The organism is Streptomyces sp. NPDC000983 (assembly GCF_040299205.1).
In the GTDB taxonomy this organism is placed as follows: Bacteria; Actinomycetota; Actinomycetes; order Streptomycetales; family Streptomycetaceae; genus Streptomyces.
In genome coordinates this window covers 112,960-154,836 of sequence record NZ_JBEPBM010000019.1, presented here as the reverse complement: position 1 = coordinate 154,836, position 41,877 = coordinate 112,960, and the positions used below count along the sequence as shown (strand labels likewise).

Here is a 41,877-nt window from a genome sequence, read left to right as displayed (position 1 = left end):
CGGGGTGGGCCCCCGCCGCCCACACCGCCGCGGTGGGGCCGGCCCGGTCCGCCCCCCCCCCCCCCCACCCAACCCCCCCCCGGGCGGCGCCTTCCCCCAGCAACCCGGCCCGCAGCGCCCTTTTACTGACGGCACACCACCCCGCCCGGCCCTCCGAGGCCAAACCTCGCACCCCGCCGTTCCCACGGACTGTGACGTGTGGCACGATGCCTGGCACCCCCACCGGCACAGCCCTCACAGGAGACACTCCTAGTGCAGCACTCCGCCGTCCCGGAACTGGCACACACGCACACCCGACCGATCCACTGGGTCGCGACCGCCACCGCCGTGGCCGGCGTCGTCGCGCTCTCCTCGGTCCTGCAACCCGACCACGCCAACGCCGCACAGACGGCCGGCGCGGAAACCAGAACCGCCCACACCGCCGTCACCGCACCCGACCCCGACCACGCCGACTTCCCGCTCGAATGCGGACCCGTCAAAGCGATCGTCGTCAAAAAGGCCACCGGCGACCTCGACGGCGACGGCCGCCCCGAAACCGTCGCCGTCGTCCACTGCGACGCCCCCATGGGCACCCCGCCCGACGGCGTCTACGTCCTCACCCGCGCCACCGACACCGCACAGCCACGCGTCGTCGCCACCCTCGTCGACCCGCGGGACCGCCAGACCGTCAGCGAATTCGCCGTGCACGACGGCACCGTCGAAGCCGGCCTGCTCGGCTACTCCTCGCCCGACGTACCCAGTTGCTGCCCCGACATCACCGACCACGCCACCTGGCGCTGGGACGACGGCACCTTCATCCGCTCCACACCCGCCGGAGCACAGAGCGTCTGACGACACCCCGCACCCGGCGCGTCACTGCGCGTCGGGACCGTACACCTCGACCCGGTCCGCCACCCTGCGCACATGAATGCACTCGCCCGGACACTCCCTGGCCGAGTCCACCACATCGCTCAGCAGCGTCAACGGCACCGGCGTCGTCGCACCCGCCTCCGTCAGGAGCTCGTCCTCCCCGCCCTTCACGTACGCCAGCCCGTCGATGTCCAGCTCGAACACCTCCGGCGCGTACTGGGCGCAGATGCCGTCGCCGGTACAGAGATCCTGATCGATCCAGACCTCCAGCGCCTCGCCGACCCCGGCCTCCTGCTCCACGTCCATCGCTCCCGCCGTCTCCCGCGCCGCCCGGCCACCCGGACCCCTGCGAGACGGACCCGGACCGACGGCTGTCGAACGCCTCGACCCTACCTCCGGCCGGACCCGAGTCACATGTGGGTGGGTACCCCCACCACCGCACGAAACAGGACGGAACCCGGCCGGCGACCGGCTACCACCGGTGACCCGAACCGCCCGCACGGACACCCCGCGTCACGAGCGCCCGGCGTCCGCACCACCCCCGCACGCCCGGCACACCCGCCGCGCACCCCGCGGACCCGGCACGCTCCAGCCGCCCACCGGACCCCTCCCGGCCCGGACGTTTCGGACACCACGCACGCAACTGGGCCCGTACGCGACGGTGTTTGACCGGTCCGGCCCGGAACAGGCTGCTTCCGACAGACGTTGAGTGGGTATCCACACGGCGTGAGAACAGCTCAGGGTGTGGCCGACGACACACCTTGACAGTCTTTGTGATCTAGGGGTTTCAATCGACACCCACCCAGGTAGGGTCTGGAAACGTCCAGCTCCCCTTGGAGGAGGTGAGGACCGTGGCAGCCCACGACGACGACATGAACCGCGGCATCCGCCCGGCACGAGGGTCCGAAGACCCCGCCGGACAGCTTGCCTACCTTGAGCAGGAGATCGCCGTCCTGCGACGTAAGCTCGCCGACTCTCCGCGACACACGAGGATTCTCGAAGAGCGGATCGTCGAGCTGCAGACCAACCTGGCCGGCGTGTCCGCCCAGAACGAACGGCTCGCCAACACGCTCCGTGAGGCCCGCGACCAGATCGTGGCCCTCAAGGAAGAAGTCGACCGCCTCGCACAGCCACCGGCCGGCTTCGGTGTCTTCCTGCAGGCCAACGACGACGGCACCGCCGACATCTTCACCGGAGGCCGCAAACTCCGCGTGAACGTCAGCCCGAGCGTCGAACTCGACACCCTGCGCCGCGGCCAGGAAGTCATGCTCAACGAAGCGCTCAACGTCGTCGAAGCCATGGAATACGAGAGCGTCGGCGACATCGTCACCCTCAAGGAGATCCTCGAGGACGGCGAGCGCGCCCTCGTACAGGGCCACACCGACGAGGAACGAGTGGTCCGGCTCGCCGAACCCCTCCTGGACGTCACCATCCGCCCCGGCGACGCCCTCCTCCTCGAACCCCGCTCCGGGTACGTCTACGAGATCGTCCCCAAGAGCGAGGTCGAGGAACTCGTCCTCGAAGAGGTCCCCGACATCGGCTACGAGCAGATCGGCGGTCTGGGCGGCCAGATCGAGATGATCCGCGACGCCGTCGAACTCCCCTACCTCTACCCCGACCTCTTCAAGGAGCACGAACTCCGCCCGCCCAAGGGCGTCCTGCTCTACGGACCCCCCGGATGCGGAAAGACGCTCATCGCCAAGGCCGTCGCCAACTCGCTGGCCAAAAAGGTCGCCGAAGTCACCGGCCAGGCCCAGGGCAAGAGCTTCTTCCTCAACATCAAGGGCCCCGAACTCCTCAACAAGTACGTCGGCGAGACCGAGCGGCAGATCCGCCTCGTCTTCCAGCGTGCCCGCGAGAAGGCATCCGAGGGCACCCCCGTCATCGTCTTCTTCGACGAGATGGAATCCCTCTTCCGCACCCGGGGCTCCGGCGTCAGCTCCGACGTCGAGAACACCATCGTCCCCCAGCTCCTCGCCGAGATCGACGGCGTCGAAGGCCTCCAGAACGTGGTCGTCATCGGCGCCTCCAACCGCGAGGACATGATCGACCCCGCCATCCTGCGCCCCGGCCGACTCGACGTGAAGATCAAGATCGAGCGTCCCGACGCCGAGGCCGCCAAGGACATCTTCGGCAAGTACCTCACCGAACGCCTCCCCCTGCACCCCGAGGACGTCGGCGAGCACGGCGGCGACAAGGGCTCCACGGTCCAGGGCATGATCCAGACCGCCGTGGAACAGATGTACGCCGAATCCGAGGAGAACCGCTTCCTGGAAGTCACCTACGCCAACGGAGACAAGGAAGTCCTCTACTTCAAGGACTTCAACTCCGGCGCCATGATCGAGAACATCGTCGGGCGTGCCAAGAAAATGGCGATCAAGGACTTCCTGGAGCACAACCAGAAGGGCCTCCGGGTCTCCCACCTCCTCCAGGCCTGCGTGGACGAGTTCAAGGAGAACGAGGACCTCCCCAACACCACCAACCCCGACGACTGGGCCCGCATCTCCGGAAAGAAGGGCGAACGGATCGTCTACATCCGTACCCTGATCACCGGAAAGCAGGGCGCCGACACCGGACGCTCCATCGACACGGTGGCGAACACCGGTCAGTACCTGTAAAAGACAGGGCGGCTGCGGGTGCCCCCACCGGGTACCCGCAGCCAACTGTTTTTCCGGCCAACACCGGAGCAAGGCAAAGACGCAAATGATCTCCCCACCAGCGCAAAGGCGTTCTAGGCTCTTCCATACCGCCGAGTCGCGCAGTGCGGGGACGGGCACCGCACACGCACCGGAGCGCCAGCGGTACTTGAGCAGCGTCCCCGACCGAGGACGCCGCCGGGCAAGGAGGGCCGCATGACCGTACGGCGAGTAATGGGCATCGAGACGGAGTACGGAATCTCCGTCCCCGGTCACCCCAACGCCAATGCCATGCTCACCTCATCCCAGATCGTCAACGCCTACGCGGCGGCGATGCACCGGGCCCGCCGGGCCCGCTGGGACTTCGAGGAGGAGAACCCGCTGCGCGACGCACGAGGCTTCGACCTCGCCCGCGAAGCCGCCGACTCCACCCAGCTCACCGACGAGGACATCGGCCTCGCCAACGTCATCCTCACCAACGGCGCGCGACTCTACGTCGACCACGCCCACCCCGAATACAGCGCCCCCGAGGTCACCAACCCCCGCGACGCCGTCCTGTGGGACAAGGCCGGCGAACGCATCATGGCCGAAGCCGCCGAACGCGCCGCCCAGCTCCCCGGCGCCCAGCCCATCCACCTCTACAAGAACAACACCGACAACAAGGGCGCCTCCTACGGCACGCACGAGAACTACCTGATGAAGCGGGAGACCCCCTTCTCGGACATCGTGCGCCACCTCACCCCCTTCTTCGTCTCCCGCCAGGTCGTCACCGGAGCCGGCCGCGTCGGCATCGGCCAGGACGGCCACGAACACGGCTTCCAGCTCAGCCAGCGCGCCGACTACTTCGAAGTCGAGGTCGGCCTGGAGACCACCCTCAAACGCCCCATCATCAACACCCGCGACGAGCCCCACGCCGACGCCGAGAAATACCGCCGACTCCACGTGATCATCGGAGACGCCAACCTCTCCGAGATCTCCACCTACCTCAAGCTCGGCACCACGGCCCTGGTCCTGTCGATGATCGAGGACGGCTTCATCGCCGTCGACCTGGCCGTCGACCAGCCCGTCCGCACCCTCCACCAGGTCTCCCACGACCCCACCCTCAAGCGCCTGGTCACCCTCCGCAGCGGCCGCACACTCACCGCGGTCCAGCTCCAGATGGAGTACTTCGAGCTCTCCCGCAAATACGTCGAGGAGCGGTACGGCGCCGACGCCGACGACCAGACCAAGGACGTCCTCGCCCGGTGGGAGGACACCCTCAACCGCCTCGAGAACGACCCCATGAGCCTCGCCGGCGAACTGGACTGGGTCGCCAAACGCGAACTCATGGAGGGCTACCGACGCCGCGACGGCCTCGACTGGGACGCCGCACGACTCCACCTCGTCGACCTCCAGTACGCCGACGTACGGGCCGAGAAGGGCCTCTACAACCGTCTCGCGGCCCGCGGCCGCATCAAACGGCTCCTGGACGAGTCCGAGGTCGAAAGGGCCCGCACCAAGCCCCCGGAGGACACCCGCGCGTACTTCCGCGGCCGCTGCCTGGAGCAGTACGCCGACGACGTCGCGGCCGCCTCCTGGGACTCGGTGATCTTCGACCTCCCCGGCCGGGACTCCCTCCAGCGGGTCCCAACCCTGGAACCGCTTCGCGGAACGCGTAATCACGTCAAGGAGCTCCTGGACCGCTGCCGAACCGCAGAAGACCTGGTCAAGGTCCTGTCCGGCGGCTGAAACCCTCCCCGGCCACCCGGGGCCGGACGGGTGGAAGACCGCCCGTCCGGGAATCATCGAGATGGCCCCAGCACGTTGAGGAAAGTGCGGGGCCGATGTCAGACCGGGCTTGTAGGGTCTGATCATCACCGATCGGCAGAAATGTCGACCTGGCGACCATGTCGGGCGAACTGAGCGGGGTGAGGGTTATGGCAACCAAGGACACCGGCGGCGGACAGCAGAAGGCCACGCGCTCGACCGAGGAGGTCGAGGAGCAGACCGCGGAGGCGCAGGGCTCCGAGGACCTCAAGGAGCGCCACGAAAAGCTGAGCGACGACGTCGACTCGGTTCTGGACGAAATCGACGACGTACTTGAGGAAAATGCCGAGGATTTCGTTCGAAGCTTCGTGCAAAAAGGCGGAGAGTAGAGGTCTTTTGGGGCCTTTGCCTTCGAATTGAAAGTCGCGGGGGTTCGAGGTGGGTGACGGGCCGAGGGCGAAGCAGTGCAGGAAGTGCCGTCGGGACCTGCCGGTCGCCGCGTTCGCGCGGGACAGGAACCGTCGGGACGGCCTTCAGGTGCACTGCCGGGAGTGTGTGGCGGCATACGGCGCCGCGCACTACCGGCGGCGCCGGGAGGCCCAGGGCAAACAGGTCCGGGAGAAGGTGGACGTCCCGGCCGGGCACAAGCTCTGCCGGACATGCGGTGAGGTCAAGCCGCACAGCGAATGGCACCGCAACGCGACCGCATCCGACGGTCTCGCCACGCGGTGCAAGGCGTGCCGGGTGATCCAGGGCCGGCAGCGCCATCTGCAACGGCACTACGGCATCACCGAAGGCGAGCGTGACGAGCTGATCGCCTCTCAAGGAGGCGTCTGCTGCATCTGTTTGGAGGCGTTGCCCGCACATGTGGATCACTGCCATCAGACGGGTAGGGTCCGTGGCGTACTGTGCTTCAGCTGCAACGCCGCACTGGGGCAGTTCAAGGATCGGCCCGACGCGATGAGGCGGGCTGCTGCTTACGTGGAAGGAAACGCGTGGAAGCCAACACTCGTAGCACCGGGCGTCTACCAGCTGCCTTCCTGACGCCTGGGTCGTCCTCGTTCATGGACTTTCTCTCCGAGCACCAGCCCGAGCTGCTGCCCGGCAAGCGTCAACTGCCGCCCGTCCAGGGGGTGATCGAGGCGCCGCACGGCACCACGATCGTCGCCGTGACCTTCCCCGGGGGCGTCGTGCTCGCCGGTGACCGCCGGGCGACGATGGGCAACGTCATCGCGCAGCGGGACATCGAGAAGGTGTTCCCCGCGGACGAGTACTCGGCGGTCGGCATCGCCGGCACCGCCGGTCTGGCCGTGGAGATGGTGAAGCTGTTCCAGCTGGAGCTGGAGCACTTCGAGAAGGTCGAGGGCGCGCAGCTGTCGCTGGAGGGCAAGGCGAACCGGCTGTCGACGATGATCCGGTCCAATCTGGGCATGGCGATGCAGGGTCTGGCGGTCGTTCCGCTGTTCGCCGGGTTCGATGTGGATCGCGGCAAGGGCCGGATCTTCTCCTACGACGTGACCGGTGGTCGTTCCGAGGAGCAGGGTTACGCGGCCACGGGTTCCGGTTCGATCTTCGCGCGGGGTGCGATGAAGAAGCTGTTCCGTGCCGATCTGAGTGAGGCCGACGCCGCGACACTGGTGGTACAGGCCCTGTACGACGCGGCTGACGACGACTCGGCGACCGGTGGTCCCGATGTCGCCCGCCGGATCTACCCGATTGTCACCGTGATCACCGAGGACGGTTTCCGGCGGCTGACGGACGAGGAGTCGTCCGGTATCGCCCGTTCGATTCTGGAGCGGCGTCTGGAGCAGCCGGACGGTCCGCGGGCCGCGCTGCTGTAGTCGGTGTGCGTGGTTCTTGGTAGGTGATCCAGTGACTTCCACAGAAAGGGATGGATAACCGGTGTCGACGCCGTTCTATGTCTCCCCTCAGCAGGCGATGGCGGATCGGGCGGAGTATGCCCGTAAGGGCATCGCGCGGGGCCGCAGTCTGGTGGTGCTGCAGTATGCCGACGGGATTGTGTTCGTCGGTGAGAATCCGTCCCGTGCGCTGCACAAGTTCAGTGAGATCTATGACCGGATCGGTTTCGCGGCCGCCGGTAAGTACAACGAGTACGAGAATCTGCGGATCGGTGGTGTGCGGTATGCCGATCTGCGGGGTTACACCTATGACCGTGACGATGTGACCGCTCGTGGTCTGGCGAACGTGTATGCCCAGACGTTGGGCACGATCTTCTCCAGTGCGGCCGAGAAGCCGTACGAGGTGGAGTTGGTCGTGGCGGAGGTCGGGGAGACGCCGGAGGGTGACCAGATCTATCGGTTGCCGCACGACGGTTCCATCGTGGACGAGCACGGTTCGGTGGCGGTGGGTGGCAATGCCGAGCTGATCAGTACGTATCTGGATCAGCGGCATGAGGACGGGATGCCGCTGGCGGAGGCGTTGAAGCTGGCGGTGCAGGCGTTGTCGCGTGAGTCGAACGGTCAGCAGCGGGAGATTCCGGCGGAGCGGCTGGAGGTGGCGGTGCTGGATCGTACGCGTCCGCAGCAGCGCAAGTTCCGGCGGATCGTGGGTCCGCAGTTGGCGCGGTTGCTGGAGTCGGAGGGTGGGTCGGTGGAGGCCGAGGGGGCCGAGGACGCCGACGAGGAGTAGTTCCGTTCTGTTGTGACTCGCTGAGCCCCGGCCGATGCATCGGCCGGGGCTCAGGGCGTTGTGGGGGTGCTGGGGGGTGCTGTGGAGCCGCGGACGACGAGGTGGACGGGGATGTCGCCGGAGGGTGGTGTGCGGCCGTCCAGGACGGCGAGGAGGGCGTGCATGCCGTGTTCGCCGAAGAGTTCGGCGTCGAGGCGGACGGTGGTGAGTTCGGGGTCGATGGCGGTGGCGAGGGCGAGGTCGTCGAGGCCGGTGACGGAGAGGTCCTCGGGGATGCGCAGGCCGAGGCGGCGGGCGGCTTTGTAGGCGCCGGCGGCGAGTTTGTCGTCGTCGCAGACGAGGGCGGTGGGGCGGGGGCCGGGGGTGGCGAGGGCGGTTTCGGCGGCGTGCTGGGCGCCTTCGATGGAGATGGGGGCCCTTGCGGTGGTGAGGGTGGTGCCGGGGGCGGCGGTGAGGCGGGTGCGGAGTTCGCGGGCGCGGACTTCGAAGGTCCAGGAGGGGACGTCGGCGGCGAGGTGGAGGAAGTGTCGGTGGCCGAGGCCGAGGAGGTGGTCGGTGATCTGGTGGACGGCGTCGGGGATGTCGAGGTTGACGGTGGCGGCGCCGAGGCTGCCGGTGGGGTCGCTGTCGAGCATGACGAGGGGGAGTTGGTCGCCGCGGATGGCGGTGAGGGCGTCGGCGGCCATGGAGGAGGCGATGATGCCGTCGAGGGCGGCCTGGGCGGAGGCGAAGGGGTCGCGGGCGGGGCCGATGCCTTCGGGGGAGGGGTAGAGGACGACGCCGAAGCCGTGGGTGGCGGCGACGCGGGCGGCGCCGGTGTAGACGCCGGCGAAGAATTCGGTGGTGAGGGCGGGGACGACGAGGAGGACGGTGCGGGTGTGGCCGAGGCGTAGGTTGCGGGCGGCGAGGTTGGGGCGGTAGCCGAGGTCGCGGGCGGCGTCGCGTACGCGGGCGGCGGTGGTCTCGGAGACGCGTCCGCGCCATTTGTCGCCGAGGACGAGGGAGACGGCGGCCTGGGAGACGCCTGCGGCTTGGGCGACGTCGCGGCTGGTGGGGCGGGTGCTGCCTCGTGCCACGGTGTTGCCTGCGCTTTCGTGTGGACGGGTGAACAGCGCACATGGTACGTATGTCGCACGGGGTTATACGTACAACGTGTCGGGTCTCGGCGAGGAGTGGGTGGCACATGGCCGCGGGGTATCTGGAGATCCTCAGGGCGAGGCATGCCACCCGGCTGCTCGTGGGCACGCTGGTGGGGCGGCTGCCGAACGCCACGGCGGCGATCGCGATCGTGTTGTTCGTGCGGGCCGAGGGCGGCTCGTACAGCCTGGCGGGGGCGCTGGCGGCGGTCTACGGGGTGGCGAACGCGGTGGGCCAGCCGTTGCTGGGGCGGCTGGTGGACCTGCACGGGCAGCCGCGGGTGCAGTTGCCGGCCGCGGTGGTGTCGGCGCTGGGGATGGCGGTGTTCGCGTTCGTGGGGATCGGGCCGCTGGTGCTCGCGTACGCGGCGGTGGCGGTGGCGGGGTTGTTCACGCCGCCGCTGGAGGGCGGTCTGCGCGCGCTGTGGCCGTCGGTGCTGCGCGGGGAGGGGCAGCTGCACACGGCGTACGCGATGGATGCCGTGGCGCAGGAGGTGATGTTCACGGTCGGGCCGTTGCTGGTGACGCTGTGTACGGCGGTGTGGTCGGCGCAGGCGGCGTTGCTGGTGCTGAATGTGATCGGTGTGCTGGGCGCGCTGTCGGTGGTGGTGTCGAGGCCGTCGCGTGCGTGGCGGTCGGTCCCGCGTGAGGCGCACTGGCTGGGTGCGTTGCGGTCGCCGGGGCTGTTGGCGTTGCTGGGGGCGTTGCTGTTCGTGGGGATGGCGATGGGGTCGATCACGGTGGCGGCGGTGTCGTACGCGGACGGGCGTGGCGGCGATGTGGTGTACGGGTGGCTGATGGCGGCGCTGGGCCTGGGTGCGCTGCTCGGTGGGACGGTGTACGGGGCGCGGCGGTGGGCGGGGGATCCGGGGCGGCGGTTGACGGTGCTGGTGGGGTTGCTGGCGGTGTGTTATCTGCCGTTGGTGCTGATGCCGGGTGTGGTGTGGATGGTGTTGCTGGCGGCGTTGGCGGGGGTGTTCCTGGCTCCGTGTATCGCTTGTGCGTTCGTGTTGGTGGATCGGCACGCGCCGCGGGGGACGGTCACCGAGGCCTTCTCCTGGCTTGTGACGACGTTCACGGTGGGCGCGTCGGTGGGGACGGGGGTCGCGGGGCCGGTGGTTGAGGCGGGTGGGGCCTTGTGGGGCTTCGTCGTTCCGGGGGTCGCGGGGGGTGCGTCGTTGCTGGTCCTGCTGGCCACGGGAGGGGTGCTGGCGGAGGCGGGGCGGGGTGCGGTGGTTGCGGCTTCACCGGAAAATGATCCAAACCGTGCTGTCGAACCCCGTTTCAGCGCAGGGGATCGGGCGTAATGTTCAGTCATGGACCGCCGCATTTTCGGGCTGGAGAACGAGTACGGCGTCACGTGCACGTTCAGGGGACAGCGCCGTCTGTCGCCTGACGAGGTGGCTCGGTACCTCTTCCGCCGTGTCGTGTCATGGGGCCGCAGCAGCAATGTCTTTCTGCGGAACGGTGCCCGCCTGTATCTCGACGTGGGGTCACATCCGGAATACGCCACACCCGAATGTGACAACGTGACCGAGTTGGTCACGCACGACAAGGCAGGCGAGCGCATTCTGGAAGGGCTACTGGTGGACGCCGAACGACGCCTGCACGAGGAAGGAATCGCGGGCGACGTCTACCTCTTCAAGAACAACACCGACTCGGCGGGCAACTCCTACGGTTGCCACGAGAACTATTTGGTGGCGCGGCACGGGGAGTTCTCCCGCCTCGCCGACATTCTGATTCCGTTCCTGGTGACCCGCCAGTTGCTGTGCGGTGCGGGCAAGGTGTTGCAGACCCCGCGTGGCGCGGTGTTCTGCGTGAGTCAGCGGGCGGAGCACATCTGGGAGGGTGTCTCGTCGGCGACGACGCGTTCCCGGCCGATCATCAACACGCGGGACGAGCCGCACGCGGACGCGGAGCGGTATCGCCGGCTGCATGTCATCGTGGGCGACTCGAACATGTCGGAGACGACGATGCTGCTGAAGGTCGGTGCGACCGACCTGGTGCTGCGCATGATCGAGGCGGGCACGGTGATGCGGGATCTGACGCTGGAGAACCCGATCCGGGCGATCCGTGAGGTCAGTCATGACATCACGGGCCGGCGCAAGGTGCGGCTGGCCAGTGGCCGGGAGGCGTCGGCGCTGGAGGTGCAGCGGGAGTACTACGAGAAGGCCGTGGACTTCTGTGAGCGCCGGGGTATCCGCACGGGCACCGTGGAGCAGGTGCTGGAGTTGTGGGGCCGGACGCTGGACTCGATCGAGTCGGAGGATCTGGACCGTATCGGTACGGAGATCGACTGGGTCATGAAGTACAAGCTGATCGAGCGGTACCGGGCCAAGCACAACATGACGATGTCGCATCCGCGGGTCGCTCAGATAGACCTCGCGTATCACGACATCCACCGTCGTCGGGGTCTGTACTACCTGTTGGAGCGGAAGGGTCAAGCGGCCCGTATCTGCAACGACTTGAAGATCTTCGAGGGCAAGTCGGTGCCGCCGCAGACGACTCGGGCCCGGTTGCGCGGTGACTTCATCCGCAGGGCTCAGGAGCAGCGTCGGGACTTCACGGTGGACTGGGTGCACCTGAAGCTGAACGACCAGGCTCAGCGGACGGTGTTGTGCAAGGACCCGTTCCGTTCGGTGGACGACCGGGTGGAGAAGTTGATCGCCGGGATGTGAGCCGGGTGTTTCGGCCGTGGTGCCGGAACGCAACACGGGCGCCGTACGTTTCTCGTACGGCGCCCTTCTCACGTCGTAGAGTTGCGCGCACGCCATCCACAAGATCGACCGATTACGAGGCCCCCACCGTGCGCCGACGCTCACTTCTCATTGCCGTACCCGCCGGTCTGGCCACGCTCGCCGCGTGCGGCGACGACAAGGCCGACTCCAGCGAGGCGAGCGGCAGTCCGTCGCCGTCGGCGCCGGAGTCGTCGGCCGCGCCGTCGCCGAAGATCGTCGACGGTCCGCTGCCGGCGATCACCGCGGGGACGGAGTTCGGGCAGAAGCCGACCGTCGCCAAGGGCAGTGGCGAGCCGTCCAAGGATCTGGCCGTGAAGACGGTGATCGCGGGCAACGGCCAGACGGTCGCGGAGAACGACTACATCCAGGCGCACTATCTGGGTCAGATCTGGGCCACGGCGAAGGTGTTCGACAACTCCTACGACCGTAAGACGCCGCTGGTGATCCAGTTGGCGCAGGGCAGCATCATCGACGGCTGGCGTTATGCGCTGCCGGGCAAGAAGGTCGGCAGCCGGGTCCAGATGGCGGTGCCGCCGACGTGGGGGTACGGCACGCAGGGGAACAGCCAGGCGGGCATCAAGGGCACCGACACGCTGGTGTTCGTGGTGGATGTGCAGGGGACGTTCAACTCGAAGAGTTCGGCGAAGGGCAGCAAGGTCGCGCAGGACGACGCGAAACTGCCGGCGGTGGGTACGAACACCGACGGCAAGGCGCCCGAGATCACGGTGCCGGACGCCGACGCGCCGACGAAGCTGGTGGCGAACTACATCCTGGAGGGTGACGGCGAGGAGGTCGGCGCGGAGGACAGCGTGCTGGTGCAGTACGAGGGTGTGCTGTGGGACGGCGGCAAGGAGTTCGACTCGACGTACGCCAACAAGCAGCTGGCCTCGTTCTCGCTCCAGCAGGTGGTGAAGGGCTGGGCGCAGGGGCTGACGGGCAAGAAGGTCGGCAGCCGGGTCCTGATCGTGATTCCGCCGGCCCTCGGGTACGGCGACAACCCGCCGCAGGGCAGTGACATCAAGAAGGACTCCACGCTGGTGTTCTCGGTGGACATTCTGGCGAAGATGTGACCCCGCGGGGGATGTAAGACTGTGATCGTTGCCTGTTCGCAGGCGTCTTTCCACAACAAGCATGGAGCTGAACACGTGAGCATCGACAAGCCCGAGATCGACTTCCCCGAGGGCGAGCCGCCGAAGGACCTGGAGATCCAGGACCTCTGGGAGGGTGACGGCGAGGAGGCCCAGGCCGGCCAGACGGTGACCGTGCACTACGTCGGTGTCGCTTTCAGCACCGGCGAGGAGTTCGACGCGAGCTGGAACCGCGGTGCGCCGTTCCGTTTCCCGCTCGGTGGCGGCCGGGTCATCAAGGGCTGGGACCAGGGCGTGCAGGGGATGAAGGTCGGCGGTCGTCGTCGGCTGACGATTCCGGCGCACCTGGCGTACGGCAACCAGAGCCCCACTCCGGCGATCCAGCCGGGCGAGACGCTGATCTTCGTGGTCGACCTCCTCGGGGTCTGATCATCTGAGGTCCGATCACTCGGGGTCTGATCGTCGTACGACCGGACCCGACTGTATGGGGCCCATGCCTGTCCGGGCATGGGCCCTCGGCTTTTGCCGCGCCACTCGGGGGCGGTACGGTCGTCGATCGTAAGCACCATAGGGAGGCGAAGGGCGTCGATGGCCATTGCCAAGGCCGAGCGGCTCATGAATCTGGCGCTGTGTCTGCTCGGGACGCGCCGGCCGCTGAGCAAGCGTGAGCTGCGTGAGTCCATCGAGGCATACCTGGAGGCCGGCTCGGACGACTCCTTCAACCGCATGTTCGAGCGGGACAAGGACGATCTGCGGGAGTTGGGCCTGGTCATCGAGACGGTGGAGAGCCTCGACGGTGAGATCGGCTATCTCGCGAGCCGGGACTCCAACCGGCTGCCGCCCATCACGCTCGACGCCGAGGAGGCCGCGGCCCTGGGCCTGGCGGCCAAGGTGTGGCAGCAGGCCCGGCTGGCGGGTGCGGCCAGCGGCGCGCTGCAGAAGCTGCGGGCGGCGGGTCTGCCGGAGGACGTCGACCCCTACGAGGCCCATGGTGCGCTGGAGCCTAGGATTCCGGTGCATGAGGCGTCCTTCGAGCCGCTGATGCTGGCCTGCCGGGACCGTCGTCCGGTCCTCTTCGACTACCGCAAGGCCAACGCCGCCCGTCCCGAGCCGCGCACGGTGGAGCCGTGGGCGCTGGAGTGCTGGCGGGGTCACTGGTATCTGGCGGGCTGGGACCGGGACCGCGGTGCGGAGCGGGTGTTCCGGCTCTCCCGGATCACCGGCAAGGTCCGTTCGCGGGCGGGCCGGTTCACCGCCGCGGTGCCGGACGTGGTCACGGTGCGGGAGACCGTCGCGGGCTGGGCGGGGGAGAGCGCGGACCGTTCCGCGCTGATCCGGCTGCGCTCGGACGCCGGGTACCCCTTGCGGGCGAAGGCCACCCGGGTGCGGGAACTCGGTGACGGCTGGGACGAGTTGGAGATTCCGTACGGGCACGGTCTGGACGCCTGGCTGGTGGAGTTCGGCCCGGACGTGGTCGTGCTGGAGCCCGCCGAGCTGCGGGCCGAAGTGATGGACCGGCTGCGTGCCGTGGCCAAGGGCTGAGCGGAGCGGAAGAGGACTGTGGCAGGCAAACCGGTCAGGCCCGTGAACGCCATCGACCAGACGCGGCGGATGCTCTCGCTGGTGACGTATCTGCGCGAGCGCCCCGGCGCGCGGGTCGAGGACGTGGCGCGCGCCTTCGGCATCACCGAGGACGAGCTGGTCTCGGACCTCGATGTGCTGCCCATGTGCGGTACCAGCTTCCGCGGCGGTGATCTGCTCGACATCGACACCGACGGGGAGCACATCTGGTGGCACAACCCCGACGACGTGGCGGAGCCGCTGCGGCTGGCGTCCGACGAGGCGACGGCGCTGCTGGTGGCGGCCCGTGCGGTGGCGACGCTGCCGGGGCTGCGCGAGGGCGACCGGCAGGCTCTGCTGCGGGCGACGGCGAAGGTGGAGGCGGCGGCCGGTGAGGCGGCCGGGGCGAGTGCCCGGCTGTCGGTGACGTTCGAGTCGGAGGGCGGGGTCTTCGCCGATGTCGACCGGGCGATCTCGGAGCGGCGGCGGCTGTGGATCCGCTACTACTCCCCGGCGCGTGACGAGGTCGCCGAGCGGGAGATCGACCCGATCCGGCTGGTGAGCGTGGGCCACACCTATGTGGAGGCGTGGTGCCGCCGCTCCGAGGCCCGGCGCACCTTCCGGCTGGACCGGGTGGCGGAGATCCGCATCCTCGACGAGCCGTCGGCGCCGCCGGAGATCGAGCTGCGGGATCTGTCGGAGGGGCTGGTGCAGCCCGCCGCGGAGGATCCCGAGGTGATCGTGGAGGTCGGGCCGGGCGGGCGCTGGGTCGCGGAGTACTACCCGCACGACAGTGCGGATGAGCTGGCGGACGGCGGTCTGCGTATTACGTTGCGGACCCCGGAGCCGGCATCGCTGCGGCGGCTGGCTCTGAGGCTGGGCCGGGACGGCCGGATCGTCGCGCCGCCCGAGCTGGCCGAGAGCGCCCGCCGGGCCGCGCGCGAGGCGCTGGCCGGGTACGACGGGGTCGAGGCGGGGGAGCCCAGGGGTGGTGTCCCGGCGTGAGCCCGAGGGCCGTGCGGCCCTTGGGGGGCGGGGCGCCCGGTGGGCGGACGACCAGGGACGAGGGGTGGATGGGGTTGACTGATTCGGTGTTGACCGGGGTGTCGGTGGCGTCGGCGTTCGCCGGGATGACAAGCGTGGTCCCCGTGGTGTTCCGGGCGGGCTGCCCGGACTGCCGGGGCCGGTTCGAGCTCGCCGCGAGCGCGCTGCGTCTGGCCATCGGCGCCTCCAGCCGGACCACCTTCTACTCCTTCACCTGCCCGGACTGCGGGGTGCCGGTGCGCAAGCCGGCCGGGGAGCGGATCGTGGAGCTGCTCACCGGCGGCGGGGTGCGTACGCTGCGGCTGCACTCGACCCTCTAGGCTCGGCGGCATGTTCTGGCCGATGTTCGCGGTAGCTGTGGGTTTCCTGGGTCTCACCGTTCTCGGTGTGCTCGCGGTACGTGTCTTCGTGGAGGCGCGGCGTCTGGGTGAGCAGGTCGCGGAGTCGGCGCGGCGCATCAACAGGGCGGCCGAGGACCTGGAGCGGGCGGCGACGAGCACGGCGCGGGCTGTTGACTCCCTGTGAGTCCGGCTGGGAGGCGGCTGTGAGTCCCGCGCCGGAAGCGTTTTGGGCCTTTTCGCCCTGTCAACTTGACGCATGGGGCGGGTACGCTGCTGATCGCGGCCGGAGAACGAGGCCCGGACCGCGGACCGGGAGTATGCACGGGGATTGCCGGACGTTTACCCCTGAGCGTTACGATCGCTGTCAGCACGATCGTTCGGACATCTGTCCGACCGGTCGGACAGCAACCCACCCGCCCGCCTCGGTGAGAAGGTAAAAGACTTATGGGACGGCTCGGACCCACCGAGATCATTCTGATCCTCGTCGTCATCATCCTGCTGTTCGGTGCCAAGAAGCTTCCGGACATGGCGCGTTCGCTCGGTAAGTCGGCGCGCATCCTCAAGAGCGAGGCCAAGGCGATGAAGGAGGACGGCGACAAGTCCGCCGCCCCCGCCGACCCCCCGCACACCGCGGACGAGCAGCCCGCGCAGCGCATCATCCAGGCCGCCCCCGGTGACGTGACCAGCTCGCGCCCGGTCTCCGAGCCGACGGACACGACCAAGCGCTGACGCAGGGCCGGTGACCTCCGGCCCGCCGCACGAGATGGGAACGTGGGTTGCTGAAGTCTGCCCGTAAGCAGGAGAGGGACCCCGAGGGACGGATGCCCCTCGCGGAACACCTTCGCGAGCTCCGCAACCGGCTCGCGAAGGCGATGCTGGCGATCGTCGTGGTCACGATCGTCGCCGCCTTCTTCTACATGGACATCATCAGCTTCTTCACCAAGCCGATCCTTGAGTCGGTCGGCTGTTCGAAGAGCTTCGAGGAACTGGCGAACGCCAGCACCGAAGAGACGTGCGCGCAGATCACCATCAACGGTCTGCTCACCCCCTTCACCCTCGCGCTCAAGGTGTCGCTGATGGCCGGCGTGGTCCTGGCCTCGCCGATCTGGCTCTACCAGCTCTGGGCCTTCGTCGCCCCGGGCCTGCACAAGCACGAGCGCAAGTACGCCTACGGCTTCGTCGCCACCGGCTTCCCGCTCTTCCTGATGGGCGCCTTCTTCGCGTACAAGGTGCTCCCCGCCACCGCGAAGGTGCTCATCGAGTTCACCCCGTTCGGTGTGGAGAACCTGCTGCCGCTCGACGATCTGCTGGACCTCGTCACGCGCATGGTGATCGTCTTCGGTCTCTCCTTCGAGCTGCCGCTGCTGCTGGTCATGCTGAACTTCAGCGGGGCCATCACCGGCAAGCGGATGCTCGGCTGGTGGCGCGGCATGATCATGGGCATCACGGTGTTCGCGGCGGTCGCCACCCCCAGTACCGACCCGCTGACCATGATGGCGCTCGCCGGACCGATCTGGATCCTGTACTTCCTCGCCGTCGCGGTCTCGCTGACCAACGACCGGCGCAGGCGCCGCCGTGACGAGATGGGCCCCTCCGACGACGAGGCCTCCGACCTCGATCTGACCCCCGAGGCGATCGGCGAGGTCGAAGCCGTCTCCGCCGCCAGGGCACTGCCCGAGCAGGCGTCCTCGGAGCGGATCAACGGTTATGACGACGTGACCTGAGGATCGCGGGGCAGCTCATAGGGTCTCTTCCGTGAGCAGCGAGATCACCCTCTTCGTCAACCCCACCGCGGGCCGCGGCCGGGGCGCCGCAGCGGCGCAGCCGGCCGCTTCCGCGTTGCGGGCCGCCGGATTCGCCGTACGGACCGTCCTCGGCGTGGACGCCGCGGACGCCCTCGCCCGCGCCCGGGCCGCCGTCGCGGACGGCACGACGGCGCTGGTCGCCGTCGGCGGGGACGGCATGGCGAACCTCGCGCTCCAGGCCGTCGCCGGCACCGCGACCCCGCTCGGCCTGGTGGCCGTCGGCACCGGCAACGACTTCGCCCGCGCCCTCGGTCTGCCCGTGCGGGACCCGGCCGCCGCGGGACGGCTCGTCGCCGACGCGCTCAAGGGCTCCCGGGTGCGCGACATCGACCTCGGCCGGGTCGGCGACCACTGGTTCGGCACCGTCCTCGCCTCCGGCTTCGACTCCCGGGTCAACGACCGCGGCAACCGCATGCGGTGGCCCGCCGGGCGCCTCAAGTACGACCTGGCGATGCTCGCCGAACTGGCCGCCTTCCGGCCCTTCCCCTACCGGATCACCCTCGACGGCGGCGAGGTCCGCGAGATCGAGGCCACCCTCGTCGCCGTCGGCAACGGCTCCTCCTACGGCGGCGGCATGCGGATCTGCCCCGGCGCCGACCTCACCGACGGGCTGTTCGACCTCACCATCGTCGGGAACTGCTCCCGCGCGACCCTGCTCAGGGTCTTCCCCCGCGTCTACCGCGGCAGCCACGTCGGTCACCCCGCGGTCACCGTGGTCCGGGCCGCCCGGGTGGAGATCGCCGCCGAGCACATCACCGGGTACGCGGACGGCGAGCCGCTCGGCCCGCTGCCGCTGACCGCCCGCTGCGTCCCCGGAGCACTCCGGCTCGTAGGGCCGTGAGCTGCGTGGATCCGGGGTTTACGGAACCCGGATCCGGATAATGATCGTCCTGTTGTCGGTGGGGCCCGGTACGCTCGAAAGCACGATGACAGAGGACCTCTCCCCGGCCGAGCGGTATGCGGCTGCCCGCCTGCGGGCTGCCGAGCAGGCCACCGCGCTCGCCTCCTTCCGCGAGATGTACGACTTCGGCCTCGACCCCTTCCAGATCGAGGCCTGCCAGGCACTCGAAGCGGGCAAGGGCGTGCTGGTGGCCGCTCCCACCGGCTCCGGCAAGACGATCGTGGGCGAGTTCGCCGTCCACCTCGCGCTGAGCCAGGGCAAGAAGTGCTTCTACACCACGCCCATCAAGGCGCTGTCGAACCAGAAGTACGCCGACCTGTCCCGCCGCTACGGCGCGGACCGGGTCGGCCTGCTCACCGGTGACAACAGCGTCAACTCCGACGCCCCCGTGGTCGTGATGACCACCGAGGTGCTGCGGAACATGCTCTACGCCGGCTCCCAGACCCTCGTCGGCCTCGGCCATGTGGTCATGGACGAGGTGCACTACCTCTCCGACCGCTTCCGCGGCGCCGTCTGGGAAGAGGTGATCATCCACCTGCCCGAGTCGGTGACCCTGGTGTCGCTGTCGGCGACCGTGTCCAACGCCGAGGAGTTCGGCGACTGGCTCGACACCGTGCGCGGCGACACCGAGGTGATCGTCTCCGAGCACCGGCCCGTGCCGCTGTTCCAGCACGTCCTGGCCGGGCGCCGGATGTACGACCTGTTCGAGGAGGGCGAGGGCCACAAGAAGGCCGTCAACCCCGACTTGACGCGGCTGGCCCGGATGGAGGCGACCCGGCCCTCGTACCAGGACCGCAGACGCGGGCGCGCCATGCGTGAGGCCGACCGCGAGCGGGAGCGCAGACAGCGCTCCCGGGTGTGGACGCCCGGCCGGCCCGAGGTCATCGAACGGCTCGACGCCGAGGGCCTGCTGCCCGCCATCACCTTCATCTTCAGCCGCGCCGCCTGCGAGGCCGCCGTCCAGCAGTGCCTGTACGCCGGACTGCGGCTCAACGACGACGAGGCACGGCACAAGGTGCGCGCCCTGGTCGAGGAGCGCACGGCGTCGATCCCCACCGAGGACCTGCACGTCCTCGGCTACTACGAGTGGCTGGAGGGCCTGGAGCGCGGTATCGCCGCCCACCACGCGGGCATGCTGCCGACCTTCAAGGAGGTCGTCGAGGAGCTGTTCGTGCGCGGGCTGGTGAAGGCCGTCTTCGCCACCGAGACGCTCGCGCTCGGCATCAACATGCCCGCCCGCTCCGTGGTGCTGGAGAAACTCGTCAAGTGGAACGGCGAGCAGCACGCCGACATCACGCCGGGCGAGTACACCCAGCTCACCGGCCGTGCGGGGCGCCGCGGCATCGATGTCGAGGGCCACGCCGTGGTGCTGTGGCAGCGCGGGATGAGCCCCGAGCACCTCGCCGGGCTCGCCGGCACCCGCACCTACCCGCTGCGCTCCAGCTTCAAGCCGTCGTACAACATGGCCGTCAACCTCGTCGACCAGTTCGGACGGCATCGCTCGCGCGAGCTGCTGGAGACGTCGTTCGCCCAGTTCCAGGCCGACAAGTCGGTCGTCGGGATCTCCCGGCAGGTGCAGCGCAACGAGGAGGGGCTGGACGGCTACAAGGCGTCCATGACCTGCCACCTCGGCGACTTCGACGAGTACGCGCGGCTGCGCCGCGAGCTGAAGGACCGCGAGACCGAACTGGCCCGTCAGGGCGCCACCCAGCGGCGCGCCGAGGCCGCCGTCGCACTGGAGCGGCTCAAGCCGGGCGACGTCATCCACGTCCCCACCGGCAAGTACGCCGGACTCGCCCTGGTGCTCGACCCGGGGCTGCCCGCCGGGCGGTCCAACGGCCACCGCGGCTTCGAACATCACGACGGGCCGCGGCCGTTGGTGCTCACCGCCGAACGGCAGGTCAAGCGGCTGGCGGCGATGGACTTCCCGGTGCCGGTCGAGGCGCTGGAGCGGATGCGGATCCCCAAGACCTTCAACCCGCGCTCCCCGCAGTCCCGTCGCGACCTCGCCTCCGCGCTGCGCACCAAGGCCGGGCACATCCCGCCGGAGCGGGCCCGCAAGAAGCGCGCGCAGGCCGCCGACGACCGGGAGATCGCCCGGCTGCGCACCGCCATCCGGGCCCACCCCTGCCACGGCTGCGACGAGCGTGAGGACCACGCCCGCTGGGCCGAGCGCTACCACCGGCTGCTGCGGGACACCTCCCAGCTGGAGCGGCGCATCGAGGGCCGCACCAACACCATCGCGCGGACCTTCGACCGGATCGTGGCCCTGCTGACCGAGCTGGACTACCTGCGCGGCGACGAGGTCACCGAGCACGGCAAGCGGCTCGCCCGGCTCTACGGCGAACTCGACCTGCTGGCCAGCGAATGCCTGCGCGCGGGCGTCTGGGAGGGCCTCGACCCCGCCGAACTCGCCGCCTGCGTCTCGGCGTTGGTGTACGAGTCCCGGGCCGGCGACGACGCGGCGGCGCCGAAGGTGCCGTCGGGGAAGGCCAAGGCCGCGCTGGGGGAGACGGTCCGGATCTGGGGGCGCCTGGACGCCCTGGAGGAGGACTTCCGGATCAGGCAGACCGAGGGGGTCGGACAGCGGGAGCCCGATCTGGGCTTCGCCTGGGCCGCGTACATGTGGGCGGGCGGCAAGGGGCTCGACGAGGTGCTGCGCGAGGCGGAGATGCCGGCCGGTGACTTCGTCCGCTGGTGCAAGCAGGTCATCGACGTGCTCGGGCAGATCTCGGCGGCGGCACCGCGGGAGGGGTCGACGGTGGCGAAGTCCGCGCGCAAGGCCGTGGAGCAGCTGCTGCGGGGGGTCGTGGCCTACTCGTCGGTCGGCTGACGTGATGGTCCGCCGGCCCGGCGGACCCGCGGTCTCGGTTGTTGCAGGGGCGGTTTCCCGGGAGGGGAGCCGCCCCCTGTGGTTTCCTCACCCGTCACGGTGAGGGTTTTCGCACCGGCGTACGCCGTCACACACCGTGTTCGAACAAATTCGCAGCGTGCAAATGGAGTTGAGGGTACTCCTGCTGCTGGGGTGATTTCAGGTGGTTGCTGAATATGACACGGCGATGATCCGGTCGGACTAAGCTCGCCCGCAGCGCACCGAGTTGAGGCGTATTCGTGCGCTTGTTCCAAATCCCCCTTAGATCCAGAACGTACCCCTGATGTACCCCCCGCACGCCCCCGACTCCCAGCCGATTCCTGCAGAGGGCCCACATGGTGAGTGTTCAACCCCCTCCCGCCTCCCAGCCCCGGCGCCGTGAACTCCCCTACGCGCGCGTGCTCCTGCCGCCCGCGATACTGATGGCCGCGGTGACCGGAGTCGCCGCAGCCCTGGTGACCGGGCCCGCCCGGGCGGCCGTCGGCTGGTGCGGTGCCGTCGCCACCGTCCTGGTGATCGCGACGGCCACCGAGGTCGTACGGCGCGGTCGCGCCCTGCGCGCCGCCGTCGAGCAGCACGCCCGCAGCACCGCCTACCTGGAACGGCGCGTGGCCACCCACGAGTTGGAGATGGAACGGCTGGTGCGCGAGATCGTGCCCGTCGCGATCGACCACATGCACCGCGGGAATTCCCCCGCGGAGGTGATTCGCCACCTCCCCCGGCTCGACCCCTCCTACCGCGACCTGACCGACGTCCAACGGGCGCTGATCCAGCGGGTGCTGGACATCATCGACGAGGAGGAGGCGCTGCGGGACTCCGCCCAGAGCTCCTTCGTCAACATCGCCCGCCGAGTCCAGGCGATCGTGCACCAGCAGAACAAGGAACTCCTGGAGATGGAGGAGGACCACGGCCGCAATCCCGAGGTCTTCGACGACCTGCTGCGCATCGACCACGGCACCGCGCTGATCGGCCGCCTCGCCGACTCCATCTCCGTCCTCGGCGGCGGTCGCCCCGGCCGCCAGTGGCCCGAACCCGTCGCCCTCTACAGCGTGTTGCGCGGCGCCATGTCCCGCATCCTGGAGTACCGGCGCATCTCGCTGGACAACATCGCCAAGGTCAACATCCGCGGCATCTCCGTCGAGCCGGTCATCCACGCTGCCGCCGAACTCCTCGACAACGCCACCCGCTACTCGCCCCCGCAGACCAAGGTGCACGTCACCGCCACCGAGGTGCAGACCGGCGTGGCCATCGAGATCGAGGACGCCGGCGTCAGCCTCAGCGAGGAGGCCCGCGCCAAGGTCGAGGGCATGCTGGAGGCCGCCAAGGCCGGCGTCGACATCCAGGACCTCGGCGACACCCCCCGCCTCGGCCTGGCCGTCGTGGGCCGCCTGTGCAAGGCGTTCGACATGCAGGTGTCGCTGCGCAGTTCGGCCTACGGCGGCGTCCGCGCCGTCCTCATCGTGCCCCGCGAGATGATCACCACCGATCCCGCGCCCGGCTACGCCCACGGCATCGGCGTCGGCGCCGGAAGCGCCCCCAAGCCCGAACTCGGCGCCCTCGAAGGCCCCAAGCGCAAGCCCAAGACGCGCCGCCCCACCAACCCGCGCATCCCCGTCGGGCTCTCCCTGGAGGACGACGTCCCGGTCGTCACCGAGTGGACCGCGGGCGGCCTGCCGCAGCGCCGCAGCCGCGTCAAGACGCCCCTGAGCGAGCGGATCGCCCAGCAGGCCAGGATCGAACGCGAGGACCAGGAACGCGTCGCCCGGGGCGAGGAACCCCTGTGGGGCACGATCAAGGCCGACCCGGAGCCGCAGCCCGAGGACGACACCCCGCCCGGCCTGTGGGTGGAGGCCTTCTGGGAGGGCCTCAAGCGCGACCCCGATCCCAGCGCATTCCGCCAGCCGACCAACGAACCGGCCCACGCCCCGGCCGATGACGAGGGGGACCTCAAGTGATCCAGCAGCGAGCCAACTTCGACTGGATGCTCAAGGATCTGGCCGACGGCGTACCCGGTATCGAGATGATCGTGGTGCTCTCCGCCGACGGACTGCGCATCGCCCGCTACGGCGGCGACCCCGACGCCGCCGACCGGGTCGCCGCGGCCTGCGCCGGCCTGCAGAGCCTGGCCGGCGCCGTCGCGCACGAGATCCCCGACAGCGACGGCAAGATGAAGCTGGTCATCATCGAGATCAACCGCGGCTACTTCTACCTCATGGCCGCCGGACCCAACGCCTATCTCGCGGTCCTGTCCGACACGTTCGCCGAGCCCGGCCTGATGAGCAACCGCATGCGGGACCTCGTCGACCGGATCGGACCGCATCTGACCAGTCCGCCCAGGCGCAACGGCCAGACCGTATGACTCCTCCGCAACGCCAGAGGCGCCAACCCGAGCCGCCCCCGGTCCCGCGCCAGCCCAAGGAGGGCGAACGCAGGAATCCCGAGCGGATGTTCGTGGTCGGCGGCGACGGCGCGCTCCGCGCCGACCTCGACCTGGTCACGTTAATCGTGGCGCGCGCCGACCCACCGCCTTCCGCCACGCCGGAGCAGTCGGCGCTGCTCCGGCTCTGCACGGCCCCGCTGTCGGTGGCCGAGCTGTCCGCCTATCTCGACCTCCCGTTCAGCGTGGTGACCGTCGTGCTCACCGAGATGCTGACGGACGAACTGGTAGAGGCGCACAAGCCGCTCGTGCGGCAGTCGGCCGCCGACCGTTCCCTCCTCGAAGCGGTGATGCATGGACTTCAAAAACTCTGACACCATCCCGGGTCCACGGGCCGAGGACCGGCTGCCGCAGACGGCCCAGGCCGCCGTCAAGATCGTCATCGTGGGCGGCTTCGGTGTCGGAAAGACCACCATGGTCGGGTCGGTCAGCGAGATCAGGCCGCTGACCACCGAGGAGACCATGACGCAGGCCGGGATCGGCGTCGACGACAACTTCGGCTCCGACACCAAGACGGCCACCACCGTCGCCATGGACTTCGGCCGGATCAGCATCACCGAGAAACTGGTGCTCTACCTCTTCGGCACCCCCGGCCAGGAACGCTTCTGGTTCCTGTGGAACGGCCTGTTCGAGGGCGCGCTCGGCGCGGTCGTGCTGATCGACACCCGCCGCCTGGAGGTCAGCTTCGACGTCATAGGGCGTCTGGAGGAACGCGGGGTGCCGTTCGTCGTCGCCGTCAACTCCTTCCCCGACGCGCCCCGTTACCCCATCGAGGAACTCCGGCAGGCGCTCGACCTGGCGCCGGAGATCCCCATCGTGGAGTGCGACGCCCGCCGCCGCGCCTCCAGCCGGGACACCCTCATGACCCTGATGCGCTTCCTGCACTCGCTGGCCATGACCGGCGCGCTCACCTGACCGTCCGACCCGAACTCCCCAGCCAACGGATCCACTTCGGAGCGAGAACGTGACGCCTGAATCCCCCTCCACCACCGGCACGGACGCCCCGCTCTCCGGCCCGCCGCCCGGCTGCCCCGCCCACAACGTCGGGCCCGGCGGACTGCGCCGGCTCTACGGCCCCGGCTCGGAGAACCTGGACGACCTCTACGAGGAACTCCGCGACGAGCACGGGCCGGTGGCCCCGGCGCTGCTCCACGACGACGTGCCGATGTGGGTGGTCCTCGGCCACGCCGAGAACCTGCACATCGTCCGCACCCCCTCGCAGTTCTGCCGGGACAGCCGCATCTGGAACCCGCTGCTGGAGGGCATGGTCAAGCCCGACCATCCGCTGATGCCGCACATCGCCTGGGAGCCGATCTGCTCCTACGCCGAGGGCGACGAGCACCTCAGACTGCGCGGCGCGGTCACCGGCGCCATGTCCACCATCGACCACCGCGGTATCCGCCGGTACATCAACCGCTCCACCCAGCGCCTGGTCAACCAGTTCTGCGAGCAGGGCCGGGCCGACCTGGTCGGCCAGTTCGCCGAACACCTGCCGATGGCGGTGCTCTGCGAGATCCTCGGCATGCCCGAGGAGTACAGCGACCGGATGGTGCACGCCACCCGCGACATGCTGCGCGGCACCGAGACCGCCATCGCCAGCCACGCCTTCGTGATGGGAGCGCTCCAGCGGCTGACCGAGCGCCGCCGGGCCGAACCGGCCGCGGACTTCGCGAGCCAGCTGATGAGCCACCCGGCCCGGCTCACCGACGACGAGGTCACCAAGCACCTGTGGGTCGTCCTGATGGCCGCCTACGAGGCCACCGCCAACCTGATCGCCAACGTGCTGCGCATGGTCCTCACCGACCCCGGTTTCCGCGCCCAGCTCAACGGCGGCCAGATGACGGTGCCGGAGGCGGTCGAGCAGTCCCTGTGGGACGAGCCGCCGTTCAGCACGGTCTTCGCCTACTACGCCAAGCAGGACACCGAGCTGGGCGGCAAACGCATCCGCAAGGGCGACGGCCTGCTGTTCGGTATCGCGCCGGGCAACATCGACCCGCGGGTCCGCCCCGACCTGTCGGCGAACATGCAGGGCAACCGCTCCCACCTCGCCTTCGGCGGCGGCCCGCACGAGTGCCCGGGCCAGGACATCGCCCGTGGCATCGCCGACGTCGGCGTGGACGCGCTGCTGATGCGGCTGCCGGACATCCGGCTCGACTGCCCCGAGGACGACCTGAGCTGGCGTCAGTCGATCTCCTCGCGGCACCTGGTGGACCTCCCGGTCCGCTTCGAGCCCAAGCCGCAGCAGGACGTGATGATGAAGCCGAGCCTCAACCAGGTGCCGCAGCAGCGGCCCGCCTGGCAGGTGGGCACGGCGGCCCGCACCCAGCCGCAGCCGCCGCCCGAGCCGCCGATGCCCGCCGCCCCGGAGCCGGCGCCGGTCCCCGAGCCGGCCGGCGGGCAGAGCGCCTGGCGCCGGCTGGTGCGCTGGTGGCGCGGCTACTGACGCGGGTCCCCGCGGCCGTCACGCCAGAGGGTTCCGGCCGCTCCAGGTGTCGTAGGACGTCCAGGCCGCCAGCGTCCGCCCGCTGGTGAACCGGTGCTCCACGCCCGTGACCGGATCGGTGAACTCCAGTGCCCGCGCGAGCAGTTGCAGCGGCCGCCGGAAGTCACCGGCCGGTACGGGGTCGGCCACCACGGGGTAGAGGGGATCGCCGAGCAGGGGGACGCCCAGGGCGTTCATGTGCACGCGCAGCTGATGGGTCTGCCCGGTGGCGGGCAGCAGCCGGTACCGGGCGAGCCCGTCCGCCCGGTGCTCGGCGAGTTCGACGCGGGTCACGGCGTTCGGTTCGCCCGGCACCTCCCGGGCGGCGAGCTGCCCGCGTTCCTTGAGGATCCTGCTGCGCACCGTCGTGGGCAGCGGCAGGGCGGGCAGGTGGGGCGCGACGGCCTCGTACTCCTTGTGGACCCGCCGGTCGCTGAAGAGCGTCTGGTACGCGCCGCGCTCCTCGGGGCGTACGACGAACAGCACGAGCCCGGCGGTGAGCCGGTCCAGCCGGTGGGCGGCGCCGAGCGCGGGCAGGCCCAGCTCGTGGCGCAGCCGGGCGAGCGCGGTCTGCCGGACGTGGCTGCCGCGCGGGGTGGTGGCGAGGAAGTGCGGCTTGTCGGCGACGACGATGTGCTCGTCGCGGTGGACGACGTCCAGCGGGAACGGCACCGGGAACTCGTCGGCGAGGTCCCGGTGGAACCAGACGAACAGGCCCGGTACGTAGGCCGCGTCGGACGCGAGGGGCCGTCCGTCTGCCCCGACGAACAGCCCCTCGTCGAACATCCGCTGTACGGCGCCGTCGCCCGCGCCCGCCAGCCGCTCGACGAGGTGCTCCCGCACGGTCGCCCAGGGGCCTTCGCCGGGCAGCCGCACCCGCACCGGGTCGACGCCGTCGCGCTGGGGGAGCGGGGAGGGCGGGGGAGGGGTCCTGCGTCTCATCACGGTCCAGGGTACGGCCGGCCGGGCGGACCGGGCGGGGCCCCGGGGGTGCCGCTCAGGCCGCGGGCGTGCCCTCCTGCTCGGCCTCGATGCGGGCGTTCCACTCGCGCTTGGAGGCCTGCCAGCCGTCCTCGTTGTGGCCGAGCCGCCAGTAGCCCGAGATCGAGAGGTCCTCGCGGGGGATGTCGAGCTCGACGCGCAGCAGCCTGCGGAGGTCCTTGACGAAGCCGGCCTCGCCGTGGACGAAGGCGTGCAGCCGGCCCTCGGGGAAGGTCAGGGAGCGCACGGCCTCGGTGACGGCCTGCCCCACCGGGCGGTCGCCGCGGTGCAGCCAGGTCACCTCCACGTCGGAGTCGATCTTCTGCTCCTCCTCGGGTCCGGCGACCTCCACGAAGGCGAAGGCGCGGCTGCCCGCGGGGAGGGCTTCGAGGGAGCGGGCGATGGCGGGCAGGGCGCTCTCGTCGCCGGCCAGCAGATGCCAGTCGGCGGCCGGGTCGGGGGCGTAGGCGCCGCCGGGGCCCATGAAGCGGACGACGTCACCGGGGCGGGCGCGCAGGGCCCAGGGGCCGGCGAGCCCCTCGTCGCCGTGGACGACGAAGTCCAGCGTCATCTCCAGGTGCTCGGGGTCCCAGGCGCGGATCGTGTAGGTCCGGGTCACCGGCCACTGCTCGCGCGGGAACTCCTCCCGGATGCGCTCCAGGTCGAAGGGCTCGGGGTAGGTCACGCCCGGGGGGCCGAAGAGGAGCTTCACGTAGTGGTCGGTGCAGGTGTCCGCCGAGATCGCGGCCAGTCCCTCCCCGCCGAGCACCACCCGCTGCATGTGCGGGGTCAGCCGTTCGGTCCGCACGACCTGCGCGGAGTGGGGCGTGCGCGGCTTGCGGGCAGGGCGTTCTGCCATGACGGCCTCCCTCGAATAAGCTTAGGTTTACCTAAGTTAGCACCTTCGCCCGGGGTTGACCCCTGCGGCAAAGCGTGTGAAGGAGAATTTAAGGGACGAATTCCCTGCCCGCCGAACCTCATTCACTCTATGGGGAACGTTCCTTCACGCGGCCAGTGTCGTCAGCAGCCGCTGCAACGATCCCCCGAGTCCCCAGCGTTCCGCCAGTGCCTGGAGCGCAACCGGATCATGCGCGCCGCGCGGCACCGCGGTGTCCACGTCCGGCACCGGCACATCGTCCGCCACCCGGACGACCGTCGGCGCCACCGCGAGATAGGGCCGGGACTCGTCCAGCCGCCTGCGCTGGGTCGGCGTCAGCTTCGCCTTCGGGTCGTCGACCGCCGCGACGATCCCGGCGAGGTCGCCGAACTCCGCCAGCAGCTTGGCCGCCGTCTTCTCCCCGATGCCCGGCACCCCCGGCAGGCCGTCGCTGGGGTCGCCGCGCAGCAGCGCCAGATCCGCGTACCCGCGGCCGTCGACGCCGTACTTCTCGCGCAGCCACGCCTCGTCGGTGAGCTGGAGCGTGCCCACGCCCTTGAGCGGGTACAGCACCCGCACCCCGCGCGCGTCGTCCACCAGCTGGTACAGGTCGCGGTCGCCGGTGACGATGTCCACCGGGCCCTTCGCGCGCGCGGTGAACGTGCCGATCACGTCGTCCGCCTCGTACCCCTCGACGCCCACGCGCGCGATGCCGAGCGCGTCCAGGACCGCCTCGATGACCGGCACCTGCGGCGACAGCGTGTCCGGCACGACCTCCTCGTCGGGACCCGCCGCCCGCTCCTCGGCGACGCGGTGCGCCTTGTAGGAGGGGATCAGGTCCACCCGCCACTGCGGTCGCCAGTCGGCGTCCATGCACGCCACCAGGGAGTCCGGGCGGTGGTCCTTCACCAGGCGGTCGATGAACTCCAGCAGCCCGCGCACGGCGTTCACCGGGGTGCCGTCCGGGGCCTTCACGGAGTCCGGCACGCCGAAGTAGGCGCGGAAGTAGAGCGAGGCGGTGTCGAGGAGCATCAGTCGTCCGGTCACGCCTCGCATCATGCCGTACGCCACTGACAGCGGCGCCGGGCGCAACGGGTTGCGTCAGGCGCGCCCGGTGTGGGCCGCCCCACTGTCGCGTTTGCCTCCCCGGGCCGGGGGCAGGCGCCGCGTCGGAGCGATGCCCGCCCAGTGCGCCGCGTCGCTCCCTCTCATTGAGGTCCATTGCCGTCGAAGCGAGAAGGTACACGTGTCAGCGAGACTGGAGGCCGAACACCTCTACAAGGTGTTCGGCAGGCGACAGGACGAGGCGGTCGAGCGGCTCCGCGACGGTGCCGACCGGGAGGAGCTGCGCGCCGACGGCACCACCGCGGCCGTCGTCGACGCCTCCTTCACCGTGGAACCGGGCCAGATCTTCGTCGTCATGGGCCTGTCCGGATCGGGCAAGTCCACCTTGCTGCGCATGCTCAACGGACTGCTGGAGCCGACCGCCGGACACGTCCGGTTCGACGGCCAGGACCTGACCGCGCTCAGCCCCCGCGACCTGCGCGAGGTCCGCGCCCGGAAGATCAGCATGGTCTTCCAGCACTTCGCGCTCTTCCCGCACCGCAGCGTCGTGGAGAACGCGGCCTACGGCCTGGAGGTCCAGGGCGTCGCCAGGGCCGAGCGGCTGGAGCGGGCCACCACGGCCCTGGAGCTGTGCGGTCTGAAGGGCTGGGAGAAGTCCTGGCCCGACGAGCTGTCCGGCGGCATGCAGCAGCGCGTCGGCCTGGCCCGCGCGCTCGCCACCGACGCCGACCTGCTGCTGATGGACGAGTCCTTCAGCGCGCTGGACCCGCTGATCCGCCGGGACATGCAGGACCAGCTGCTCCAGCTCCAGACGAAGCTGAAGAAGACGATCGTCTTCATCACCCACGACCTCAACGAGGCCATGCGCCTGGGCGACCGCATCGCCGTCATGCGCGACGGCCGCATCGTCCAGATCGGCACCGCCGAGGACATCCTGGTGCGCCCCGCCGACGACTACGTCGCCTCCTTCACCCAGGACGTCGACCGCTCCCGGGTGCTGACCGCCTCCTCGGTCATGGACCGCGAGGTCCGCGGCGACGAGGCCGACTGCGCCTGCGCCACGGCCACGCCCGACACCCCCTTCCACGACCTGTGCGCCCTCAGCGCCCGGCTCTCCCACCCGGTCGCCGTGCTGGACGGGAAGAAGGAGCTGGTCGGCGTCGTGCCGCGGCAGCGGCTCGTCGGCTTCCTCGGCGACGAGAGCGCCGCGCCGGCGCCGTGCCCCGCCCCGCGCGACAAGGGCGGAGAGAAGGTGACCGCCCGTGCCTAGGATCGAGTTCGGCCAGTGGGTCAACGACGGCGTCGAGTGGCTCACCACCCACATGGGCTGGCTGTTCGACTTCTTCGAGCAGGTCTTCCGCGGCGCCTACGACGGCGTCGACGCCGTCCTCCAGGCGCCCGAGCCGCTGCTGCTCGCCGGGATCTTCGCGGTGGTCGCCCTCTGGCTGCGCGGCACCCTCGCCGGCGTCCTCACCTTCGCCGGCTTCGCCTTCGTGATCTCCCTCGACCTGTGGGAGGACGCGATGGTGACCCTCTCGCTGGTCCTCGTCGCCACGGTCATCGCCCTGGTGATATCGGTGCCGCTCGGCATCTGGGCGGCGCGCTCCAGCCGGGTCAGCGCCGTCGTCCGGCCCGCCCTGGACCTGATGCAGACGCTGCCGGCGATGGTCTACCTGATCCCGGCGATCCTCTTCTTCGGCAGCGGTGCCGCCGCCGGCATCGTCGCCACCCTGGTCTTCGCGCTCGCCCCGGGCGTGCGCATGACCGAGCTGGGCATCCGCCAGGTCGACAAGGACCTCGTGGAGGCCGCCGAGGCGTTCGGCACCACCCCGCGCGACACCCTCTTCCGCGTCCAGCTGCCGCTGGCCCTGCCCACCGTCATGGCCGGCGTCAACCAGGTGATCATGCTCGGTCTGTCCATGGCGGCCATCGCCGGCATGGTCGGCACCGGCGGCCTCGGCGGCGGCGTCAACGAGGCGATCGGCCAGCTCAACATCGGCCTCGGCGCCGAGGCCGGCATCGCCATCGTGATCCTCGCGATCTACCTGGACCGGATGACCAGCGCGCTGGGCACCCAGGTCTCCCCGCTCGGCCGCCGGGCCGCCGCCCGGCTGCGCGCCGCCCAGGGCCTGAACATCTGGTCCTACCGCCCGCGCGCCTCGGTCGCCGTGGTCGGCGTCGTCGTGCTCGCGCTGGTCGCCGGCGGCATGGGCGCCCTCGGCGGCGGAGGCAAGGCCGACCCGGTCGCCGACGGCGACGACATCGGGCAGGGCAAGAGGATCAGCATCGGCTACATCCCCTGGGACGAGGGCGTCGCCTCCACCTTCCTGTGGAAGGAGATCCTGGAGCGGCGCGGCTACGAGGTCGAGGCCAAGCAGTTCGACGCCGGCCCCCTCTACACCTCCCTCGCCGAGGGCGACATCGACTTCCAGACCGACTCCTGGCTGCCCGTCACCCACGAGCAGTACTGGAAGAAGTACGGCTCCGAGCTGGAGGACCTCGGCTCCTGGTACGGGCCGACCTCCCTCGAACTGAGCGTGCCCGCCTACATGGAGGACATCGACTCCCTCGACGACCTCAAGGGCAAGGGCGCACAGTTCGACGGGAAGATCACCGGCATCGAGTCCAGCGCCGGCATGATGAGCCTGCTCAAGAGCAAGGTCCTCGGCGCGTACGGCCTGGACCGGGAGTACAAGGTCGTCGACAGCTCGACCCCCGCCATGCTGGCGGAGCTGAAGCGGGCGTACGACAAGAAGGAACCGATCGTCACCACGCTCTGGTCGCCGCACTGGGCGTACAGCGACTACAAGCTGAAGAAGCTCAAGGACCCCAAGGGCGCCTGGGGCGAGGGCGACGGCGTGCACAGCCTGGCCCGCAAGGGCTTCACCGAGGAGAATCCGGTCGTCGGCCGGTGGCTGAAGGACTTCGAACTCACCGAGGACCAGCTCACCTCGCTGGAGTCCGAGATCGTCAAGGCCGGCAAGGGCAGGCAGCAGGACGCCGTGCGCACCTGGCTCGAGGACCACCCCGGTCTCGTCGACAAGCTCGCCCCCGTCGAGGACAGCGGCACGCCCGCCGAGGCGCAGCGCCCGCTGGACGTGGCCTGGTTCCCCTGGGACGAGGACATCGCCGTCACCTACCTGTGGAAGAACGTCCTGGAGCGGCGCGGCTACCGGCTGAACCTCAAGCAGATGGACGTCGGCCCGGTCTACACCGGCCTCGCCTCCGGCGACCTCGACCTCAACTTCGACGCCTGGCTGCCGTACGCGCAGAAGAACTACTGGGACAAGAGCAAGGACAAGCTCCACGACCTGGGGACCTGGTACGAACCGACGTCCCTGGAGCTGGCCGTGCCCTCCTACGTCAAGGGCGTCGACTCGCTGGAGGACCTCAAGGGCAAGGGCCGAACCTTCGACGGGAAGATCGTCGGGATCGAGCCCGGCACCGGGGAGATGAACCTCCTGAAGTCGAAGGTGCTGCCCGGCTACGGCCTCGACGACGAGTACGAGGTCGTCGACGGCTCCACCCCCGCCATGCTCGCCGAGCTCAAGCGCGCCTACGCCGAGAAGGAGCCGATCGCGGTGGTGCTGTGGTCGCCGCACTGGGCGTACAGCGAGTACGAGCTGACCAAGCTCGAGGACCCGAAGAAGTACTTCGGTGAGGGCAACACGATCCGGACGATCTCCAACGAGGACTTCCCCGAGCGGTACCCGCAGCTCACGAAGTGGATCAAGAACTTCAGGATGAGCGAGGACGAGCTCGGCACCCTGGAGCGCGAGATCAAGGACCGCGGCCAGGGCCACGAGGAGGAGGCCGTCGCCGCCTGGCTCAAGGAGCACCCGGAACTGGTGGAGCGGATGACCCCGGCCGCCTAGAACCCCGCGAGCCCCCAGTACGGCGGGCGTCCGGCGCACCTGACGGGTGCCGGACGCCCGCTTTCGCGTTATGTGCGAAATCCGGCCAACCCGGGTGACCCGGCCTCGTCCGCCGGTCCGATCAGGCACTCTTCCTTCAGCGGCCGGGCCCGCGCCGGGGAAAACACCTGCACACCCGCGCCGGTCCGCGCCCGGCGGTGGCGCGAACCGTGAGCCGGGGCCGCTCACCGTGTGTCGTCGATGTGACGGGCACATGAAACGGTTTGCCGAACATGCGTAGGGTGCAGAGAACCCTTCGAAGGACCCCGGCACGCCGACGAGCGAGGGAGGGAGCGGGAGCCATGGGCGACCACAAGGAACAGCCCCTGCGAGTGGGTGCGGCCGTACGGCGCCGACGCCGCGCGCTGGAACTCACCCTCGCCGTCGTGGCCGAGCGCAGCGGGCTGTCGGTGCCCTTCCTGAGCCAGGTCGAGAACGACCGCGCCCGCCCCAGCCGGAGCTCCCTGGAGAAGCTGGCCGACGCCCTGCGCACCACGGCCGTGGAACTCCTCGCGGCGGCCGACCCGGCGTGCAGCGTCGACGTCGTGCGCGCCGAGTGCGGCGAGCCGCCCCCCGGACCGCGCACGCGCTCCCTGGTCCGCGGCCACCACCAGATGCACGCCTCGGAGTTCACCGGGGACCACGAGGCGGGCCGGGAGATCCAGTACCGCAACGACCAGCTGATGTACGTCGCCGAGGGCGCCGTGGAGATCGAGGCGGAGGGGCGGGCCTACCGGCTCGGCCGCGGGGACACCCTCTACCTCACCGGCGGGGTCCGCCACCGCTGGCGGGCCACGGTGCCCGACACCCGGGTGGTGGTCGTGGCCGTCGCCGAGCACATCGAGGCCGTCGAGGACCGGCCGCGCTGATGCGGGCCGTCTCCCTGGTGCCGTCCCTGACGGAGGCGGTGGCCGTGTCGGCCCCCGGTGTCCTGGTGGGCGTCACCGACTGGTGCACGCATCCGGCGGGCCTCGACGCGGCCCGGATCGGCGGCACCAAGAACCCGGACACCGCCCGGATCCTCGGCCTCGCCCCCGATCTGGTGATCGCCAACGAGGAGGAGAACCGCGCCCCCGACCTCGACGCGCTGCGCGCGGCCGGCGTCGAGGTGCTGGTGACCGAGATCCGCACCCTGCCGCAGGCCTTCCGCGAGCTGGAGCGGGTGCTGGTGGCCTGCGGGGCCCCGGCGCGGCCCGGCTGGCTGGAGGAGGCGGAGCGGGCGTGGGCGGCACCGCCCGTGCCCCGGGGCCGCAGCACCGCCGTGGTGCCCGTCTGGCGGCGCCCCTGGATGGTGCTGGGCCGTGACACCTTCGCCGGTGACCTGCTGGCCCGCCTCGGCGTCGACCACGTCCACGCCTCCCACCCCGACCGCTACCCCCGCGTCCCCCTGGAGGAGCTGCAGGCCACCGCCCCCGACCTGGTGGTTCTTCCCGACGAGCCCTACCGCTTCACCGCCGACGACGGCCCCGAGGCGTTCCCCGGGCTGCCCTGCGCCCTGGTCAGCGGACGGCACCTGACGTGGTACGGACCGTCACTGGCCGAGGCGCCCCGGGTGCTGGGCGCGGCGCTCGCAGCAGCGACCCGCTGACCACCCCGCGCACGGTGTGCGCCCCGGCGACCAGCCAGGCGGCGACGAGCAGCGCGTACAGGCCCACGGCGAGCCAGTCGTAGACCAGGAGCCCGGTGTGCCGGGCCAGCGCCTCGGCGCCGGTGACACAGGTGCCGACCGGGAAGGTGAACGCCCACCAGGTCATCGCGAACCCCATGCCCTCGCGCCGGGCCCGGACCACGTGGGCGGTGCCGAAGGCCAGCCACAGCAGCGCGAACCCCATCACCGGCACGCCGTACAGCACCGCCAGCATGCCGAAGCCCTCGCTGTAGGGGGCCGGCACGACGCCGGGCGCGTACTCGGCGAACTTGCCGACGGCGGTGGTCGACTGGCCGAGCGGGCCCAGCACCAGGAACAGGGTCGGCGTCAGCGCGAGCGGCAGCGGTCCGCCGGTGACCAGCCGGGCGAAGACCAGCGGCAGCATCAGCAGCGTCGCCAGCAGGCTCAGCCCGAACAGCGCCACACAGGCCAGCAGCAGCGTCTCGCGCGCCTGTCCGGCGGGCAGGTGGGGGACCAGCAGCGGTCCCAGGGCGGCGGACACCATGGGTGCGACGAGCGGCAGCAGCCACACCGGCGTGGCCTCGGCCGGCGCCACCCGGTGGCGTACGGCCATCAGGTACGGGACGGCCACGGCGGCCACGAGTCCGACGGCCGTGCCCACGGTGAACAGCACCAGGTCGAGCGCGACCGCGGGGCCGGTGCCGATCCAGTCCCGGCCGACCGTGACGGCGCCGCCGCCGACGGCCAGCAGGGCCATCGACAGGCAGCCGTAGAAGGGGGCCGTCGCCGGGTCCAGGAGATGGGCGCGGGCCTGGTCGCGGTGGTAGGTCCAGTGCACGGCGCGGGCGGCGAGGAGGCCGGTCAGCAGCAGCAGGGACAGGGCCCAGACCGCGGTGAGCGCGGTGCGGGGGACCGGCAGGGGGAGCGCGGCGCCGGCGGTGGCGACGATGGCGGTCCCCATGACGCAGGCGTACCAGTTCGGTCCGAGGTGACGGACGGCCGGGATGCCGAGGAGGCGGGGGCGGGGATGGGCGGCGGTGACCATGGGTCCACGGTCGCGCCGGTGCGCGGTTGCCACCAGGGACCATGACCCTATGAGGACATAAGCTGGACTTATGAGTAGTGCGGTGACCTCACATCTGGCCCATCGCGTTCCGGACCTCGGCGCGCTGGAACTGCTGCTGGCGGTGGCGCGGCTGGGCAGTCTCGGCGGGGCCGCCCGTGAGCTGGGGATCACCCAGCCCGCCGCCAGCAGCCGGATCCGGTCGATGGAGCGGCAGCTGGGGGTGGCGCTGGTGGACCGTTCGCCGCGGGGCTCGCGGCTGACGGACGCCGGCGCGCTGGTGACGGACTGGGCGCGGCGGATCGTGGAGGCGGCCGAGGCGTTCGACGTGGGCGCGCAGGCGCTCAGGGACCGGCGGGACTCGCGGCTGCGGGTGGCGGCGAGCATGACGATCGCCGAGTACCTGCTGCCGGGCTGGCTGCTGGCGCTGCGCGCGGGCCGGCCGGACACCGCGGTGTCGCTGCTCGCCGGCAACTCCGCCGTGGTCGCCGAGCGGCTGCTCGCGGACGAGGCGGACCTCGGGTTCGTGGAGGGCCTCACCCTTCCCACGGGTCTGGACTCGGTGGTGATCGCCCACGACCGGCTGATCGTGGTGACGGCGCCCGGCCATCCCTGGGCCCGCCGCAGGCGCCCGCTGACGGCGGAGGAACTGGCGGTGACGCCGCTGATCCTGCGGGAGAAGGGCTCGGGCACCCGGCAGGTGCTGGACACGGCGCTCGGCGGACTGGCCCGGCCGCTGATCGAACTCTCCTCCACCACCGCCGTGAAGGCCGCCGCGGTCAGCGGCGCGGGCCCGGCCGTGCTGAGCGAACTCGCGGTCCGCGAGGAGCTGTCCCTGCGCCGCCTGGTGGGCATCCCGCTCGCGGACGTGTCCCTGGCCCGCGACCTCAGAGCGGTGTGGCCCTCCGGCCACCGCCCGGTCGGCCCGGCCCGCGACCTGCTGCACCTGACACGGGGTTAGGGATGGGCTAGGGACCTTCTGATCGGCTTCTGCGGCTCGCGTCCACCAGGGCCCGCATCACCCGTACGTCCTCGCCCATCTCCGGATGCCACTGCACGCCCAGCACCCAGCCGGCGGCGGAGGGCAGTTCGAGCGCCTCGACGGTGCCGTCCTCGGCGTACGCCGTCGGGACGAGCCCCTCGCCGAGCCGGTCCACCGCCTGGTGGTGGTACGTGGGCACCGCGGTCTCCTCCGGGGCGACACCGGCGTACAGGCTGCCCGGGACCGGTTTGACCGGGTGGCGGCCGAAGACGCCGACCACCTCGGCGTGGCCCTCCAGATGCTGCACCAGCGTGCCGCCGAGGGCGACGTTCAGCAGCTGCATGCCCCGGCAGACCCCCAGCAGCGGGAGCCGCGCGTCCAGCGCCGCCCCGATCAGGGCCAGCTCCCAGGCGTCCCGGGCCCGTGCCGGCGGCCCCGTACGGGGGTGCCGCTCGGCGCCGTAGCGCACCGGCTCCACATCGGGCCCGCCCGCGATCACCAGCCCGTCCAGCCGGGCCACCGCCGCCGCCGCGTGCTCCGGGGCGTCCGGCGGCAGCATCGCCGCGAGCCCGCCCGCGCGCTGCACCAGCCGCGGATAGCCGGCCGGCAGCAGGGCCGCCTCCAGCTCCCACACGCCCCAGCGCGTGCCCGCCTCCAGATAGGTACTGACCCCGATCAACGGTCTGTCCGGCATGCTCCGCCCTTCCAATGGACCGCGACTGAACCTTTTTTCGCCCCCCGCTCAGGTCAGGAATCCCCTGAGCAGCGCGGCCGTTCCCGCGCAGTGCTCCCGCATGATCTCCCGGGCGCCGTCCGCGTCCCCGTCCAGCACCGCCTCCACCAGGGCCGCGTGCTGGCGCTGCGAGTGCTCCAGATTGCGGACCAGCAGGGGGATGCAGTCCAGGAGTTCGTTCACCGAGGCCCGCACCGCCGCGTACCGAGCGGTCAGCGACGGCGACCCGCACAGCTCGGCGAGGGTGAGGTGGAGCAGGGTGTCGCGGCGCCGGTAGTCGCCGAGCGGCGCGTCCCGGGTGCCGGCCAGCGCCTCCCGCAGCCGCCGCTCCTGCTCCGGCGCCAGACCGTGCGCCGCGCACAGGCCCGCCGCGCCGACCTCCAGCACCTCCCGGAAGCGCAGCACGTCCTCGACGTCCACCGCGGCGATCCGGCGGCGCAGCTCGTCCTCGCCGGCGTCCGCCCGCGGCAGCACGAACGTGCCGCCGTAGCGGCCCCGCCGGGACTCCACCAGACCCTGGTCCTGGAGCACCTTCAGCACCTCGCGCAGCGTCACCCGGCTGATCCCGAGCCGCTCGGCGAGGTCCCGCTCGGCGGGCAGCCGCTCACCGGCGGGCACCAGCCCGAGCCGGACCACCTGGAGGATCTGCTCCAGCGCCTCCTCGAAACCGTTGCCCGCCCGCACCGGCCGCAGCACCGGGGTGAGCCGGTCCTCCGGGCCGGGAACAGCGTCCGCCGACATCCCGCCGTGCCCCCTTCCCAAGCAATGGTTCGCGGCCATACCTTATGGCTTCCGGCTGAACGAAGAGGCCCCAGGAGGCTTTCCCGTGGCAGACCGCACACCGCCCCTCGGCGTCGAGGAACTGCACGCCCTCGTCGCGGGCGGGGAGATCGACACCGTCGTCCTGGCCTTCCCGGACATGCAGGGGCGGCTCCAGGGCAAGCGCTTCGCCGCCCGCTTCTTCCTCGACGAGGTACTGCAGCACGGCACCGAGGGCTGCAACTACCTCCTCGCCGTCGACACCGAGATGAACACCGTCGACGGCTACGCCATGTCCTCCTGGGACCGCGGCTACGGCGACTTCGCGATGCGCCCGGACCTGTCCACCCTGCGCCGCCTGCCCTGGAACGCCGGCACCGCCCTGGTCCTCGCCGACCTCGCCTGGGAGGACGGCGCCCCGGTCGTCGCGGCCCCGCGCCAGATCCTCCGCCGCCAGCTGGAGCGCCTCGCCGGACTCGGGCTCACCGCCCAGGTCGGCACCGAGCTGGAGTTCATCGTCTTCAAGGACACCTACGAACAGGCCTGGAACGCGAACTACCGGGGCCTGACCCCGGCCAACCAGTACAACATCGACTACTCCGTCCTCGGCACCGGCCGCATCGAACCCCTGCTGCGCCGCATCCGCAACGAGATGGCCGGCGCCGGCCTCACCGTGGAGTCCGCCAAGGGCGAGTGCAACCCCGGCCAGCACGAGATCGCCTTCCGCTACGCCGAGGCCCTCGTCACCTGCGACCAGCACGCCGTGTACAAGACCGGCGCCAAGGAGATCGCCGCCCAGGAGGGCGTCTCCCTCACCTTCATGGCCAAGTACAACGAGCGCGAGGGCAACTCCTGCCACATCCACCTCTCCCTCACCGACACCTCCGGCGACAACGCGATGGCCGCGCCCGGCGGGATGTCGGACGTCATGCGGCACTTCCTGGCCGGGCAGCTCGCCGCGCTGCGCGACTTCGCCCTGCTGTACGCGCCCAACATCAACTCCTACAAGCGGTTCCAGCCCGGCTCCTTCGCGCCCACCGCCGTCGCCTGGGGCCACGACAACCGCACCTGCGCCCTGCGGGTCGTCGGCCACGGCCGCTCGCTGCGCTTCGAGAACCGCCTCCCCGGCGGCGACGTCAACCCGTACCTGGCGGTCGCGGGCATGGTGGCAGCCGGCCTGCACGGCGTCGAACAGCGGCTGGAGCTGCCCGAACCCTGCCCCGGCAACGCCTACGCCGCCGAGTTCGAGCACGTCCCGACCACCCTGCGCGAGGCCGCGGAGCTGTGGGAGAACAGCCCGGTCGCCAAGGCCGCCTTCGGCGACGAGGTCGTCGCGCACTACCGGAACATGGCCCGCGTCGAGATCGACGCCTACGACGCCGCGGTCACCGACTGGGAGCTCCGCCGCTCCTTCGAACGCCTGTGAGGACCTTCTTGACCGAGCAGCTCCAGGTACTGAACCCGGCCACCGAGGAGGTCGTCGCCACCGTCCCGGCGGCCTCCCGGGCCGACGTCGACGCCGCCGTCGTACGGGCCGCCCGCGCGCAGACCCGGTGGGCGGCGCTGGCTCCCGGCGAACGCGCCCGGCTGCTGCGGAGGTTCGCCGTCACCGTCGACGAACACCTCGAGGAACTCGCCCTGTTGGAGGTCCGCGAGGCCGGCCACACCCTCGGCAACGCCCGCTGGGAGGCGGGCAACGTCCGAGACCTGCTGGACTACGCCGCGGGCGGCGTGGAGCGGCTGACCGGACGTCAGATCCCGGTCGCCGGGGGCCTCGACGTCACCTTCCTCGAACCGCTCGGCGTGGTCGGCGTCATCGCGCCCTGGAACTTCCCGATGCCGATCGCGGCCTGGGGCACCGCCCCCGCCCTCGCCGCGGGCAACGCCGTCCTCCTCAAGCCCGCCGAGACGACCCCGCTGACCGCGCTGCGGCTCGCGGAACTCGCCCTCCGAGCCGGGCTGCCGGAGGGGCTGTTCCAGGTGCTCCCCGGCCACGGACCCGTCGCCGGGGACGCCCTGGTCGAGCACCCGGGCGTGGCGAAGATCGTCTTCACCGGGTCGACCGCCGTCGGCAAGCAGGTGCTGGCCAAGGGCTCCGCGCTGCTGAAGCGGGTCACCCTCGAACTCGGCGGCAAGAGCCCCAACATCGTCTTCGCCGACGCCGACCTCGAAGCCGCCGCCCTGGCCGCCCCCATGGCCTTCCTCGACAACTCCGGCCAGGACTGCTGCGCCCGCACCCGCATCCTGGTCCAGCGCTCGGTGCACGAACGCTTCCTGGAGCTGTTCGGCCCGGCCGTCGAGGCGGTCCGGGTGGGCGACCCGTCCGACGAGGGCACCGACATGGGCCCGCTGATCTCCCGGGCGCAACTGGAGCGCGTCCGCTCCTACGTCGACCCCGGCGCCCCCGGCATCCGCGGCAAGGCCCCCGAGGGGCCCGGCTTCTGGTTCCCGCCCACCGTCCTCACCGGCGTCGACCCGGGCTCGCGGGTGGCCGTGGAGGAGGTCTTCGGACCGGTCGCCGTGGTGCTGCCCTTCGACGACGAGGCCGACGCCGTACGGCTGGCCAACGCCACCGACTACGGCCTGTCCGGATCGATCTGGACCCGGGACGTCGGCCGCGCGCTGCGCGTCTGCCAGGCCGTCCGCGCGGGCAACCTGTCCGTCAACTCCCACTCCAGCGTCCGCTACTGGACCCCGTTCGGCGGCTTCAAGCAGTCCGGGATCGGCCGGGAACTCGGCCCGGACGCCCTCGCAGCCTTCACCGAGACCAAGAACGTCTTCATCAGCACGGAGGGCCCCGCACAGTGACCGCATCGACGACTCCATCTTCGGCTTCAGCGACTTCGGCGACGGCTTCGGCGACTTCATCGACGGCTTCGGCGGCCGAGGAGCCCGTCTGCCGGCGCCTGGTCGGCCGTACCGCCGTCGTCACCGGGGCCGGCAGCGGCATCGGCCTCGCCACCACCCGCCGGCTCGCCGCCGAGGGCGCCCACGTGGTCTGCGGCGACGTCGACGAACAGCGCGGCAAGGCGGCCGCCGACGCCGTGGGCGGCACCTTCGTGAAGGTCGACGTCACCGACGCCGAGCAGGTCGAGGCGCTGTTCAGGACGGCGTACGAGACGTACGGCAGCGTCGACATCGCCTTCAACAACGCCGGGATCTCCCCGCCCGACGACGACTCCATCCTGGAGACCGGCCTGGAGGCGTGGAAGCGCGTCCAGGAGGTCAACCTCACCTCCGTCTACCTGTGCTGCAAGGCCGCCATCCCCTACATGCGGCGCCAGGGCAGGGGTTCCATCATCAACACCGCGTCCTTCGTGGCGCGGATGGGCGCGGCCACCTCCCAGATCTCCTACACCGCCTCCAAGGGCGGCGTCCTCGCCATGTCCCGCGAACTCGGCGTGCAGTTCGCCCGCGAGGGCATCCGCGTCAACGCCCTGTGCCCCGGGCCCGTCAACACCCCGCTGCTGCAGGAGCTGTTCGCGAAGGACCCCGAGCGCGCCGCGCGCCGCCTGGTGCACATCCCGGTCGGCCGGTTCGCCGAGGCCGAGGAGATCGCCGCCGCGGTCGCCTTCCTGGCCAGCGACGACTCCTCGTTCGTCAACGCCAC

At 70.7% G+C, this 41,877-nt stretch carries 40 protein-coding genes (1 of these 40 only partly in view); 32 read left to right on the top strand and 8 right to left on the bottom strand.

Annotated features, from left to right (window positions below; genetic code table 11):
• The first annotated feature begins 252 nt into the window (after positions 1 to 252).
• Complete coding sequence (locus ABT296_RS22780) at positions 253 to 831, top strand: hypothetical protein (RefSeq protein ID WP_351930125.1); 579 nt, start codon at positions 253 to 255, stop codon at positions 829 to 831.
• Positions 832 to 852: 21 nt separating this feature from the next.
• Here ABT296_RS22780 and ABT296_RS22775 read toward each other — a convergent pair whose 3' ends face one another.
• Complete coding sequence (locus tag ABT296_RS22775) at positions 853 to 1,155, bottom strand: ferredoxin (RefSeq protein WP_351930123.1); 303 nt, start codon at positions 1,153 to 1,155, stop codon at positions 853 to 855.
• A 545-nt stretch (positions 1,156 to 1,700) separates the two neighbouring features.
• On the opposite strand from ABT296_RS22775, the gene arc reads away from it, so the two are divergent.
• The 6 genes from arc (at position 1,701) to prcA (ending at position 7,880) form a co-directional block, all read left to right on the top strand.
• A complete protein-coding gene (arc, locus tag ABT296_RS22770) occupies positions 1,701 to 3,467 on the top strand; it encodes a proteasome ATPase (protein ID WP_351930121.1) in 1,767 nt (588 codons plus the stop codon).
• Between the two features lie 234 nt (positions 3,468 to 3,701).
• Positions 3,702 to 5,213 (top strand): depupylase/deamidase Dop, encoded by a 1,512-nt coding sequence (gene dop / locus ABT296_RS22765; RefSeq protein ID WP_351930119.1) that lies wholly within the window; start codon positions 3,702 to 3,704, stop codon positions 5,211 to 5,213.
• A gap of 188 nt (positions 5,214 to 5,401) precedes the next feature.
• Complete coding sequence (locus ABT296_RS22760) at positions 5,402 to 5,620, top strand: ubiquitin-like protein Pup (protein WP_189711133.1); 219 nt, start codon at positions 5,402 to 5,404, stop codon at positions 5,618 to 5,620.
• A gap of 49 nt (positions 5,621 to 5,669) precedes the next feature.
• Complete coding sequence (locus tag ABT296_RS22755) at positions 5,670 to 6,275, top strand: endonuclease VII domain-containing protein (RefSeq protein ID WP_351930117.1); 606 nt, start codon at positions 5,670 to 5,672, stop codon at positions 6,273 to 6,275.
• Positions 6,227 to 7,072, top strand: a complete 846-nt coding sequence (gene prcB / locus ABT296_RS22750) for a proteasome subunit beta (RefSeq protein ID WP_351930115.1) — start codon at positions 6,227 to 6,229, stop codon at positions 7,070 to 7,072. The genes ABT296_RS22755 and prcB overlap by 49 nt, the downstream gene beginning before the upstream one ends.
• 61 nt (positions 7,073 to 7,133) lie before the next feature.
• Positions 7,134 to 7,880, top strand: a complete 747-nt coding sequence (gene prcA, locus ABT296_RS22745) for a proteasome subunit alpha (RefSeq protein WP_351930113.1) — start codon at positions 7,134 to 7,136, stop codon at positions 7,878 to 7,880.
• 50 nt (positions 7,881 to 7,930) lie between these two features.
• Here prcA and ABT296_RS22740 read toward each other — a convergent pair whose 3' ends face one another.
• Positions 7,931 to 8,956 carry a LacI family DNA-binding transcriptional regulator gene (locus tag ABT296_RS22740; protein WP_351930111.1) on the bottom strand — a complete coding sequence of 342 codons (1,026 nt, stop codon included), beginning with the start codon at positions 8,954 to 8,956 and terminating at the stop codon, positions 7,931 to 7,933.
• Between the two features lie 107 nt (positions 8,957 to 9,063).
• Between ABT296_RS22740 and ABT296_RS22735 the strand changes: the two genes are divergently transcribed.
• From ABT296_RS22735 to ABT296_RS22655, 17 genes are all read left to right on the top strand, one after another.
• A complete protein-coding gene (locus tag ABT296_RS22735; protein WP_351930109.1) occupies positions 9,064 to 10,323 on the top strand; it encodes an MFS transporter in 1,260 nt (419 codons plus the stop codon).
• 9 nt (positions 10,324 to 10,332) lie between these two features.
• Positions 10,333 to 11,694 (top strand): Pup--protein ligase, encoded by a 1,362-nt coding sequence (pafA, locus tag ABT296_RS22730; RefSeq protein WP_351930107.1) that lies wholly within the window; start codon positions 10,333 to 10,335, stop codon positions 11,692 to 11,694.
• Positions 11,695 to 11,822: 128 nt separating this feature from the next.
• The gene (locus ABT296_RS22725) at positions 11,823 to 12,824 is read left to right on the top strand and encodes an FKBP-type peptidyl-prolyl cis-trans isomerase (RefSeq protein ID WP_351930105.1); all 1,002 of its coding nucleotides are present in this window, start codon (positions 11,823 to 11,825) and stop codon (positions 12,822 to 12,824) included.
• 75 nt (positions 12,825 to 12,899) lie between these two features.
• Positions 12,900 to 13,271, top strand: coding sequence for an FKBP-type peptidyl-prolyl cis-trans isomerase (locus ABT296_RS22720; RefSeq protein WP_351930103.1), 372 nt, complete (start codon positions 12,900 to 12,902; stop codon positions 13,269 to 13,271).
• Between the two features lie 159 nt (positions 13,272 to 13,430).
• Entirely contained in the window at positions 13,431 to 14,384 is a 954-nt protein-coding gene (locus ABT296_RS22715; RefSeq protein ID WP_351930101.1) for a helix-turn-helix transcriptional regulator, read from the top strand.
• Between the two features lie 18 nt (positions 14,385 to 14,402).
• Entirely contained in the window at positions 14,403 to 15,407 is a 1,005-nt protein-coding gene (locus ABT296_RS22710) for a helix-turn-helix transcriptional regulator (protein WP_351930099.1), read from the top strand.
• 68 nt (positions 15,408 to 15,475) lie between these two features.
• The gene (locus ABT296_RS22705; protein ID WP_351930097.1) at positions 15,476 to 15,766 is read left to right on the top strand and encodes a hypothetical protein; all 291 of its coding nucleotides are present in this window, start codon (positions 15,476 to 15,478) and stop codon (positions 15,764 to 15,766) included.
• 10 nt (positions 15,767 to 15,776) lie between these two features.
• Complete coding sequence (locus ABT296_RS22700; protein WP_351930095.1) at positions 15,777 to 15,971, top strand: hypothetical protein; 195 nt, start codon at positions 15,777 to 15,779, stop codon at positions 15,969 to 15,971.
• Positions 15,972 to 16,231: 260 nt separating this feature from the next.
• Complete coding sequence (gene tatA, locus ABT296_RS22695) at positions 16,232 to 16,516, top strand: Sec-independent protein translocase subunit TatA (protein ID WP_351930093.1); 285 nt, start codon at positions 16,232 to 16,234, stop codon at positions 16,514 to 16,516.
• 47 nt (positions 16,517 to 16,563) lie between these two features.
• Complete coding sequence (gene tatC / locus ABT296_RS22690) at positions 16,564 to 17,511, top strand: twin-arginine translocase subunit TatC (RefSeq protein ID WP_351930091.1); 948 nt, start codon at positions 16,564 to 16,566, stop codon at positions 17,509 to 17,511.
• Positions 17,512 to 17,542: 31 nt separating this feature from the next.
• The gene (locus ABT296_RS22685) at positions 17,543 to 18,433 is read left to right on the top strand and encodes a diacylglycerol kinase (RefSeq protein ID WP_351930089.1); all 891 of its coding nucleotides are present in this window, start codon (positions 17,543 to 17,545) and stop codon (positions 18,431 to 18,433) included.
• Between the two features lie 40 nt (positions 18,434 to 18,473).
• Positions 18,474 to 21,326 (top strand): DEAD/DEAH box helicase, encoded by a 2,853-nt coding sequence (locus tag ABT296_RS22680; protein ID WP_351930088.1) that lies wholly within the window; start codon positions 18,474 to 18,476, stop codon positions 21,324 to 21,326.
• A 374-nt stretch (positions 21,327 to 21,700) separates the two neighbouring features.
• The gene (locus tag ABT296_RS22675) at positions 21,701 to 23,320 is read left to right on the top strand and encodes a sensor histidine kinase (RefSeq protein ID WP_351930086.1); all 1,620 of its coding nucleotides are present in this window, start codon (positions 21,701 to 21,703) and stop codon (positions 23,318 to 23,320) included.
• Positions 23,317 to 23,724 carry a roadblock/LC7 domain-containing protein gene (locus tag ABT296_RS22670; protein ID WP_351930084.1) on the top strand — a complete coding sequence of 136 codons (408 nt, stop codon included), beginning with the start codon at positions 23,317 to 23,319 and terminating at the stop codon, positions 23,722 to 23,724. The genes ABT296_RS22675 and ABT296_RS22670 overlap by 4 nt, the downstream gene beginning before the upstream one ends.
• Positions 23,721 to 24,116 carry a DUF742 domain-containing protein gene (locus ABT296_RS22665; RefSeq protein ID WP_351930082.1) on the top strand — a complete coding sequence of 132 codons (396 nt, stop codon included), beginning with the start codon at positions 23,721 to 23,723 and terminating at the stop codon, positions 24,114 to 24,116. Before ABT296_RS22670 ends, ABT296_RS22665 begins: the two co-directional genes overlap by 4 nt.
• Positions 24,097 to 24,717 (top strand): GTP-binding protein, encoded by a 621-nt coding sequence (locus ABT296_RS22660; RefSeq protein WP_351930080.1) that lies wholly within the window; start codon positions 24,097 to 24,099, stop codon positions 24,715 to 24,717. The genes ABT296_RS22665 and ABT296_RS22660 overlap by 20 nt, the downstream gene beginning before the upstream one ends.
• 49 nt (positions 24,718 to 24,766) lie before the next feature.
• Positions 24,767 to 26,245, top strand: a complete 1,479-nt coding sequence (locus tag ABT296_RS22655) for a cytochrome P450 (protein WP_351930078.1) — start codon at positions 24,767 to 24,769, stop codon at positions 26,243 to 26,245.
• 18 nt (positions 26,246 to 26,263) lie between these two features.
• Here ABT296_RS22655 and ABT296_RS22650 read toward each other — a convergent pair whose 3' ends face one another.
• The 3 genes from ABT296_RS22650 to ABT296_RS22640 form a co-directional block, all read right to left on the bottom strand.
• Positions 26,264 to 27,226: an RluA family pseudouridine synthase gene (locus ABT296_RS22650; protein WP_351930076.1), complete on the bottom strand. Its 963-nt coding sequence runs from the start codon at positions 27,224 to 27,226 to the stop codon at positions 26,264 to 26,266.
• A gap of 55 nt (positions 27,227 to 27,281) precedes the next feature.
• Positions 27,282 to 28,124, bottom strand: a complete 843-nt coding sequence (locus ABT296_RS22645; RefSeq protein WP_351930074.1) for a siderophore-interacting protein — start codon at positions 28,122 to 28,124, stop codon at positions 27,282 to 27,284.
• Between the two features lie 144 nt (positions 28,125 to 28,268).
• Entirely contained in the window at positions 28,269 to 29,198 is a 930-nt protein-coding gene (locus ABT296_RS22640) for a 5'-3' exonuclease (protein WP_351930137.1), read from the bottom strand.
• Positions 29,199 to 29,388: 190 nt separating this feature from the next.
• Between ABT296_RS22640 and ABT296_RS22635 the strand changes: the two genes are divergently transcribed.
• From ABT296_RS22635 to ABT296_RS22620, 4 genes are all read left to right on the top strand, one after another.
• Positions 29,389 to 30,477 (top strand): quaternary amine ABC transporter ATP-binding protein, encoded by a 1,089-nt coding sequence (locus tag ABT296_RS22635; RefSeq protein WP_351930072.1) that lies wholly within the window; start codon positions 29,389 to 29,391, stop codon positions 30,475 to 30,477.
• Positions 30,470 to 33,082, top strand: a complete 2,613-nt coding sequence (locus tag ABT296_RS22630; protein WP_351930070.1) for an ABC transporter permease/substrate binding protein — start codon at positions 30,470 to 30,472, stop codon at positions 33,080 to 33,082. The genes ABT296_RS22635 and ABT296_RS22630 overlap by 8 nt, the downstream gene beginning before the upstream one ends.
• A gap of 341 nt (positions 33,083 to 33,423) precedes the next feature.
• Positions 33,424 to 33,990: a helix-turn-helix domain-containing protein gene (locus tag ABT296_RS22625; protein WP_351930068.1), complete on the top strand. Its 567-nt coding sequence runs from the start codon at positions 33,424 to 33,426 to the stop codon at positions 33,988 to 33,990.
• Entirely contained in the window at positions 33,990 to 34,709 is a 720-nt protein-coding gene (locus ABT296_RS22620) for a helical backbone metal receptor (protein ID WP_351930067.1), read from the top strand. The genes ABT296_RS22625 and ABT296_RS22620 overlap by 1 nt, the downstream gene beginning before the upstream one ends.
• On the opposite strand, the gene ABT296_RS22615 is transcribed toward ABT296_RS22620, so the two are convergent.
• Positions 34,621 to 35,775, bottom strand: a complete 1,155-nt coding sequence (locus tag ABT296_RS22615; protein WP_351930065.1) for a TDT family transporter — start codon at positions 35,773 to 35,775, stop codon at positions 34,621 to 34,623. The genes ABT296_RS22620 and ABT296_RS22615 overlap by 89 nt on opposite strands.
• 70 nt (positions 35,776 to 35,845) lie before the next feature.
• On the opposite strand from ABT296_RS22615, the gene ABT296_RS22610 reads away from it, so the two are divergent.
• The gene (locus ABT296_RS22610) at positions 35,846 to 36,754 is read left to right on the top strand and encodes a LysR family transcriptional regulator (RefSeq protein ID WP_351930063.1); all 909 of its coding nucleotides are present in this window, start codon (positions 35,846 to 35,848) and stop codon (positions 36,752 to 36,754) included.
• 7 nt (positions 36,755 to 36,761) lie between these two features.
• Here the strand turns inward: ABT296_RS22610 and ABT296_RS22605 are convergent, their stop codons facing one another.
• Both ABT296_RS22605 and ABT296_RS22600 read right to left on the bottom strand, forming a co-directional pair.
• Positions 36,762 to 37,469 (bottom strand): gamma-glutamyl-gamma-aminobutyrate hydrolase family protein, encoded by a 708-nt coding sequence (locus tag ABT296_RS22605; RefSeq protein WP_351930061.1) that lies wholly within the window; start codon positions 37,467 to 37,469, stop codon positions 36,762 to 36,764.
• 48 nt (positions 37,470 to 37,517) lie between these two features.
• Positions 37,518 to 38,249, bottom strand: a complete 732-nt coding sequence (locus ABT296_RS22600; protein WP_351930059.1) for a FadR/GntR family transcriptional regulator — start codon at positions 38,247 to 38,249, stop codon at positions 37,518 to 37,520.
• An 85-nt stretch (positions 38,250 to 38,334) separates the two neighbouring features.
• Between ABT296_RS22600 and ABT296_RS22595 the strand changes: the two genes are divergently transcribed.
• The 3 genes from ABT296_RS22595 to ABT296_RS22585 form a co-directional block, all read left to right on the top strand.
• Complete coding sequence (locus ABT296_RS22595; protein ID WP_351930057.1) at positions 38,335 to 39,693, top strand: glutamine synthetase family protein; 1,359 nt, start codon at positions 38,335 to 38,337, stop codon at positions 39,691 to 39,693.
• A gap of 8 nt (positions 39,694 to 39,701) precedes the next feature.
• Positions 39,702 to 41,075: an aldehyde dehydrogenase family protein gene (locus ABT296_RS22590; protein WP_351930055.1), complete on the top strand. Its 1,374-nt coding sequence runs from the start codon at positions 39,702 to 39,704 to the stop codon at positions 41,073 to 41,075.
• A gap of 98 nt (positions 41,076 to 41,173) precedes the next feature.
• Positions 41,174 to 41,877 carry the 5' portion of a 3-oxoacyl-ACP reductase gene (locus ABT296_RS22585; protein ID WP_351930135.1) on the top strand. 52 nt of this gene lie beyond the right edge of the window, so only the first 704 of its 756 coding nucleotides appear in the window; the start codon lies at positions 41,174 to 41,176; the stop codon falls past the right edge of the window.

Coding starts and splice junctions, on each gene's coding strand:
- ABT296_RS22775 (WP_351930123.1), bottom strand. CDS start 1,155: ATGGACGTGGAGCAGGAGGCCGGGGTCGGCGAGGCGCTGGAGGTCTGG.
- dop (WP_351930119.1), top strand. CDS start 3,702: ATGACCGTACGGCGAGTAATGGGCATCGAGACGGAGTACGGAATCTCC.
- ABT296_RS22760 (WP_189711133.1), top strand. CDS start 5,402: ATGGCAACCAAGGACACCGGCGGCGGACAGCAGAAGGCCACGCGCTCG.
- ABT296_RS22735 (WP_351930109.1), top strand. CDS start 9,064: ATGGCCGCGGGGTATCTGGAGATCCTCAGGGCGAGGCATGCCACCCGG.
- pafA (WP_351930107.1), top strand. CDS start 10,333: ATGGACCGCCGCATTTTCGGGCTGGAGAACGAGTACGGCGTCACGTGC.
- ABT296_RS22715 (WP_351930101.1), top strand. CDS start 13,431: ATGGCCATTGCCAAGGCCGAGCGGCTCATGAATCTGGCGCTGTGTCTG.
- ABT296_RS22705 (WP_351930097.1), top strand. CDS start 15,476: ATGGGGTTGACTGATTCGGTGTTGACCGGGGTGTCGGTGGCGTCGGCG.
- ABT296_RS22700 (WP_351930095.1), top strand. CDS start 15,777: ATGTTCTGGCCGATGTTCGCGGTAGCTGTGGGTTTCCTGGGTCTCACC.
- tatA (WP_351930093.1), top strand. CDS start 16,232: ATGGGACGGCTCGGACCCACCGAGATCATTCTGATCCTCGTCGTCATC.
- ABT296_RS22680 (WP_351930088.1), top strand. CDS start 18,474: ATGATCGTCCTGTTGTCGGTGGGGCCCGGTACGCTCGAAAGCACGATG.
- ABT296_RS22675 (WP_351930086.1), top strand. CDS start 21,701: ATGGTGAGTGTTCAACCCCCTCCCGCCTCCCAGCCCCGGCGCCGTGAA.
- ABT296_RS22665 (WP_351930082.1), top strand. CDS start 23,721: ATGACTCCTCCGCAACGCCAGAGGCGCCAACCCGAGCCGCCCCCGGTC.
- ABT296_RS22660 (WP_351930080.1), top strand. CDS start 24,097: ATGGACTTCAAAAACTCTGACACCATCCCGGGTCCACGGGCCGAGGAC.
- ABT296_RS22650 (WP_351930076.1), bottom strand. CDS start 27,226: ATGAGACGCAGGACCCCTCCCCCGCCCTCCCCGCTCCCCCAGCGCGAC.
- ABT296_RS22645 (WP_351930074.1), bottom strand. CDS start 28,124: ATGGCAGAACGCCCTGCCCGCAAGCCGCGCACGCCCCACTCCGCGCAG.
- ABT296_RS22640 (WP_351930137.1), bottom strand. CDS start 29,198: ATGCGAGGCGTGACCGGACGACTGATGCTCCTCGACACCGCCTCGCTC.
- ABT296_RS22625 (WP_351930068.1), top strand. CDS start 33,424: ATGGGCGACCACAAGGAACAGCCCCTGCGAGTGGGTGCGGCCGTACGG.
- ABT296_RS22620 (WP_351930067.1), top strand. CDS start 33,990: ATGCGGGCCGTCTCCCTGGTGCCGTCCCTGACGGAGGCGGTGGCCGTG.
- ABT296_RS22615 (WP_351930065.1), bottom strand. CDS start 35,775: ATGGTCACCGCCGCCCATCCCCGCCCCCGCCTCCTCGGCATCCCGGCC.
- ABT296_RS22610 (WP_351930063.1), top strand. CDS start 35,846: ATGAGTAGTGCGGTGACCTCACATCTGGCCCATCGCGTTCCGGACCTC.
- ABT296_RS22605 (WP_351930061.1), bottom strand. CDS start 37,469: ATGCCGGACAGACCGTTGATCGGGGTCAGTACCTATCTGGAGGCGGGC.
- ABT296_RS22600 (WP_351930059.1), bottom strand. CDS start 38,249: ATGTCGGCGGACGCTGTTCCCGGCCCGGAGGACCGGCTCACCCCGGTG.